51 protein-coding genes, 1 tRNA gene and 2 pseudogenes (1 of these 54 cut by a window edge) are annotated in these 57,671 nt (G+C 67.3%); 44 read left to right on the top strand and 10 right to left on the bottom strand.

Going from position 1 to position 57,671, the window contains the following annotated elements; translation table 11 throughout:
* Positions 1-413 precede the first annotated feature (413 nt).
* Complete coding sequence (gene fadD17, locus AWC16_RS10105) at positions 414-1,928, bottom strand: long-chain-fatty-acid--CoA ligase FadD17 (RefSeq protein WP_085264622.1); 1,515 nt, start codon at positions 1,926-1,928, stop codon at positions 414-416.
* Between the two features lie 29 nt (positions 1,929-1,957).
* Between fadD17 and AWC16_RS10110 the strand changes: the two genes are divergently transcribed.
* Complete coding sequence (locus tag AWC16_RS10110; protein ID WP_085264623.1) at positions 1,958-2,431, top strand: nuclear transport factor 2 family protein; 474 nt, start codon at positions 1,958-1,960, stop codon at positions 2,429-2,431.
* 18 nt (positions 2,432-2,449) lie between these two features.
* Here AWC16_RS10110 and AWC16_RS10115 read toward each other — a convergent pair whose 3' ends face one another.
* Positions 2,450-3,547: an acyl-CoA dehydrogenase family protein gene (locus AWC16_RS10115; protein WP_046286805.1), complete on the bottom strand. Its 1,098-nt coding sequence runs from the start codon at positions 3,545-3,547 to the stop codon at positions 2,450-2,452.
* Between the two features lie 33 nt (positions 3,548-3,580).
* Positions 3,581-4,759, bottom strand: coding sequence for an acyl-CoA dehydrogenase family protein (locus AWC16_RS10120; RefSeq protein ID WP_046286804.1), 1,179 nt, complete (start codon positions 4,757-4,759; stop codon positions 3,581-3,583).
* 193 nt (positions 4,760-4,952) lie between these two features.
* Between AWC16_RS10120 and AWC16_RS10125 the strand changes: the two genes are divergently transcribed.
* The 13 genes from AWC16_RS10125 to AWC16_RS10185 all read left to right on the top strand — a co-directional run bounded on the left by AWC16_RS10125 (position 4,953) and on the right by AWC16_RS10185 (position 17,217).
* Positions 4,953-5,147 carry a ferredoxin gene (locus AWC16_RS10125; RefSeq protein WP_024442226.1) on the top strand — a complete coding sequence of 65 codons (195 nt, stop codon included), beginning with the start codon at positions 4,953-4,955 and terminating at the stop codon, positions 5,145-5,147.
* A gap of 80 nt (positions 5,148-5,227) precedes the next feature.
* Complete coding sequence (locus AWC16_RS10130; protein WP_085264624.1) at positions 5,228-6,148, top strand: 3-oxoacyl-ACP reductase; 921 nt, start codon at positions 5,228-5,230, stop codon at positions 6,146-6,148.
* A gap of 241 nt (positions 6,149-6,389) precedes the next feature.
* The gene (locus AWC16_RS10135) at positions 6,390-7,154 is read left to right on the top strand and encodes an MlaE family ABC transporter permease (RefSeq protein ID WP_046286802.1); all 765 of its coding nucleotides are present in this window, start codon (positions 6,390-6,392) and stop codon (positions 7,152-7,154) included.
* Positions 7,151-7,993: an MlaE family ABC transporter permease gene (locus AWC16_RS10140; protein ID WP_047320555.1), complete on the top strand. Its 843-nt coding sequence runs from the start codon at positions 7,151-7,153 to the stop codon at positions 7,991-7,993. The genes AWC16_RS10135 and AWC16_RS10140 overlap by 4 nt, the downstream gene beginning before the upstream one ends.
* 40 nt (positions 7,994-8,033) lie before the next feature.
* On the top strand, positions 8,034-9,206 hold the full coding sequence (locus AWC16_RS10145; RefSeq protein ID WP_047320554.1) for an MCE family protein: 1,173 nt from the start codon (positions 8,034-8,036) through the stop codon (positions 9,204-9,206).
* The gene (locus tag AWC16_RS10150; protein ID WP_047320553.1) at positions 9,206-10,243 is read left to right on the top strand and encodes an MCE family protein; all 1,038 of its coding nucleotides are present in this window, start codon (positions 9,206-9,208) and stop codon (positions 10,241-10,243) included. Before AWC16_RS10145 ends, AWC16_RS10150 begins: the two co-directional genes overlap by 1 nt.
* Positions 10,230-11,288, top strand: a complete 1,059-nt coding sequence (locus tag AWC16_RS10155; RefSeq protein ID WP_047320620.1) for a virulence factor Mce family protein — start codon at positions 10,230-10,232, stop codon at positions 11,286-11,288. The genes AWC16_RS10150 and AWC16_RS10155 overlap by 14 nt, the downstream gene beginning before the upstream one ends.
* On the top strand, positions 11,285-12,619 hold the full coding sequence (locus tag AWC16_RS10160; RefSeq protein WP_047320552.1) for an MCE family protein: 1,335 nt from the start codon (positions 11,285-11,287) through the stop codon (positions 12,617-12,619). Before AWC16_RS10155 ends, AWC16_RS10160 begins: the two co-directional genes overlap by 4 nt.
* Positions 12,616-13,803, top strand: coding sequence for an MCE family protein (locus tag AWC16_RS10165; RefSeq protein ID WP_047320551.1), 1,188 nt, complete (start codon positions 12,616-12,618; stop codon positions 13,801-13,803). The genes AWC16_RS10160 and AWC16_RS10165 overlap by 4 nt, the downstream gene beginning before the upstream one ends.
* A gap of 6 nt (positions 13,804-13,809) precedes the next feature.
* Positions 13,810-15,507: an MCE family protein gene (locus AWC16_RS10170; protein WP_085264625.1), complete on the top strand. Its 1,698-nt coding sequence runs from the start codon at positions 13,810-13,812 to the stop codon at positions 15,505-15,507.
* A complete protein-coding gene (locus AWC16_RS10175) occupies positions 15,504-16,175 on the top strand; it encodes a mammalian cell entry protein (RefSeq protein ID WP_085264626.1) in 672 nt (223 codons plus the stop codon). The genes AWC16_RS10170 and AWC16_RS10175 overlap by 4 nt, the downstream gene beginning before the upstream one ends.
* Positions 16,172-16,660 (top strand): mammalian cell entry protein, encoded by a 489-nt coding sequence (locus tag AWC16_RS10180; protein ID WP_085264741.1) that lies wholly within the window; start codon positions 16,172-16,174, stop codon positions 16,658-16,660. The genes AWC16_RS10175 and AWC16_RS10180 overlap by 4 nt, the downstream gene beginning before the upstream one ends.
* Before the next feature lie 17 nt (positions 16,661-16,677).
* The gene (locus AWC16_RS10185) at positions 16,678-17,217 is read left to right on the top strand and encodes a hypothetical protein (RefSeq protein WP_024442238.1); all 540 of its coding nucleotides are present in this window, start codon (positions 16,678-16,680) and stop codon (positions 17,215-17,217) included.
* 20 nt (positions 17,218-17,237) lie between these two features.
* Here the strand turns inward: AWC16_RS10185 and AWC16_RS10190 are convergent, their stop codons facing one another.
* Together AWC16_RS10190 and AWC16_RS23445 are read right to left on the bottom strand one after the other, a co-directional pair.
* Entirely contained in the window at positions 17,238-18,695 is a 1,458-nt protein-coding gene (locus AWC16_RS10190; protein WP_085264627.1) for an alpha,alpha-trehalose-phosphate synthase (UDP-forming), read from the bottom strand.
* Complete coding sequence (locus tag AWC16_RS23445) at positions 18,696-18,869, bottom strand: hypothetical protein (RefSeq protein WP_109561352.1); 174 nt, start codon at positions 18,867-18,869, stop codon at positions 18,696-18,698.
* Between the two features lie 63 nt (positions 18,870-18,932).
* Here AWC16_RS23445 and AWC16_RS10195 point away from each other — a divergent pair, with 63 nt between their 5' ends.
* The 5 genes from AWC16_RS10195 to AWC16_RS10215 all read left to right on the top strand — a co-directional run bounded on the left by AWC16_RS10195 (position 18,933) and on the right by AWC16_RS10215 (position 25,854).
* On the top strand, positions 18,933-19,853 hold the full coding sequence (locus AWC16_RS10195) for an enoyl-CoA hydratase (protein WP_085264628.1): 921 nt from the start codon (positions 18,933-18,935) through the stop codon (positions 19,851-19,853).
* A 70-nt stretch (positions 19,854-19,923) separates the two neighbouring features.
* Positions 19,924-20,757, top strand: a complete 834-nt coding sequence (locus AWC16_RS10200; protein ID WP_085264629.1) for an SDR family oxidoreductase — start codon at positions 19,924-19,926, stop codon at positions 20,755-20,757.
* 2 nt (positions 20,758-20,759) lie between these two features.
* On the top strand, positions 20,760-21,605 hold the full coding sequence (locus AWC16_RS10205; protein ID WP_085264630.1) for an SDR family oxidoreductase: 846 nt from the start codon (positions 20,760-20,762) through the stop codon (positions 21,603-21,605).
* 183 nt (positions 21,606-21,788) lie between these two features.
* Positions 21,789-24,596 (top strand): phosphoenolpyruvate carboxylase, encoded by a 2,808-nt coding sequence (gene ppc, locus AWC16_RS10210; protein ID WP_085264742.1) that lies wholly within the window; start codon positions 21,789-21,791, stop codon positions 24,594-24,596.
* A 151-nt stretch (positions 24,597-24,747) separates the two neighbouring features.
* Positions 24,748-25,854: a histidine phosphatase family protein gene (locus AWC16_RS10215; protein ID WP_085264631.1), complete on the top strand. Its 1,107-nt coding sequence runs from the start codon at positions 24,748-24,750 to the stop codon at positions 25,852-25,854.
* 168 nt (positions 25,855-26,022) lie between these two features.
* Here AWC16_RS10215 and AWC16_RS10220 read toward each other — a convergent pair whose 3' ends face one another.
* Positions 26,023-28,263 carry a molybdopterin-dependent oxidoreductase gene (locus AWC16_RS10220; RefSeq protein ID WP_085264632.1) on the bottom strand — a complete coding sequence of 747 codons (2,241 nt, stop codon included), beginning with the start codon at positions 28,261-28,263 and terminating at the stop codon, positions 26,023-26,025.
* Between the two features lie 182 nt (positions 28,264-28,445).
* Between AWC16_RS10220 and AWC16_RS10225 the strand changes: the two genes are divergently transcribed.
* The 10 genes and pseudogenes from AWC16_RS10225 (at position 28,446) to AWC16_RS10270 (ending at position 38,282) form a co-directional block, all read left to right on the top strand.
* Positions 28,446-29,870, top strand: a complete 1,425-nt coding sequence (locus tag AWC16_RS10225; protein ID WP_207572297.1) for a WS/DGAT/MGAT family O-acyltransferase — start codon at positions 28,446-28,448, stop codon at positions 29,868-29,870.
* 68 nt (positions 29,871-29,938) lie between these two features.
* A complete protein-coding gene (locus AWC16_RS10230) occupies positions 29,939-30,688 on the top strand; it encodes a hypothetical protein (RefSeq protein ID WP_234812205.1) in 750 nt (249 codons plus the stop codon).
* Positions 30,689-30,797: 109 nt separating this feature from the next.
* A pseudogene (locus AWC16_RS10235) lies at positions 30,798-31,977 on the top strand (acyl-CoA dehydrogenase family protein).
* A 41-nt stretch (positions 31,978-32,018) separates the two neighbouring features.
* Positions 32,019-33,020 carry a quinone oxidoreductase family protein gene (locus AWC16_RS10240; protein ID WP_085264634.1) on the top strand — a complete coding sequence of 334 codons (1,002 nt, stop codon included), beginning with the start codon at positions 32,019-32,021 and terminating at the stop codon, positions 33,018-33,020.
* Positions 33,017-33,370, top strand: coding sequence for a hypothetical protein (locus tag AWC16_RS10245; protein ID WP_207572298.1), 354 nt, complete (start codon positions 33,017-33,019; stop codon positions 33,368-33,370). Before AWC16_RS10240 ends, AWC16_RS10245 begins: the two co-directional genes overlap by 4 nt.
* Positions 33,363-34,013, top strand: coding sequence for a Dabb family protein (locus AWC16_RS10250; RefSeq protein WP_085264635.1), 651 nt, complete (start codon positions 33,363-33,365; stop codon positions 34,011-34,013). Before AWC16_RS10245 ends, AWC16_RS10250 begins: the two co-directional genes overlap by 8 nt.
* Positions 34,014-34,115: 102 nt before the next feature.
* Entirely contained in the window at positions 34,116-35,387 is a 1,272-nt protein-coding gene (locus AWC16_RS10255) for an amidohydrolase family protein (protein WP_085264636.1), read from the top strand.
* An 18-nt stretch (positions 35,388-35,405) separates the two neighbouring features.
* Positions 35,406-36,398: an NAD-dependent epimerase/dehydratase family protein gene (locus AWC16_RS10260; RefSeq protein ID WP_085264637.1), complete on the top strand. Its 993-nt coding sequence runs from the start codon at positions 35,406-35,408 to the stop codon at positions 36,396-36,398.
* 3 nt (positions 36,399-36,401) lie between these two features.
* The gene (locus AWC16_RS10265) at positions 36,402-37,343 is read left to right on the top strand and encodes an alpha/beta hydrolase (RefSeq protein ID WP_085264638.1); all 942 of its coding nucleotides are present in this window, start codon (positions 36,402-36,404) and stop codon (positions 37,341-37,343) included.
* Between the two features lie 123 nt (positions 37,344-37,466).
* A complete protein-coding gene (locus tag AWC16_RS10270; RefSeq protein WP_234812206.1) occupies positions 37,467-38,282 on the top strand; it encodes a 2-keto-4-pentenoate hydratase in 816 nt (271 codons plus the stop codon).
* A gap of 205 nt (positions 38,283-38,487) precedes the next feature.
* Here AWC16_RS10270 and AWC16_RS10280 read toward each other — a convergent pair whose 3' ends face one another.
* Complete coding sequence (locus AWC16_RS10280) at positions 38,488-40,086, bottom strand: flavin-containing monooxygenase (protein WP_085264639.1); 1,599 nt, start codon at positions 40,084-40,086, stop codon at positions 38,488-38,490.
* Positions 40,087-40,252: 166 nt separating this feature from the next.
* Here AWC16_RS10280 and AWC16_RS10285 point away from each other — a divergent pair, with 166 nt between their 5' ends.
* From AWC16_RS10285 to AWC16_RS10295, 3 genes are read left to right on the top strand one after another with little or no spacing between them, the layout of a single operon-like run.
* Positions 40,253-41,029, top strand: a complete 777-nt coding sequence (locus AWC16_RS10285; RefSeq protein WP_085264640.1) for an SDR family oxidoreductase — start codon at positions 40,253-40,255, stop codon at positions 41,027-41,029.
* A gap of 1 nt (position 41,030) precedes the next feature.
* Positions 41,031-41,825, top strand: coding sequence for an SDR family NAD(P)-dependent oxidoreductase (locus AWC16_RS10290; protein WP_085264641.1), 795 nt, complete (start codon positions 41,031-41,033; stop codon positions 41,823-41,825).
* Between the two features lie 10 nt (positions 41,826-41,835).
* On the top strand, positions 41,836-42,687 hold the full coding sequence (locus tag AWC16_RS10295; protein WP_234812207.1) for an IclR family transcriptional regulator: 852 nt from the start codon (positions 41,836-41,838) through the stop codon (positions 42,685-42,687).
* A 14-nt stretch (positions 42,688-42,701) separates the two neighbouring features.
* On the opposite strand, the gene AWC16_RS10300 is transcribed toward AWC16_RS10295, so the two are convergent.
* Positions 42,702-43,781, bottom strand: a complete 1,080-nt coding sequence (locus AWC16_RS10300) for an acyl-CoA dehydrogenase family protein (RefSeq protein ID WP_085264642.1) — start codon at positions 43,779-43,781, stop codon at positions 42,702-42,704.
* Between the two features lie 153 nt (positions 43,782-43,934).
* On the opposite strand from AWC16_RS10300, the gene AWC16_RS10305 reads away from it, so the two are divergent.
* Positions 43,935-44,966, top strand: coding sequence for an acyl-CoA dehydrogenase family protein (locus AWC16_RS10305; RefSeq protein ID WP_085264643.1), 1,032 nt, complete (start codon positions 43,935-43,937; stop codon positions 44,964-44,966).
* Positions 44,967-45,109: 143 nt separating this feature from the next.
* Here AWC16_RS10305 and AWC16_RS10310 read toward each other — a convergent pair whose 3' ends face one another.
* Positions 45,110-46,528, bottom strand: a complete 1,419-nt coding sequence (locus AWC16_RS10310) for a wax ester/triacylglycerol synthase family O-acyltransferase (RefSeq protein WP_085264644.1) — start codon at positions 46,526-46,528, stop codon at positions 45,110-45,112.
* Between the two features lie 153 nt (positions 46,529-46,681).
* On the opposite strand from AWC16_RS10310, the gene AWC16_RS10315 reads away from it, so the two are divergent.
* The 9 genes and pseudogenes from AWC16_RS10315 (at position 46,682) to AWC16_RS10355 (ending at position 55,227) form a co-directional block, all read left to right on the top strand.
* Positions 46,682-48,337, top strand: a complete 1,656-nt coding sequence (locus AWC16_RS10315; RefSeq protein WP_085264645.1) for an AMP-binding protein — start codon at positions 46,682-46,684, stop codon at positions 48,335-48,337.
* On the top strand, positions 48,334-49,317 hold the full coding sequence (locus tag AWC16_RS10320) for an alpha/beta hydrolase (protein ID WP_234812209.1): 984 nt from the start codon (positions 48,334-48,336) through the stop codon (positions 49,315-49,317). The genes AWC16_RS10315 and AWC16_RS10320 overlap by 4 nt, the downstream gene beginning before the upstream one ends.
* Positions 49,318-49,334: 17 nt before the next feature.
* Complete coding sequence (locus AWC16_RS10325; RefSeq protein ID WP_085264646.1) at positions 49,335-50,132, top strand: SDR family NAD(P)-dependent oxidoreductase; 798 nt, start codon at positions 49,335-49,337, stop codon at positions 50,130-50,132.
* Positions 50,132-50,896 carry a glucose 1-dehydrogenase gene (locus tag AWC16_RS10330; RefSeq protein WP_085264647.1) on the top strand — a complete coding sequence of 255 codons (765 nt, stop codon included), beginning with the start codon at positions 50,132-50,134 and terminating at the stop codon, positions 50,894-50,896. The genes AWC16_RS10325 and AWC16_RS10330 overlap by 1 nt, the downstream gene beginning before the upstream one ends.
* On the top strand, positions 50,893-51,963 hold the full coding sequence (locus AWC16_RS10335) for an alpha/beta hydrolase (RefSeq protein WP_234812210.1): 1,071 nt from the start codon (positions 50,893-50,895) through the stop codon (positions 51,961-51,963). Before AWC16_RS10330 ends, AWC16_RS10335 begins: the two co-directional genes overlap by 4 nt.
* Complete coding sequence (locus AWC16_RS10340) at positions 51,960-53,519, top strand: FAD-binding protein (protein WP_085264648.1); 1,560 nt, start codon at positions 51,960-51,962, stop codon at positions 53,517-53,519. Before AWC16_RS10335 ends, AWC16_RS10340 begins: the two co-directional genes overlap by 4 nt.
* Positions 53,520-53,562: 43 nt before the next feature.
* Positions 53,563-54,423 (top strand): alpha/beta fold hydrolase, encoded by an 861-nt coding sequence (locus tag AWC16_RS10345; protein WP_085264649.1) that lies wholly within the window; start codon positions 53,563-53,565, stop codon positions 54,421-54,423.
* Between the two features lie 289 nt (positions 54,424-54,712).
* Positions 54,713-54,788, top strand: a tRNA-Thr gene (locus AWC16_RS10350).
* Between the two features lie 33 nt (positions 54,789-54,821).
* Positions 54,822-55,227: pseudogene (locus AWC16_RS10355) on the top strand (HNH endonuclease).
* 30 nt (positions 55,228-55,257) lie between these two features.
* On the opposite strand, the gene AWC16_RS10360 reads toward AWC16_RS10355, so the two are convergent.
* Complete coding sequence (locus AWC16_RS10360) at positions 55,258-56,013, bottom strand: MlaD family protein (RefSeq protein ID WP_085264650.1); 756 nt, start codon at positions 56,011-56,013, stop codon at positions 55,258-55,260.
* 84 nt (positions 56,014-56,097) lie between these two features.
* On the opposite strand from AWC16_RS10360, the gene AWC16_RS10365 reads away from it, so the two are divergent.
* On the top strand, positions 56,098-56,841 hold the full coding sequence (locus AWC16_RS10365) for a response regulator transcription factor (RefSeq protein WP_207572299.1): 744 nt from the start codon (positions 56,098-56,100) through the stop codon (positions 56,839-56,841).
* 56 nt (positions 56,842-56,897) lie between these two features.
* Positions 56,898-57,671: the 5' portion of a sensor histidine kinase gene (locus AWC16_RS10370; RefSeq protein WP_085264652.1), read on the top strand. Its footprint extends 717 nt past the window's final position; the window shows 774 of its 1,491 coding nt (coding positions 1-774); its start codon is at positions 56,898-56,900; the stop codon falls past the right edge of the window.

Below are 57,671 nucleotides of genomic sequence, written 5' to 3' on the forward strand. Positions count from 1 at the left end.
CTGATCGACAACTGCCCGACGGAACCGTAGTCTGGACTAGTCCGACCGGGGTGACTTTGAGACGAGACCCGGCAGTGTGGATGTGATCCCCGAACTTGCCGACGCGCTGAGCGTCGCCGCCCAGCGTCCGCTGCCGGAGCCGCGCTTCTCAACGTGCCGCCAAGGTGGCGCGGGCCCGCCGCGACAACCGTGCCCGGTGTGCCGCCAACGAACGTTTCGCGGCTCGAAAACGTGAGATCGAGGATCGCAAGTGGCGAAACCGGATGCGCGACACGCTGTTCTTGCTCAAAGGCAAGCCCGAGTGCGAGCCCGTATTGTCGCTGGATCAACGATCCGCGAGAACCCGAAGAGCTGCCCCCGGATTGGCCGTCACCACCACCTACGCCACCGCAGCCCGACGATCTACCGCCTTCCTAACCGATCCGGAACACCGGATCGGCACACTCCACACCCTCGGCGGACAACACCCGCTTGAGCACCTTGAACGTCTCGGTGCGCGGCAGCTCAGCGGATACCCGCACATAGGACGGCCACTGCTTGGGGCCCAGGTCGGGCTGCTCGGCCAGGAAAGCGCGGAAAGCATCCGGGTCGAACGATGCCCCGCGGGACAACACCAGCGCGGCCATCACCTGATCGCCCACCGCGGGGTCCGGGATGGGATAGACGGCGACTTGGGCGACGGCATTGTGCCGCAGCAGGATCCGCTCGATCGGCGCGGTGCCCAGGTTCTCGCCGTCCACCCGCATCCAATCACCCAACCGGCCGGCGAAGTAGGCGTAGCCGGCCTCGTCGCGGTAGGCCAGGTCGCCGGAGTGGTAGATCCCGCCGGCCATCCGTTGCGCCTCGGCCTCGGGATCGTGGTAGTAGCCGCGGAATTGGCCGCGCCCATTCAGATTCACCAGCTCGCCCACCACGCCCGGCGGGCACTGTTCGCCGGTGTCGACGTCGATGATCGCGTTCCCGTCGACCAGCGGTCCCAGCGCACCGGCCGGGGTGTCCGGGGTACGCCCGATCGCCACCCCGCCCTCGGTGGAGCCGAAGGCGTCGATCACGGTGCAGCCGAACCTGTCCGCGAACTGGCCGACATCCCGCGGCGCGCCCTCGTTGCCGTACAGGATCCGCAGCGGGTTGTCGGCATCGTCGGGCTGCGGCGGGGTGGCCAGCACATACGACAGGGGCTTGCCCACGTAGTTGGCGTAGGTGGCGCCGAAGCGGCGCACATCGGGAATGAACCCGGATGCGGAGAACTTGCGCCGCAACGCGATCGACGCACCCGCGGCTACCGCAACCGACCAGCCCGCCATGACCGCGTTGGAGTGGAACAGTGGCATAGACAGATAGCAGACATCCGCTGGCCCCAGCCCGAATCGCTGCGAGAGCATCACCCCGGGGAAGGCCGCCTTCCACTGCGTGCAGCGCACCGCCTTGGGGTCGCCGCTGGTGCCCGAGGTGAAGATCAGCATGAACAGGTCGTCGGGATCGGCGTCGCGGAACGTCACCTGAGCACCGGTGTAGCCGGCCAATTCCAAAGCCCACGAAGAAGATTCGACATCAACGGCACCGGGAACATCGACGTCGGCGGTGTTGTCGGTCAGCACCAGCTGGCAGTCGGCGTGGGCCACGTCGCGTAGCAGGGCCTCGCCCCGACGGGTGGGGTTCAATCCCACCGGCACGATGCCGGTCAGTGCGGCTGCCACCAGCACCGTCGAGAAGAACGGGGTATTGCCCAGCAGCACACCGACGTGCGGCGGCTTGTCCGGGTCGAGCCGTGCCGTCAGCGCGGCACCCAACCGGGCGCCCGCCGCGATGTGGTCGCGCCAGCTGACGAAGGTGTCCTCATAGAAGACACCGCGGTCGTCCACCTCGGCCACCCGCGCCAGCAGTGCTGTGACGGTGGACTGTTCGTCGACGAGGGTCGGTGCTGACATGGTGGTCAGGTTAGTGCTGCAATAGGGCGGTGACTGATTTCGAGGCCGTAGAAGCCATCAAGCAGGTCAAGTACCGCTACCTTCGGGCGCTGGACACCAAGCACTGGGATGACTTCGCGGCCACGCTGGCCGAGGACGTCACCGCCGCCTACGGCCAGTCGATGGGCAGCAAGCACACCTTCGCCGACCGTGACTCGCTGGTGGAGTTCATGCGGAACTCGCTTCCCGGCAACGTCATCACTGAGCACCGGGTCAACCACCCCGAGATCACCCTCACCGGCCCGGACACCGCCACCGGCATCTGGTACCTGCAGGATCGAGTGATCGTGCCCGACGTCAACCTCATGCTGATAGGGGCAGGTTTCTATCACGACACCTACCGCCGTACCGACGACGGCTGGAAGCTGAGCCACACCGGATACGACCGGACCTATGACGCCACCGTGGCCCTGACTGACCTGCCGGGGTTCAAGGTGACGTTCGGGGATGCGCTGAACCGTTGAGCCGTCCGGCTCAGCCGACTACGCCGGCGTTTCGGCCAGTTCGCGGCCGATCGCCAGCAGCTGTCCGGTGGCGCCGCCAAGCGCGAACTCGGTCTGCTTGGCGGCCAGGAAGTAGCGGTGGATCGGGTGGTCGATGTCGATACCGACTCCGCCGTGGATGTGAACGATGCTGTGCGCCACCCGGTGGCCGGCCTCGGCCGCCCAGAATGCGGCGGTGGCCACCTGGGTGGTCGCCGGCAGACCTTCGCTGACCCGCCACGCCGCCTGGGTCAGCGTCAGGCGCAGGCCCTTGACGTCGATGTAGCCGTCGGCCAGCCGCTGCGACACCGCCTGGAAGCTGCCGATCGGCTTGTCGAACTGCTCACGCTCGCGGGCGTATTCGGCGGTCATGGCCAGGCCGCGCTCCAACACTCCCAGCTGGTAGGCGCTGTGGCCCAGGGCCGCCACGCTGACCAGGTGGTCGAGCACGTCGGCGCCACCGACCAGGCGGCCGGCCTCCACCTCGACCCCGGAGAGCTCCAGGTGACCCACGCTGCCCCGTCCGGTGGTGGCCAGCGACGTCACCGTCACGCCGGGGTCGGAGGCTGCGACCAGGAACACCGCTGCGCCCGAATCGGTTTCGGCAGCCACCAGGAACGCGTCAGCCACCGAAGCGAAACCGACCTGGGTGCGAGTACCGGTGAGGCGGAAGCCATCACCAGCGGCGGCAGCCCGAACCGGGCCTTCGCCCATCTCGCCGTCGAGGGCGATGGTGAGGATCTTCTCGCCGGCCGCGGCAGGGGCACCCCAGGCCTGCTGCAGCTCGGCCGAGCCGAACTTGGCCAGCGTCTCGGCGGCCAGCACCACCGACTCGAGGTAGGGCACCGCGGCTAGCTGGCGGCCGAGAGCGGTCAGAATCGCCGTCTGCTCCAGCACGCCGAACCCGCCGCCGCCCAGCGTCTCGCTCGCCGCGCTGGACACGACGTCCGCGTCGATCAGCTTGCGCCACAGCTCGGTGTCGAAGCGCTGCTCCAACGCGTCGAGCTCACGCTGACGCTCCGGTGTGCACACCGCGTCCACGATGGTGCCGACCAGACCCGAAAGGTCGTCAGATGCTTCGGTAGTGGTGAAGTCCATGAGTCCTTGCCTCCAAAGTCCTTGGGTGTGTGGTCAGCGGTTCCGGGGCAGGCCCAGGGCGACCATGCCGATGATGTCGCGCTGCACCTCGTTGGTGCCGCCGCCGAAGGTCAGGATCAGGCAGGCCCGATGCATCCGCTCCACCCGACCGCGCAGCAGTGCGCCGGGAGAGTCCTGGCGCACCGTGGCGGCGGTGCCGAGCACCTCCATGAGCAGGCGGTAGGCCTCGGTGGCCAGCTCGGTGCCGAACACCTTCGCCGCCGAGGCGTCCGCCGGAGACGGGGCGGCCTTGTCAGTGGAGGCCAGCTCCCAGTTGATCAGCTTGAGCACTTCGGCCTTGGCCAGCACCCGGGCCAGGTTGAGCTGCACCCACTGCGAGTCGATGATCCGGTTGCCGTGAGCATCCTTGGTGTTCTGCGCCCACTCGCGGACCTCTTCGAGGGCCAGGAGGATCGGCTGCGCCGAGACCAGGGCAACGCGCTCGTGGTTGAGCTGGTTGGTCACCAGCTTCCAGCCCGCGTGCTCCTCGCCGACCAGGCTGGTCACCGGCACCCGCACGTCCTGGTAGTAGGTAGCGCTGGTGTCCGGGCCGGCCATGGTGTGCACCGGGGTCCAGGAGAAGCCCTCGGCGGTGGTCGGCACGATCAGCATCGAGATCCCGCGGTGCTTCTTGGCCTCCGGGTTGGTCCGGGCCGCCAGCCACACGTAGTCGGCGTAGGCGATCAGCGACGTCCACATCTTCTGGCCGTTGATCACGTAGTCGTCGCCGTCACGGACCGCGGTGGTACGCAGCGAGGCCAGGTCGGTGCCTGCGCCCGGCTCCGAGTAGCCGATCGCGAAGTGCAGCTCGCCGGCGGCGATCTTGGGCAGGAAGAACTTCTTCTGCTCTTCGGTGCCGAACGCCATGATCGTCGGGGCGACGCTGTTGATGGTCAGGAACGGCACCGGGGCGCCGGCGATCGCGGCCTCGTCGGTGAAGATCAGCTGTTCCATCGGCGAACGCGCCTGGCCGCCGTACTCCTTCGGCCAGCTCAGCGTCAGCCAGCCGTCCTTGCCCATCTGGGCCACGGTCTCCCGGTAAACGTTGCCCGTGCCGTACTCGCCCTGGGTCGAGCTGAGGGCCTCACGACGCTCCGGCGTCATCAGCGTGGTGAAGTAGGACCTCAGTTCGCTGCGCAGCTCTTCTTGGGCCGGCGTGTAGCTGATCTGCATCGGGGGAGTCCTTCGCTGGTGATCGGTGTCACGATAAGATTCTGGTTCGACAGCCCGTTGTAACACGTTCTAGTCCCGGGGTCCAACGGCCCTAGCGGCTCGTGTGGGGAAGCTGTCGGATCGTATGGTGACACTAGTGGATGACGACGGCCGGAAACGCTCGGTCGGCGCAGGGCTTTTACAGGAGAATGTCATGCGAGTTGAGGTAGATCTGGATCGTTGCGAGGGCAACGCGATTTGCGTCGGAATCGACCCCGACCTGTTCGATCTGAACGATGACGAGCAGGCAGAGGTCAAGCTCGCCCCCGTCCCGGCCGACCGGGAAGCCCACGCCGAGCAGGCCATCGCCGAGTGCCCGCGGGCCGCGCTGCGCCGCGTCGACGACTAGCCTCCCACGGGCAACGACTAGAGGTATTCATAACCGCCGGTGACGACGAGTGCGCCGGTGATGCATAAGGAGCGGCGTAAATGACTGACAACACGATCGACCTGACCGGCAAGGTCGCAGTGGTGACCGGCGCGGCCGCCGGCCTGGGCCGAGCAGAGGCGATCGGGTTGGCCCGCTCCGGGGCGACGGTGGTCGTCAACGACATCGCGCCGGCGCTGGAGTCCTCCGACGTCATCGACGAGATCGCCGCGGCCGGCGGCAAGGGTGTGCCGGCGGCCGGCGACATCAGTCAGCGGTCCACCGCCGACGAACTCGTCAGCACCGCCGACGGCCTGGGCGGGCTGAACATCGTCGTCAACAATGCCGGGATCACCCGCGACCGGATGTTGTTCAACATGTCCGACGACGACTTCGACGCCGTGATCGCGGTCCACCTTCGTGGACACTTCCTGTTGACCCGCAACGCGGCCGCTTACTGGCGGCAGAAGGCCAAGAGTGGCACAGAGGGCGGCGAAAACGCCGTGTACGGCCGCATCATCAACACCTCGTCGGAGGCCGGCCTGATGGGCCCGGTCGGACAGGCCAACTATGGAGCGGCCAAGGCGGGAATCACCGCGCTGACGCTGTCGGCCAGCCGGGCGCTGAGCCGCTACGGCGTGTCCGCCAATGCCATCTGCCCGCGGGCCCGCACCGCGATGACCGCCGATGTGTTCGGTGAGGCCAAGGTCGGTGAGGGCGAGATCGACCCGCTGTCGCCCGAGCACGTGGTGACGTTGGTCCGGTTCTTGGCATCCCCGGCCTCGGCTGCTGTCAGCGGTCAGGTTTTCGTGGTCTACGGACCTGAGGTAACCCTGATGGCCGCGCCGACGGTGGAACGTAAGTTCAGCGCCGATGGGCAGGCTTGGGACCCGGCCGGGCTGTCGGACACGCTGGCGAATTACTTCGCCGGCCGGGACCCGGCCCGGACTTTCTCCGCGTCCGAACTGATGTCCGGCGATTAGAACAAAATTAGAACGCGTTACAGCGAGGCGTAGGTCACAATGTGTTGTGACCAGGGCGGATATCTCAGGAATCTCGCTGAAACGTGTTCTTTGACACTGAGAACGTGTTCTAGTTAATATGATCCGGCTCACGTGGGGCGGCGTCTGAATTGCACGGATGACGCCGTTCGCGCGAGGTTGCCGGATACAGTTTTGCGACCACCGATGCCCCTGCTAGCTCGACCTGAGGGAAGGACGCGTCTTGATCGAACAACTCACGGTTCCGGCTCGGGCCGTGGGCGGTTTCGTAGAGATGTCCCTGGAGACGTTCCGGGCGATGTTCCGCCGGCCGTTCCAGTACCGCGAATTCCTCGACCAGACCTGGATGATCGCCCGGGTGTCGCTGCTGCCAACGGTGTTGGTCGCGATCCCGTTCACCGTGCTGGTGGCGTTCACCCTCAATATCCTGTTGCGCGAGATCGGTGCTGCCGACCTGTCCGGCGCCGGAACCGCGTTCGGCACCATCACCCAGCTGGGCCCGGTGGTGACCGTGCTCGTGGTCGCCGGCGCAGGCGCGACCGCCATCTGCGCAGACCTGGGCGCCCGAACCATCCGCGAAGAGATCGACGCGATGCGGGTGCTCGGCATCGACCCGATTCAGCGCCTGGTGGTGCCGCGAGCCCTGGCGTCGACGTTCGTCGCGTTGCTGCTCAACGGCCTGGTGTGTGCGATCGGCCTGGTCGGCGGCTATGTGTTCTCAGTCTTTCTGCAGGGTGTCAACCCAGGGGCCTTCATCAACGGGCTCACCGTCCTCACCGGGCTCGGCGAGCTGGTGATGGCCGAGATCAAGGCGCTGCTGTTCGGCACGGCGGCCGGTCTGATCGGCTGTTACCGCGGGCTTACCGCCAAGGGCGGCCCCCAGGGCGTGGGCAACGCGGTCAACGAGACCGTCGTCTACGCCTTTATTTGTCTGTTCGTCATCAACGTCGTCATGACCGCGATCAGCGTCCGGGTGTTGGTCAAATGAGCTACGACGCCACATTGCGGTTCCGGCGGATGTTCCGCGGGGTGCCCAAGGCCGTCGACACCTTCGGCGAGCAGGCCCTGTTCTACGCCGAATCGATCCGGTACGTCCCCAACGCGCTGACCCGGTACCGCAAGGAAACCGTCCGGCTGATCGCCGAGATCACCATGGGTACCGGCGCGCTGGCCATCATCGGCGGCACGGTCGGGGTGGCCACCTTCCTCACCCTGGCCTCCGGTGGAGTTATCGCCGTCCAGGGCTTCTCTTCGCTGGGCAACATCGGCATCGAGGCGCTGACCGGCTTCCTGTCGGCGTTCCTCAACGTGCGGATCGTTGCGCCGGTGGTCGCGGGGATCGCGCTGGCCGCCACCATCGGGGCCGGCACCACCGCCCAGCTCGGCGCCATGCGTGTCGCCGAGGAGATCGACGCCGTCGAGTCGATGGCGGTCCATGCGGTGTCCTATCTGGTGTCCACTCGGCTGGTGGCGGGCCTGATCGCGATCATCCCGCTGTACTCACTGTCGGTGCTGGCCGCCTTCTTCGCCGCCCGGTCCACCACGGTGTTCATCAACTCGCAGTCACCGGGCCTCTATGACCACTACTTCGACACCTTCCTGATCCCCACCGACCTACTGTGGTCCTTCCTGCAGGCGATCATCATGTCGGTCGCGGTGATGCTGGTGCACACCAACTACGGCTTCAACGCGGCCGGCGGCCCCGTCGGGGTAGGCATCGCGGTCGGTCAAGCCGTGCGGACGTCGTTGGTCGTGGTGGTCGTCATTACGCTGTTCGTTTCACTTGCCGTCTACGGCGGCTCTGGCAACTTCAACCTCTCGGGCTAGCAAGGGAATACAGGTGCAAACGGGATCGACGCGTACCCAGGTGAGGCTTGCTGCGGCAATCCTCGGTGCGATCCTGCTTGCCGCCACCGTGTTCACCTACCTGTCCTACGTGTCGGTGTTCAGCTCCACCGATAAGGTCACCGTCACCTCGCCGCGCGCCGGCCTGGTGATGGAACAGGACGCCAAGGTCAAGTACCGCGGTATTCAGGTCGGCAAGGTCAAGTCGATCAAGTACTCCGGCGACCAGGCCAAGCTGTTCCTGGCCATCGACAGCTCCGCGATGCGCCAGATCCCGTCGAACGCGGCGGTGCATATCGCCGGCAACACCATCTTCGGGGCCAAGTCGGTGGAGTTCGTTCCGCCGCCGGTGCCCTCGGGTGCGACGCTGCGCAACGGCGCGAACGTGCAGGCATCCGACGTGCAGCTGGAAGTCAACACCCTGTTCCAGAAGCTGACCGACGTGCTGGACAAGATCGACCCGGTTCAGCTCAACGGGTCGGTCAGCGCGCTGGCCGAGGGCCTGCGGGGCAACGGTGACAACCTGGGCGGGCTGCTCTCCGGGCTGAACAGCTACCTCGGAAAGTTCAATCCGAAACTGCCCCAGTTGCAGTCGGGCTTCGCCAAGACCGCGGTCGTCGGCAACATCTACGGAGATGCCGCCCCGGACCTGGCGACGACCATCGACAACGTCCCGGCGATCAGTAAGACCCTGGTCGATCAGCGGGAGAACCTGAACAAGGCATTGCTGGCGACCACCGGGCTGGCCAACAACGGCTACGACACCTTCGCCCCGGCCGCCGACGACTTCATCGCCGGGATCCAGCGCTTCCGCGCCATGACCAGCCTGCTCGCCGAATACTCGCCGGAGTTCGGCTGCCTGTTCAAGGGAATTCAAAATGCCATGGAGCGATTCGGTCCGTCGCTGGGCGGCACCAAGCCGGCTTTGTATGTGCAGTCCAGCTTCATCCCGGGCGTACCGGCCTACACCTACCCGGAGAGCCTACCGGTGGCCAACGCGACCGGCGGACCGAACTGCCGCGGCTTGCCGGACATCCCCAGCAAGCAGTACGGCGGCTCCTGGTTCCGCTCACCGTTCCTGGTGACCGACAGCGCCTACATCCCGTTCCAGCCCAACACCGAGGTCCAGTTCGACGCACCCTCCACCGCGCAGTTCCTCTTCAACGGCGCCTTCGCGGAACGGGATGAATACTGATGAGTCCGCGCAGCACCCTGGTCAAGGTCACCATCTTCGCCGTCGCCATGCTGTTGGTATCGGCCGGTCTGGTGGTGGTGTTCGGCGAATTCCGGTTTGCCTCGAACCACACCTACCACGCCGATTTCGCCAGCGCTTCCCGGCTCAAAGGCGGCGAGGACGTGAGGATCGCCGGTATTCCGGTGGGTACGGTGAAACGCGTCGAGTTGACGCCGGACAACAACGTCAGTGTCACCTTCGACGTGGACAAGCGCTACCAGATCTACGACTCGACCCGCGCGCTCATCCGCTACGAAAACCTGGTCGGCGACCGGTATCTCGAGATCGCCTCGGGCGCCGGGGAACTGCACAAGCTGCCGCCCGGCGGCACCATCGCCCGCGACCACACTCAGCCCGCCCTGGACCTGGATGCACTGTTGGGCGGGATGCGCCCGCTGCTCAAGGGCTTGGACGGCGGAAAGATCAACGAGATCAGCAACGCCCTCATCGAGCTGCTGCAGGGCCAGGGCGGTGCGCTGTCGCAGATGCTGGCCAGCACCAGCTCGTTCACCACCACGCTGGCCTCCCGCGACCAGCTCATCGGCGACGTGATCAACAACCTGAACACGGTGCTGACCACAGTCGACGACAAGAGCGAACAGTTCGACGCCACCGTCGACCGGCTACAGCAGCTGATCACCGGCCTGGCCCTGGGCAAGGATGCGATCGCCGGCGCGATCGGGCCGCTGGCCTCGGTGGAGAACGACCTCACCGACACGCTGCGCCGCACCCGTCGGCCACTGCAGGGCGTGCTCGAGAACGCGCGGCCGCTGGCCACCGTGCTGGACAAGCGCAGGCAGGAGCTGAACGACGTCATCGACCCGCTGGAAGAGAACTACCTGCGGCTCAACGCACTTGGCGCCTACGGCTCCTTCTTCAACATCAACTACTGCACCGTCGCCCTGAAGCTCAACGGCCCCGCCGGCAGTGACATCACCTTGCCCATGGGCGGCCAGAACGACACGAGCAAGGGGAGGTGCTCTCCTGTCAAAAATTGACGGCGTAAACCCGGTTCGCACGGGTACGTTGGGCATCGCACTGGTGGCATGCCTGGTCTTGGTGTCCTTCGGTTACACCAGCCTGCCGTTCTGGCCCCAGGGCAAGAACTACCACGCCTACTTCGCCGACGCCGGCGGCATCATCCCCGGTAGCGACGTGACGGTCTCCGGTATCCGGGTGGGCAAGGTCAAATCGGTGGGACTGGCCGGAGCCAGCGCGAAAGTGGATTTCACCGTCGACCGCAAGGTCCGGGTGGGGGACCAGTCGCTGGCCGCCATCCGCACCGACACCGTGCTGGGTGAGAAGGCCCTGTCGATCACTCCTGCCGGCGGCGGTTCGGTGACCTCGATCCCGCTCGAGCGCACGCGTGCCCCGTACACCCTCAACAACGCACTGCAGGACCTCGGCGGCAACGTCCGCGATCTGGACAAGCCGCGCTTCGAGGAAGCGCTGCAGGTGCTCACCGACTCCATGCGCGAGGCGACCCCGCAGCTGCGCGGAGCGCTGGACGGGGTGGCTTCCCTGTCGCGCAGCCTCAACCGTCGCGATGAGGCGTTGGGCCAGTTGTTGTCGCACGCCCAGGTTGTCACCGGTGTGCTCAACCAGCGCGCTGCCCAGGTGAACAGGCTGGTGCTCGACGGTAACCAGCTCTTCGCTGCGCTTGATGAGCGCCGGCAGGCGCTCGGCGCGCTGATCGGCGGCATCGACGATGTGTCGCAACAGCTTTCCGGAGTCGTGACCGATAACGAGAAAGGGATCGGTCCGACCTTGAAGAAGCTGAACCTGGTGCTGGACAACGTGATCGAGCGCAAGGATCGGATCGCCGGCGCCCTGGAGCGGCTGCCCGGATACGCCACCACACTCGGTGAGGTGGTGGCCTCGGGTCCGGGCTTCCAGATCAACCTGTACGGCCTACCGCCGCCCACGATGTCGGAGGTCATGGTCGACATGTTCTTCCAGCCGGGCAAGCTGCCCGACAGCTTGGCCGATTACCTGCGCGGGATGATCTCCGAGCGCACGATCATTAAGCCGAAGTCACCATGACACGCCGAACTTCACGCCTCGTCCTCGCCGGCCTGCTGGCGGTACTGTTGGCCGCCGCGGCATACGTGGTGCTGCCCGCGCAGCGCAGCTACCGCATCACCGGCTACTTCGCCTCGGCGGTGGGCCTCTACCCGGGTGACGACGTCCGGGTGGTCGGGGTTCCGGTCGGCCGCATCGAGTCCATCGAGCCGCGTGCCGAGAACGTCAAGATCACCATGTCGGTGAGCAAGGATGTGCCGCTGCCGGCCGACGTGCATGCGGTGCTCATGGCACCGAACATCGTCTCCGCGCGGGTCATTCAGCTGGCCCCGGCCTACACCGAAGGTGACAAGCTCGCCGACGGATCGGTACTGAGTGAAGACCGCACCGCGGTCCCGGTCGAATGGGACGAGGTCAAGCAGGAGCTGACCCAGCTCAGCTCCCAGTTGGCACCCGAGCAGGGCAAGCTCAACGGGGCACTGAGCGCCTTCGTCAACCAGGCCGCCGACACCTTCGACGGCAACGGCGACTCGTTCCGCAACGCGCTGCGTGAACTGTCGGCGATCACCGGGCGCCTCGGGGACTCGCGCACCGACCTGTTCGGCACCGTGAAGAACCTGCAGGTACTGGTCGATGCGCTCTCCGGCAGCAACGAGCAGATCGTGCAGTTCACCGACCATGTCGCGGCGGTGTCGGCAGTGCTGGCCGAGAGTTCGGTCGACCTGGATGTCACGCTGGGCACGCTGAGCCAGGCACTGCGCGACGTTCGCGGTTTCCTGCACAACAACAATGACGCGTTGATCGCCCAGGTCAATAAGCTGGCGGAGTTCACCAAGGTGCTGTCCGACCAGAGCGACAACCTCGAACAGGCGCTGCACATCACCCCGCACGGCCTGGTGAACTTCTACAACATCTACAATCCTGCGCAGGGGACCTTGAGCGGGCTCCTGTCGCTGCCCGACTTCGCCAATCCGGTGCAGTTCATCTGCGGCGGCGTCTTCGACGTCGGTTCGGTGCCCGACAACTTCAAGCGGGCGGAGATCTGCAAGGAGCGGATGGGACCGGTCATGCGGCGCTGGTCTATGAACTTTATCCCGTTTTTGTTCCACCCGGTCAACTCGATCACCGCCTACAAGGGCCAGATCATCTACGACACCCCGGCCACCGAGGCGAAGTCTCAGACGCCGGTGCCGTACCTGAAGTGGCTGCCGGCTCCCGGTGTCACGCCGCCGAGCACCGAAGATGTCGCGGCCCTGTTCCTGCCGCCGCCCGCGCCGGGGCAGCTGGGCAAGGCGCCCGGCCCGACGGGTCCGGCTCAGCCCGGTGCCGGTGCACCACGGGAGGGCGGATGAGCGTGAAGTCTCTTGGCGGCGCGCTGCACCGGGTCGGCCGCCGCGGTGCGGTGCTCGGTGCCGGGGCGTTGGTGTTGTCCGGTTGTCAGTTCGGCGGGCTGAACTCGCTGAACATGCCGGGAACCGCAGGCCATGGTCGCGGCTCCTACAGCATCACGGTGCAACTGCCGGACGTCACCACGCTGCCGCAGAACTCGCCGGTGATGGTCGATGACGTCACGGTCGGCAGTGTGTCGGGGATTCGGGCCGTGCAACGGCCCGACGGCAGCTTCTACGCCGCGGTCAAGCTGTCGCTGGACGGCAATGTGCACCTGCCGGCCAATGCCATCGCGAACGTCGCGCAGACCTCGCTGCTGGGTTCTCAGCACATCGAGCTGGCCGAGCCGACCGACCAACCTCCGGTCGGCACCCTCGCCCGAGGCGATGAGATTCCGCTCAGCCGGACCGGGCGCTACCCCAGCACCGAAGAGGTGCTGTCGTCGTTGGGTGTGGTGGTCAACCAGGGCAATCTCGGTGCGGTGCAAGACATCACCGAAGAGGCCCACGCCGCGGTCGCCGGCCGGGCCGGTACCTTTGCCGAGCTGGTGCCGAGGCTGGCCGAACTGACCGCCTCGCTGGACCGCCAGGCACGCGACATCGTCGCGGCGGCTGAGGGGCTGAACCGGGTCGGGGCGACCTTGGCCCGTAGCGCTCCCAGCCTGGCGCGGGCGCTGGACACCATGCCCGCGGCATTGGCGGTGCTCAACGACAACCGCAGCAACATCGTCGACGCGTTCGGGGCGCTGCAGCGGCTGGCCGTGGTCGGAGCGCGGATCATGAGCGAGACCAAGGAAGACTTCGCCGCCGACATCAAGGACCTGTACCCGGTCATCAAGGCGTTCGCTGACAACGCCAACGAGTTGGTGACGGCGTTCCCGTTCATCCCGACGTTCCCGTTCCCGTCGATGTATCTGCGTAACGCCGTGCGTGGCGACTTCCTCAACGTCTACGTCACCTTTGACATGACACTGCGTCGATTCGGCGAAACCGTGTTCACCACCGGCGGTTTCGACCCGAACATGCCGCACATGCACGACGTTCTGAACCCGCCCGATTTCTTGATCGGAGAGATGGCGAACCTGTCCGGACAGGCCGCCGACCCGTTCAAGATCCCGCCCGGAACGGCTCCCCACTATGAGGAATGACCTGCGATGCTGACCCGCCTCGTTCGAATCCAACTCGGGATCTTCGCCGTGGTCACCGTGCTGGCCGTCGGTGCCATCTCGATCCTCTACCTGCACGCGCCGAGCCGGATCGGTATCGGCACCTACAAGGTGACCGCCGACTTCATCGGTGGCGGCGGTATCTACCAGAGCGCCAATGTCACTTACCGCGGCGTGACGGTGGGCCGGGTGGAATCTGTTCAACTCAGCGACCACGGCGTCGACGCCGCAATGCGGCTCAACAGCAGTACCAAGATCCCCGGGAACGTCACCGCCACCGTCAAGAGCATGTCCGCGATCGGTGAGCAGTACATCGACCTCGTGCCACCCGCCGGGGATGCGGCCGCAGGCGCGTTGCGCAACGGCGCGCGCATCGGCCAGGACCGCACCGCTATTGGTCAGGACATCGCCGGACTGCTCGACCAGGCGCAGTCGCTGGTCAACAGCGTCGCCAACAGCCGTCTTCGCGATCTGCTGCGCAGCGCGTTCGAGGGGTTCAACGGCTCCGGGCAGGAGCTGGCGCGAATGATCGCCTCGTCGCGGCAGCTGGTCGACGAGGCCAACGCCAATTTCGACGCGACCTCGGCATTGGTCGACCAAGTCGAGCCCTTCTTGGACGCCCAGATCCGCAGCGGTGACGACATCAGGAAACTGGCACGGTCGCTGGCGGCGGTCACCACCGAGGTGCACAAGGCCGACCCGCAGCTCCGCGAGGTGCTGCAGACCCTGCCCAGCGTCGCCGACGAGGCCAACACCACTTTTGACGGAATCCGCGCGTCCTTCCCCACGCTGGCGGCCAGCATCGCCAACTTCGGTCGGGTCGGGGTCATATACCGTAACTCCATTGAGCAGGCGTTGGTGGTGTTCCCCGCGCTGATGGCGGCACTGATCACCGTCGCCGGCGGCGTGCCGATGGATGAAGGCGTGAAGCTGGACTTCAAGATCGACATGCACGACCCGCCGCCATGCACGGTCGGCTTCCTGCCGTTCACCGAAATGCGCACACCGGCCGACGAAACCGTCCGGGAACTGCCCAAGGACCTGTACTGCAAAGCCGCGCAGAACGATCCGACCGCGGTCCGTGGTGCCCGCAACTACCCGTGCATGGAGTATCCGGGCAAGCGGGCGCCCACGATCCAGCTCTGCCGCGACCCGCGGGGCTTCGTCCCGATCGGCAGCAACGCGTGGCGCGGGCCGCCGGTCCCGTATGACACCCCGATCACCGATCCTCGGATGCTGAATCCGATGAACAAGTTCCCCTACATCCCGCCGTCGGCGGACTATGACCCGGGCCCGCCGGTGACGGCGCTGCCGCCGGGTGTGCCCGCGGGCCCCGGCCCAGCGCCCAATCCGCCCTACCCGCTGCCGTACCCGCCGAATCAGCTCGGACCCAACCCGCCGGCGCCGTGGCCCTACTACGCGCCGCCGGACCAGAACATGCCGACCAGCCCCGGCGGCAACGGTGGCCTGCCCGCCTACGGACGTGACCCCGCGCCGGGACCGGCTGCCGGTCCGGCTCCGGGGCCGCTGCCTGCCGAGGCCAACGGTGTCGCCTACAGCACCTACGACCGGTCCGGCAAGTTCGTGGATCCGGTCGGCAACAGTGGCGTGTTCGTCTCCGGCTCAGACAAGTGGCTGCCCGCGGAGAACTGGGCTGATCTGATGCTCGCGCCGAGGCAGACGTGAGCGGACCCGACGACGCGAAGGTCCGGCGCCGGGCCTCGCGGGCTGCGGGACCAGCGGGGGAGGCCGGTGAGACGACGCCGACCGCGGTACGGATTCCGCCACCCAGCCGCGCTGCGGTACGGGCGGTCCGGCCGGCCGGACCACCGCCGCGGCGGCAGCCCAACGCCGGCAAGACAGCGCAACTGGCGGGTGTGGTTGGACTGGCGGCGTGGGTCTTGTTGGGCGGGATGGTCGCCGTACTCGGCGTGCAACACCGGCAAGCCGATGCAGCACACCAGCGCGATCAGCGATTCGTCGACACGGCGGTGCAGACGGTGCTGAATATGTACACCTATACGCCCGACACCATCAACGAGCAGGTGGATCGCTTCGTGGCCGGCACCAGCGGTCCACTGCGCGACACGATGGCGGCCAACTCCGAAAATCTCAAGGCCTTGCTGCGAGAGACCAAGCACAGCTCTGAGGCCGTCATCAATGGCAAGGCATTGGAGGGCATCGACAACGTCGCCGGCAACGCGTCGGTGCTGGTGGCGATACGCGCTACCGCCACTGATGCGGACGGAGTCAATAAGCCCTCGCAGCCCTACGCGTTGCGGGTCATCGTGCATGAAGACGGCAACGGCGATATGACCGCATACGACCTGAAGTGGCCGGGGGGCAGCGGATGACACGGCGGTGGATGTGGCTGGCCGTCCTCGTGGGAGTTCTCGGTGGGTTCGTGGGTCTGGGAGCTGCGGCGGGATCGCTGTATTGGAGCCGAGTCGAGGCGCGTGGTGAGCAGACGACACGCTCGGAGTTGGTCAGGCTGACCGCCGATGAGATCCCCAAGGTCTTGGGCTATGAGTACAAGACGGTGGAGCGCAGCCTGACCGAGACCTACCCGCTGTTCACCGGGGACTATCGCCGCGAGTTCGAGGCCCGCGCCATGAACGAGATCATTCCGCAGGCCCGCGAGAAGCAGTTGGTGAACCAGGTCGACGTCGTCGGCATCGGCGCCATGGCTGCCCGCCGGACGTCGGGCTCGGTGCTGGTGTTCGTCAACCGCACCGTGACGGGCAAGTCCAAGGAGAAGTACTACGAGGGCAGCCGCCTGCGGGTTGATTTCCGCAAGATCGACCGCAAGTGGCTGATCAGCAATATCGCGCCGATCTAGCTGAAAGGATGAGCGCCATGGGGAAACTCGTTCGTGGGCTGGCCATCTTGGCTGCGGCGATGACGGCGGCCACCGGCCTGGCGGTCCAGGCCGGCGCCGATGACGACGCGATACCGGAAGGAACGATCGAGGGCGTCTACACCTACAACGACGGTGTCAAGACGGCGACCTGGAAGATCTACCCGCTGTGCGTGCCGACGGTGGGTGACGGCCGGGTTCCGCTGCACACGGCGGTGGGCTGCAAACTGCAGGTCGAAAGTAACGGGCCTCCGGGACAGGCTGGGGCATACCGGTTGGCCAACGGTCGGTGGACCTACAAGACCCCGTTGCTGGCGGGCACCAGGTGCTCGAACGGCGGCACTGCCGGCAGCGAGGAGATGTATCAGTTCGATCTGTCCCTCAACGGCACTTACACCACCTCCCACAACGCGGTGTGCGGGCTGCAGCCCGGGTTGGAGAAGCGGCCGTTCACGCTGACCTTCGTATCGCCGCTGCCGGTCCCGGTCATCCACTATCCGCTGAATTGCCAGGACAACCCAATCCACCTGTGCAGCTGAGTGTCACCGGCCGTTGGGCATTACTCCGCGGAGTCGGCGAGTGCACCAAGGAAGGAGCGGGCCCAACGGTCTACGTCGTGGGCCAGCACCTGACGGCGCAGCGCCCGCATCCGCCGGCGGCCCTCCTCGTCGGTCTGGTTGATCGCCGCCTCGATGACGTCCTTCACGCACTCCAGATCGTGCGGGTTCACCAGATAGGCCTGCTGCAATTCCGCTGCGGCGCCGGTGAATTCGCTCAAGACCAACGCGCCGCCCAGGTCGTTGCGGCATGCCACGTACTCTTTGGCGACCAGATTCATCCCGTCGCGCAGTGGGGTGACCAGCATGACGTCGCTGGCCACGAAGAACGCGATGAGTTCGTCGCGGGGGACCGGGCGGTGCAGATAGTGCACCACCGGGTGGCCGACCTCGCTGTATTCGCCGTTGATGTGGCCGACTTGGCGTTCGATGTCCTCGCGCAGGATCTGGTAGCTCTCCACCCGTTCCCGGCTTGGCGTAGCCAGCTGCACCAGCACGGTGTCGTCCCGCTTGGCGCGACCTTCGGCGAGCAGCTCGTTGAAGGCCTTGAGCCGGACGTCGATGCCCTTGGTGTAGTCCAGGCGGTCCACGCCCAGCAGGATCTTGCGAGGGTGTCCTAGTTCGGCCCGAATTTCCTTGGCGCGCCGACGGATTCCACGTTCGCGCGCCTTGCGGTCGAGTTCGCCGGAGTCGATCGAAATGGGGAAGGCGCCGACCCGCACGGTGCGATCCGGCAGCCGCACCTCACCGAACCGGCTGCGTACCCCGACCGAGCCCCGCGAGGTGGCCGCCCCCACCAGCCTGCGGGCCAGAAACAGAAAGTTCTGTGCGCCGCCGGCCAGGTGGAATCCGACCAGGTCGGCGCCGAGCAGGCCGTCGACGATCTCCGTGCGCCACGGCAGCTGCATGAACAGCTCCACCGGGGGAAACGGAATGTGCAGGAAGAAGCCGATGGTGACATCGGGCCGCAGGGTCCGCAGCATCTTGGGCACCAGCTGCAGCTGGTAGTCCTGGACCCACACCGTGGCGCCCGGGGCCGCCGCCTGCGACGCGGCCTCGGCGAAGCGGCGGTTGACGTCGACGTAGCGGTCCCACCACTGCCGGTGATAGATCGGCTTGACGATCACGTCGTGATACAGCGGCCAGAGCGTGGCGTTGGAGAAACCCTCGTAGTACTCGGCGATGTCGGTGGTGCTCAGAGCGACCGGATGCAGCCGCAGGTCTTCGACGTCGATCGGCCCGTCGGGGGTGTCCTGGCTGCCCGGCCAGCCCACCCAGGCGCCGCGGCGCTTACGCAGCAGCGGTTCCAGCGCGGTGACCAGTCCGCCGGGGCTGCGCTTCCAACTCGTCGTACCGTCGGGCAACACCTCGATGTCGATGGGCAGCCGGTTGGCCACCACGACGAAGTCGGACTCGCCGGGTTGATGATGTGGCGCGTCCCGGCCCCCCGACCCTGGCATCTACGCCCCGGGTTTCTCGGGTGTCGCAGGTCCGATCCCCAGCATGGACAGGAACACCCGGCACTCGTCCGCGTCCTCGGCGTAGGCGGCCACGACTCGTCGGGCCTGGCGCGCGGTGCTGTCGGCCAGCGGTTCCACGTCGTCGATGTCGGCGTGTTCGGATTTAGCAGGCATGAGTCGACTCTAGCGAAGTGCGCCGTAACCTGTGATGCGGACGACGAGGAGGGCGGAGGCTAAATGGCCACATCGGAGACGACATCGGGGCAGTCCGGCGAACTCGTCGACTACGAAACCGTCGACGACGGGCGCATCGCCCGGATCTGGCTGAACCGTCCGGAGGCCCACAACGCGCAGAACCGCACCCTGCTGGTGCAGCTCGACGAAGCGTTCTGCCGGGCCGAGGCCGACGACACCGTGCGGGTGGTGATCCTGGCGGCACGCGGTAAGAACTTCTCCGCCGGCCATGACCTGGGCTCGGAGGCGGCCCTGGCCGAACGCCGGCCCGGGCCCACGCAGCATCCGAGTTTCGCCGGCAACGGCGGTACCCGGGAGCCGGTGGTGGAGAAGACCTACCTGCAGGAGTGGCACTACTACTTCTCGAACACCTGTCGCTGGCGGGAGCTGCGCAAGATCACCATCGCGCAGGTGCAGGGCAACGCCATCTCTGCGGCGTTGATGCTGATCTGGGCGTGCGATCTGATTGTCGCCGCCGACAATGCGCGGTTCTCCGACGTGGTCGGGGTGCGCCTGGGCATGCCGGGCGTCGAGTACTACGCGCATCCCTGGGAATTCGGGCCCCGCAAGGCCAAGGAGCTGTTGCTGACCGGTGATTCGCTGGATGCCGACGAGGCTTACCGGCTGGGCATGGTCTCCAAAGTCTTCGCCGCCGACGAGCTGGCCGACAAAACGCTGGAGTTCGCCCGCCGTATCGCCGAGCTGCCGACCATGGCCGCCCTGCTGATCAAGGATTCGGTGAACGCCGCCGCCGACGCGATGGGGTTCTCCGAGGCGCTGCGGCACGGCTTCCACATCCATCAGCTGGGTCACGCGCATTGGGCAGCGCACAACGACAACAAGTTCCCGATCGCGCTGCCGCCGGAGGTGCCGGACTGGCGCACCGCCGGGCCCACCGACCTGGCTCGCCGCGATCAGCCATAGCGGCCCGTCGCTACTGCCGAACGTGGTTCCATAGGTAGAACACGTTCCAGTTTTGATGTGAGGGGTCGGTGTGACGCTTTCGTCCCGGATTTCGTTCGAAGACCGCAGCTACCTGGTCACCGGAGGTGGTAGCGGCATCGGTAAGGCAGTGGCGGCCGGCCTGGCCGCCGCCGGAGCCGACGTGCTGATCGTGGGTCGGGGAGCCGAGCGGCTGGCCGCGGTGGCCGCCGAGATCGGCGACTCGGTTCGTCACCTGCCGACCGACATCACCGACGAAGACAGTGTGATCGCCGCCGTCGCCGCGGCCGAGGGCGAACACGGCCGGCTGCACGGAGTGGTGCACTGCGCGGGAGGTTCGGAGACCATCGGGCCGATCACCCAGATCGATTCCGCGGCCTGGCGGCGCACCGTGGACCTCAACGTCAACGGCACCATGTACGTGCTCAAGCACGCCGGACGGGCACTGGTGCGTGGTGGCGGCGGCTCGTTCGTCGGCATCTCCTCGATCGCCGCCAGCAACACCCACCGCTGGTTCGGCGCCTACGGCCCGACCAAGTCGGCGCTGGACCACTTGATGAAACTGGCCGCCGATGAACTGGGTGGCTCCTGGGTGCGGGTCAACAGCGTCCGACCGGGCCTGATTCGCACCGAGTTGGTTGCACCGATCCTGGACTCGCCCGAGTTGAGCGAGGACTACCGCATCTGCACGCCGCTGCCCCGGCCCGGTGAGGTCGACGACGTCGCCGACCTGGCGCTGTTCCTGCTCAGCGACGCGGCCGCGTATATCACCGGGCAGGTCATCAACGTCGACGGCGGGCAGATGCTGCGCCGCGGGCCGGACTTCTCGTCGATGCTGGAGCCGGCGTTCGGGGCCGACGGCCTGCGCGGCGTGGTCGCGGATTAGTCGTGGGCGTTTATGCGGTCACCGGGTCGGCATCCGGGATGGGACGGCAGGCAGCGGAGAAGTTGCGGGCGGCCGGCCACACCGTGATCGGGGTCGACCTGCGCGACGCCGAAGTGATCGCGGACCTGTCGAGCGCGGGCGGGCGCGCGGCAGGCGCCGAGGCGGTGCTGGCGGCGTGCGAGGGCCGCCTAGACGGGGCGGTGCTGGCCGCCGGCATCGGACCCACTCCGGGGGCGACGCAGCTGATCCTGCAGATCAACTACTTCGGGGTCATCGACCTGCTGGAGGCGTGGCGACCGGCGCTGGCCGCATCCGGTGCCGCCAAAGTCGTGGTTGTGGCCAGCAATTCGACCACCACCGTGCCGGCGGTGCCGCGGTCCGCGGTGCGGGCACTGCTGGCCGGCAAAGCGGCCAAGGCGGTGCGCCGGCTGCGACTGTTCGGTCCGGGTGCGCCGACGTTGGCGTACGCGGCGTCCAAGATCGCGGTGTCGCGCTGGGTGCGCCGGTACGCGGTTGAACCGTCCTGGGCGGGGGCGGGTATCCGGCTCAACGCCCTAGCTCCGGGTGCGATCATGACGCCGCTGCTGGAAAAGCAGCTCGCCACCCCGGGGCAGGCGGCGGGAGTCCGCAGTTTTCCGGTGCCGGTGGGCGGTTTCGGCGACCCCGGTCAACTGGCGGACTGGATGCTGTTCATGCTCTCGGATGCCGCTGAGTTCCTCTGCGGCAGTGTCATCTTCGTCGACGGCGGTACGGACGCCTACGTCCGTGCTGACGACTGGCCGCGCGCTCTCGGGCTGTCCGGGGTGCCGCGCTATCTGACGAGGTTGCGGTCCTTCAAGAGGACTTAGCGGACTCAGGCGGACGGGCGGGTGTCGGCCAAAACCGTTCGGACCGAGAAGTCTTGTCGTGGTTAAAAGTTTGTTGCGTACCGACCAGAAAGTCGACGTCAACCACTTAACTCCGCCGGTCCCGGGTCTCGCTGAGTGGACGAACACTGGCCGCCGGGTTCGAAGCTGGCGATACTGACAGCTATGGCCGCCCCCACCGATGCTGGACTGGAACCGATCGGCGCTGTCCACCGCACCCGCATCGGCCGGGAAGCCACCGAGCCGATGCGTGAGGACATCCGGCTGCTTGGTGCGATTCTCGGCGACACGGTCCGCGAGCAGAACGGCGACGAGATATTCGGGCTGGTCGAACGGGCTCGGGTGGCGTCGTTTCAGGTGCGCCGCTCGGAGCTCGACCGCACCGAGGTGGCGCGCATGTTCGCCGGCATCGACATCCACGAGGCGATTCCGGTCATCCGGGCGTTCAGCCACTTCGCGCTGCTGGCCAATCTCGCCGAAGACATCCACCGGGAGCGGCGCCGCGCCATCCACGTGGCCGCCGCGGAACCGCCGCAGGACAGCAGTCTGGCCGCGACCTACCTGAAGTTGGACGCCGCAGAACTGGATTCGGCCGCCGTGGCCGACGCGCTGACGGATGCCCTGGTCGCTCCCGTGATCACCGCCCATCCGACCGAGACACGCCGTCGCACGGTGTTCGCCACCCAGCACCGGATCGGTGAGTTGATGTGGCTGCGTTGCGAGGGCCGCACCAAGACCGATGACGGTCGTGACCTCGAAACCGAGCTACGGCGCCAGGTGCTGATGCTGTGGCAGACGGCATTGGTCCGGGTGTCGCGGCTGCAGATCTCCGACGAGATCGAGTTGGGTCTGCGCTACTACCCGGCGGCGTTCTTCGACGTGATCCCGAAGATCAACGCCGAAGTGCGGACGGCGTTGCGTGCTCGCTGGCCCGGCGCGAACCTGTTGGACGAACCCATTCTGCGGCCCGGCTCCTGGATAGGCGGGGACCGCGACGGTAACCCCAACGTGACCGGCGACGTGGTGCGGTTGGCCACCGGCAGCGCCGCGTATACGGCGCTGGCGCACTACCTCACCGAGTTGACCGCGCTGGAGCAGGAGTTGTCGATGTCGGCGCGGCTGGTCGGCGTCAGCCCCGGATTGGCCGCGCTGGCCGAAGCCGACCAGGAGCCGGCCCGCGCTGACGAGCCCTACCGACGGGCACTGCGGGTGATCCGGGCGCGACTCACCGCGACCGCAGCCGAGATCCTGGACCACCGGCCACCGAATGGACTGGACCTGGGATTGCCGCGCTATGTCGCACCCGGTGAGCTGTGGGCCGACCTGGACACCGTCGACACGTCGCTGCGGGAGCACGGCGGCACGCTGTTGGCCGACGACCGGCTCGCCCAGCTACGGGAGGCCGCGCACGTGTTCGGCTTCCACCTCTGCGGCCTGGACATGCGGCAGAACTCCGACGTGCACGAGCAGGTGGTCGGCGAGCTGCTGGCCTGGGCCGGGGTGCATCCCGACTATGCCTCGCTGGACGAAGACGACCGGGTCGCGGTGCTCGTCGGCGAGCTCGGCACCCGCCGGCCGCTGCTCAGCGAGCGCGCCGCTCTGTCAGAGCTCGCGCACGGCGAGTTGGCGGTCATCGAGGCCGCCGCCCACGCGGTGGATCGCTACGGGCAGGCGGCGGTGCCCAACTACGTGATCTCGATGTGCCGGTCGGTGTCGGACTTCTTGGAGGCGGCGATCCTGCTCAAGGAGACCGGCCTGCTGGACGCCTCAGGATCGACGCCGTACTGCCCGGTCGGCATCGTGCCGCTGTTCGAGACGATCGACGATCTGCGCCGCGGCGCGTCGATCCTCGGGGCGGCGCTGGAGATCCCGGCATATCGGGCCATCGTGGCCGCCCGCGGCGACAACCAGGAGGTGATGCTGGGCTACTCCGACTCCAACAAAGACGGCGGGTATCTGGCCGCCAACTGGGCGCTGTACCGCGCCGAACTCGACATCGTCGAGACCTCCCGCAGGGCCGGGATCCGGTTGCGGTTCTTCCACGGTCGGGGCGGCACCGTCGGCCGGGGAGGTGGCCCCAGCTATCAGGCGATTCTGGCCCAGCCTCCGGGCGCGGTGAACGGATCACTGCGGCTCACCGAGCAGGGCGAGGTGATCGCCGCCAAGTACGCCGAGCCGCGGATGGCGCGCCGGAACCTGGAGAGCCTGGTGGCGGCGACCCTGGAGGGCACCCTGCTGGATGTGGAGGGTCTCGGTGATGCCGCGGCCCCGGCGTATGCGGTGCTCGACGACCTGGCCGTCCGCGCCCAGCGTGCCTACGTCGAATTGGTCCATGAGACACCGGGCTTCGTCGACTACTTTCTGGCGTCCACGCCGGTCGGCGAGATCGGCGCGATGAACATCGGTAGCAGGCCCACCTCGCGCAAACCCACCTCGTCGATCGCGGACCTGCGTGCCATCCCCTGGGTGCTGGCCTGGAGTCAGTCGCGGGTGATGCTGCCCGGTTGGTATGGCACCGGTTCGGCGCTGCAGGAGTGGATCACCGCGGGCCCGGAAAGCGAAGCCGACCGCCTGGCGACACTGCACGACCTGTATCGGCGTTGGCCGTTCTTCACCACCGTGTTGTCGAATATGGCGCAGGTCCTGGCGAAGTCGGACCTGGGCCTGGCGGCGCATTACGCGGAGCTGGTTCCCGATGAAACGTTGCGGCGCACCGTGTTCGACAAGATCGTCGCGGAGCACCAGCGGACCATCACCATGTACCTGCGGATCACTGGCTACGACGATCTGCTGGCCGACAACCCGGCACTGGCGCGGTCGGTGTTCAACCGCTTCCCTTATCTGGAACCGCTGAACCACCTTCAGGTGGAGTTGCTGCGGCGCTACCGTGCCGGCGACGACGACGAGCTGGTGCGGCGCGGCATCCTGCTGACGATGAACGGACTGGCCAGCGCCCTGCGCAACAGCGGCTGATCACGGCTGCGGGCGAATTGGGCGGAATCGGCCCGACCGAAAAATTTCGATCCCACTGGGCGGGACGACAGCTTTTTCTTACTTCGCTATCAGTTAGCGTCCGGGATGGCCGTGATTTCGGTCACACCGCGCTAAGAAGGAGGCCTGAACAATGCTTCGATTCGCCACCCGTCCCTGGATCACCGTCGGCGTTGCCGCCGTCGGTGCCGGGCTGATTTCCGCCGCTCCGGCGACGGTGCCGCTACCCGGTGTCCAGCTGGCCGATATTCAGCTCACCGCTACCGACATCATCATCGACTTCACCCGGCATGGGGAATCGACCGACAACGCCAGCCACATCATCGGCACCATGCCGCCCGGTGCGCACCTCACCGCGCTGGGGCAGCAACAGGCCGAGGGCCTCATCGACCCGCTGAACCCCAAGTACCTCGGGGGTAACGACTACGACGGGCTGTTCGCGTCGTGGTTGGTCCGAACCCAGGAGACCGCGGCGCCGCTGGCCGACTACCTGGGCATGGACGTGCAACACCTGGCCGGGCTCAACGAGGTCAACGCCGGCATCTTCGAGGGCATCCAACAGGGCCAGGTCAGCGCACCCGCGTACCTGCTGGCCCCGATGCTGTGGACGCTGGGGCTGTACTCCGTGCCACAGCTCGGTGCCACCGACTTCAACGGTATGGCGTTCCAGTCCCGTGTCGACGAGGCCGTCCAGGCGATGTACGACGTGAGCAGCGCCGAGGACGCTTTCGGCCGCAGTGCGGCGTTCTCGCACGGCGCCACGATGATGATGTGGACGATCATGAACGTCGACAACCCCACCCCGTGGCTCTGGATGACGAACCCGCTGTCCAACACCGACCAGGTGGTGATCGAGGGCAACCCCACCGACGGCTGGACGCTGCTCAGCTGGGACGGGATCGAGCAGGACCTGACCCCAAGCCTGATGACGCAGCTGTTCGTCGCCACCCGCGACCTGATCGTCGCGCCGCAGATGGCGATGTTCAACATCCAGGCGGGCATGGTGGACTCCCTGCAATCGCAGGATCCGTCCGACTGGTTGACTGCGGCGCAGGCCGGCTTCAACGACGTCCTCCAGACGACGATGAACTACCCCACTGAGGTGCTCGGGGCCATCGAGAGCTACCTCGCCGGCGACATCGAGCTCGGTTGGGATGAGTGGGCGCAGGGCATCGCGATCATGAGCGGGTTCCTCGAAAGCACCGTCACGGGCATCTGGGACAGCCTGGTCCCGGCCTAGGTCCGGCGACGATGCGGGCGAGGGACGAGCCGGCTGAGGAGTCGGACGATCGAGCCTGAGTCCGGCGACGATGCGGGCGAGGGACGAGCCGGCTGAGGAGTCGGACGATCGAGCCTGAGTCGGGGGCATGTTGGCTCTGCGCCCACCGCACAACGGGTGGGCGCAGAGCTAACGAGCAGCGGTGATGGTCACCGGGATCCCGTTGACCGCACCGTTGCCCGACGGCTCGTCGACGAACGTGGGCGGCGCCAGGATGTTGTTGTTCACCCCCGGCGAGCTGTTGGCCACCGCCATGCGGGTACCGGCTTTGCCGTGACCCCAGCCGTGGGGCATCGACACCACGCCGGGCTTGATCGCATCGGTGACCTCGACCGGAACCTCGAGGCGTCCGGTGGCCGACGCGACGACGACGCTGTCCCCGGTGCGCAGGGTGCGCACCGCCGCGTCGTCGGGGTGGATCAGCAGCGTGCAGCGGTCCTTACCCTTCATCAGCGGTCCGACATTGTGCATCCAGGAGTTGTTCGACCGCAGATGGCGACGGCTGACCAGGACCAATTCGTCGGGCCGGCGATCCAACCGCGCGGCCAGCCGCGGCAGGTCGTCGAGTAGATACTGCGGTGCCAGCCGGACCTTCGCCTCCGGGGTGCTCAGGACACCGGGCAGTTGCGGAACCATCGGTCCGAAGTCGATGCCGTTCGGATGGGCCTTGACCTGATCCAGCGTCAGCCCGCCGGGATTCTCGCCGTAGCGGTCACCGAACGGCCCGGTGCGCAGCGTCAGGTCGAGGATCCGTTCCGGGCCGCCGCTGTCGTAGTGCTTGCGGATGTCGGCTCCGGTCAAGTCCTGCAGATAGCACAAGACGTCGAAGAAGCCGTCGTCGAGTGCGGCGACGTCGACGTCCTCGGCGGGTGTGCCGGTGCACAGGCCGGTCAACCGGATCAGGATCTCCCATTCGCCGGGACGGTCGGGGTCGCACGGGTGAAACACCGGCGGTGAATAGTTGGTCACGCTGCTGACCGCGAACTGCAGCAGCAGGTCGTCGTGATGCGGCTGCTCCAACGGCGACAGGCCGGGCAGGATCACATCGGCGTGCCGCGTCGTCTCGTTGAGCCAGCAGTCCACCGAGATCATCGCCTCCAGCGTCGGCAACACCGCATCGAGGTCGTGGCCGGCCGGACTGGACAGCACCGGGTTGCCCGCGACGGTGATCAGCGCCTTGACCTGGCCCTCACCCGGGGTGGCGATCTCCTCGGCCAGGCAGGACACCGGGGTCTGGCCGAGGACCTCCTTGGCGCCGCGGACCCGGGTACGCCACCGGCCGAACTCCGACCGGCCTCCTTCCAATCCGGGCAGCTGCCGGGTGGTCAGCGACCACGCCGTCGCGCGCGGGAACATCGCGCCGCCCGGGGTGTCGAAATGCCCGGTGAGGATGTTGACCACGTCGACGAGCCAGCTGGCGAGACTGCCGAATTCCTGGGTGCACAACCCGATTCGGCCGTACACCACCGCGCGATCGGCGCCGGCCAACTGCCGTGCCAACCGGCGAATCCGTTCGGCGTCGATTCCCGTTGCCGGGGCCACTCGCTGTGGCGACCAGTCCGCCGCGACCGCCCGCATGGTGTCGATACCGTCGATATACTCCCCGGCGGCGCCCAACCGGACCAGGTCTTCGTCGAACAGGGTGTGGATCACGGCGAGGAGCAGGGCGGCGTCGGTGCCGGGCGTGATCGGCAGCCATTCGTCGGCCTTGGCGGCGGTCGCGGTGCGGACCGGGTCGATGACGATCACGGTGCCGCGGCTGCGGATGTCACCGATGATCGCGTTGATGTTGGGTGCGGCCAGCAGCGAACCCTGCGACACCGCGGGGTTGGCGCCCATGATCACCAGCAGGTCGGTGCGCTGGATATCCGGCACCGGGATGGTCCACCAGCCGCCGTACATCAGGTGCGAGGTCAGGTTTTTGGGCCACTGGTCCACGGTTCCCGACGAGTAGCTGGTCGGGATGCCGGACATTCCGAGCAGCAGCCCGATATAGCGGCCCAGGGAGAACGTGTGCGCTGTCGGATTGCCCACATAGGAGCTCACGGCCGCGATGCCGTATCGGGAGATCACCGGTTGCAGGAGTTCGGTGCAGCGGCGGAATGCGGTGTCCCAGCTGACTTCGCGCCACTGGCCGTCCACCTTGATCATCGGCTTCCGGATCCGATCCGGGTCGTCGTGGAGCGCTCCCAGGGAGACGCCCTTGGGGCAGAGGTGTCCGCGGCTCCAGACGTCGTCCTGGTTGCCGCGGATCCGCGAGACTCGACCGCCGTCCACTTGAATTTCCAAGCCGCACATTGCCTCACAGAGCGGACAGGTGAGGAGGTGCCGACCGTCTTCGCCGGTGCCGGCGAGTTGTCCAGGCGTCATGTCGCGATGCTAGGAGATCCGCGACCGCGTCGGCGGCTGTCGTCCCGCTGAGCGGGCAAGGCGGGGTGTCCGCCCAGGTACCGGGTCCTCACGAGTGTCTCACTGGTCGGGATCAGGAGGACGAATCGTCGAGGGACGGCGTTACGTTCCCACCACATACCGCGGTGCGAACGGAGTAGATGGTGAAGCGACTGACCGGCATGGACGCCTTCTTCCTGTCGATGGAAGGCACCCGGTGGCCTCAGCACACCGTCGGGCTGATGATCCTCGATCCCAGCGACACACCGGGATTCAGCTACCACACCGTGCGCAACCACCTGCAGAGCCGGCTGCCCTACCTGCCGCAGTTTCGCCGGCGGATTCAGGAGGTGCCGTTTCAGCTGGACCGACCGGTGTGGGTCGACGACCCCCACTTCTACCTGGATGCCCACATCCATCACATCGCGCTGCCCGCACCCGGCGGCGAGCGGGAGCTGGCAGGGGTGGTCAGCGAGATCCTGGCCCGCCCGCTGAACCGGAACCAGCCGCTGTGGGAGAGCTGGTTTGTCGAGGGCCTGGCCGCGGGTCGGGTCGCGTTCATCACCAAGACGCACCACTCCATGGTCGACGGCATCTCGGGTGCCGGGCTCTCCGACGTGCTGTGTGACCTGGGCCCGGTGCCGGTCGATCCGCCGGACAAACTGCGCGACGAGCAACCGCAACCCAAGCGGGCCGGCCTCGAGCTGTTCGCCCGCGGTGCGCTGTCGCCGGTGCTGTCGGTGCCGAAGGTGGTCAGCTTCGTGCGAGGGACGGTGAGCGGAGCGGTCGCCACCGTCGCCAACCAACGACGCAGCGATCCGCCGCCCCGCCCGTTGAGCGCACCCAAGACCGCGCTCAACGGCGTGATCGGTCCCCGCCGGGATTTCGCCTACTGCTCGCTGAGCCTGAATGACGTCAAAACGGTCAAGAACCACTTCGACGTCAAGCTCAACGACGTGATCCTCAATGTGATGGCCGGAGCGCTGCGCGGCTATCTGGTCAAGCGCGACCAGCTGCCGGAGCAGCCCATCCTGGCGACCGTGCCGATGTCCACCCGGGCGGCCGACGACACCGAGATGGGCAATCTGGTGCACCCGATGGCGGCCTCGCTGGCCACCGATATCGACGACCCGGTGGCGAGGTTGTCCGCGATTCATCGCGGCATGAACACCGCAAAGGAACTGGCCGAGGAGGCGGTGAAGCGACAGTCGGTCGGACTCACCGAAATTGCGCCGCCGTTGCTGATGTCGCTGGTGTTCCGCGGTTACCGGGCAGCGAAGCTGGAGCAACGAATGCCGTTGAACACCAATCTGATCGTGTCCAACGTGCCCGGTCCACCGGTCCAGCTCTACCTGGCCGGCGCGCGCATCGATCACATCTTCCCGGTCGGCCCGTTGGCCGCCGGCATGGGAATGAACGTCACCGTGATGAGCTACCGGGATGTTGTCGACGTCGGCGTACAGGTCGACCCCGCGCTGGTGGATGACCCGTGGGAGTTGACCGCGTGTGCCGCCGACGAGCTGGAGAAGCTGGTGGCGGCCACCCGGCCCAAACGCGGCGGCAGACGAAGTAGTTCCACCCGGCGATGACGTCGCCCGCAGGCCGGCCGCCCCGCCGAAACCGGCGCTGGGACGATCCCTTCCGTTCTTTCGACGCGGTGAATTCGTTCCTGTCGTCGGTCGGGCTGCCCTCGATCAGTGCCGGTGCCGCGGCCCCCTACCGAAGTTGGTTCACCACGCTGCAACGGCAACTTGTGGGCCGAGAGGTCACGGCGCGCGTCGGCGACCATGAGCTGACCTTGACCATCACCGAGTTCGATTCGCCGCTGGACCCGCGGGGACTGGCGGTCGGTCAGTTCGGCGAGGTCCGGGTTGCGGCCCGGGAGATCAGCTGGGATTCCTACGGCCTGGATGAGGTCTCCGCGGTCCTGCAGAACGTGCACGTCCGGCCCGGGATGCCTGCGGTGCTGGTGGCGGCACCGGCCGCCGTCTCCGGGGTGTTCCCGCCGGGCGTCGTCGACGCTGTGTTGCACCGGGCCGTGCCCTGGCTGCACGGCGAGCTGCGACCGGACGGGTCGGCATGGCTGCGCTGGGCGCGGCGGCCGCACTGGGGAGCGCTGCGCGTCGACGTTTCGGCGGCGGGCTCCGCGGTGTGGTTCACGGCGCGTGCGCTGCAGATCGGCCGCCGGTCTTGGGCGCTGCCGGCCTGGATTCCGGCGTTTCCGGTGCGCATTCCCGAGCTGCCGAAGGGGCTGACGCTCACCGATATCGACATCGGCACCGGCACGCTGCGCTGGTGCGGGCTGCTGCCGCAGTGGCGGATCGAATTGCCTCAGTTGGATGACCTGCTCAAGTACGTCAGCGGACGGACGGGGCTGTTGAACCTGCCCTGGATACGCGGCTTCTGAGGCGGAGCGAATCACCTGTCCGCTCACCGGGACAAAGCCTCGCTGCCGGTTGTGGCGGGTTGCACCATCGAGGTTGTTGGTTGCTCGTACCCGACAGACAAGGATGACCATGACCGGTCAGGTGCTCGACAACATCATGGTGATCGCCGATCAACTTCGCGATCAGGCGTCCGAGGCCGAACTCCTCGGCCGGCTGCCCGATGAGACCGCGAAGGCGCTCAAGATGGCCGGCACGATGAAGCTGTTGCAGCCCGGTGCCTACGGCGGGTTCGAAGCCCACCCGCGGGAGTTCGCCGAGACGGTGATGGCGGTGGCGTCGCTGGACGGGGCAGCCGGCTGGGTGTGCGGTGTCGTGGGCGTACATCCGTGGCAGCTGGGCTTCGCCGACCCCAAGGTGCAGCAGGAGGTGTGGGGCGCCGACGACAACACCTGGATGGCATCGCCGTACGCGCCCACCGGGATCGCGATCCCAACGGATGGCGGCTACCGGTTCAGCGGCCGCTGGCAGTTCAGCTCCGGCACGGATCACTGCGACTGGATCTTCCTCGGCGCCATGCTCGGCGACGCCGACGGCAACGTCGCCCTGCCGCCCACCATGCTGCACATGATCCTGCCCCGCCGGGACTACACCATCGTGGAAGACTCGTGGGACGTGGTCGGGCTCAAGGGAACCGGCTCCAAAGACATCATCGTGCGCGACGCGTTCGTCCCCGACTATCGGGTGATGAACGGCGATCACGTGATCGACGGGACCGCGCAGCAGCAGGCCGGAGTCACCAAGACGCTGTACAAGATGCCGTGGTCGACCATGTTCCCGCTCGGGATCAGCTCCGCGGTGATCGGCATCGCCGAGGGCGCGCTGGCCGCGCACCTGGACTATCAGCGCGACCGGGTCGGCGCGCAGGGTACCGCCGTCAAAGACGACCCGTATGTTCTCTACGGGATCGGCGAAGCCGCCGCCGACATCAACGCCGCCCGCCAAGAGATTCTGGCCAACGTCGACAGGATCTGGGACATCGTCGAATCCGGACGCGAGGTCTCCTTCGAGGACCGGGCCATCGGCCGGCGCACCCAGATCCGCGCGGCCTGGCGTGCGGTGATGGCTGTCGACCAGATTCGCCCGTTCCGGCGGCAATGCGCTGCGGATGGACAAGCCGCTGCAACGGTTCTGGCGAGACGCGCATGCCGGCCTCAACCACGCCATTCACGTGCCCAGCACCGTCTACCACGCCTCGGCGCTGTCGTCGCTGGGCATCGAGCCGGCTGAACCACTGCGGAAGATGATCTGACGTCCGAACTTTGACCCGAACCGGCTAGAGAAAGCAGCGAGATGCCAACACAGATGCGCGCCATGGTGATCGACGGCTTCGGCGGTCCCGAGGTGCTGCGCGACGCCACCGTCGAACGGCCGATCGCCCGGCCGGGCAATGTCGTGATCCAGGTCGGCCACTGCGGCGTGAACCCGGCCGACTGGAAGGCCCGCGAGGGCTGGCTGTCCAGCTTCTTCGACTATCAGTTCCCGTTCGTGCTCGGTTTCGACGCCGCCGGCGTGGTCGCCGAGATCGGTGAGGGCGTGACCGGGCTGGCGGTCGGGGACCGCGTCGTGACCTCCTCCAACCAGGGGCTCGGTGAGCGCGGCACCTACGCCGAGTTCGTGGCCTCCGACGCCGACCGGGTGGTCAAGCTGCCGGATCACATTGCGTTCTCGCACGCCGCGGCCATTCCGACCGCGGCGGTCACCGCCTACGAAGCGGTGATGGACGTGGGTCAGGCCGGTCCGGGCAAGCTGGTGCTCGTCCACGGCGGTGCCGGCGGGACCGGCAGCTTCGCGATCCAGATCGCCGCGGTCGCCGGGGCACGGGTGGCGACGACGTGCAGCCCGCGCAACGCAGACTATGTTCGCGGTCTCGGCGCCGAACTGGCCATCGACTACCACACTCAGGACGTCGTCGAAGCGACCCGGGCGTGGGCGCCGGAGGGAGTGGACCTCGTCGTCGACACGGTCGGGCAGGGAACGCTGACAGACGCGATCGAGGCAGTGCGGCGCGGCGGCATCGTCGCCCCCATCGCCACCCTCATCGGCGATGAGCCGCAGTGTGATCCGGGCCGTGCCGCCGAACTCGGCGTCTCGGTGGTGCCCACCATGTCCAATCATCTGCGGCAGGGCCGGCAGCTGCGAGCGCTGGTCGAGCTGATGGCCGACGGCCGGCTCGTCGCACCGGAGATCACCACGCTGCCGCTCGACCAGGTCGCCGACGCACACCGCCGTATCCAGGACGGCCACGTCCGGGGCAAGATCGTGCTGGCGGTCAACGAGGGACTCGGGCAGTGAATTCGAAGGCGCCCATCTGGGTTCTCGACGAGATCACCGTCCGCCCCGGGAAGGGGCCGGCATTTCTGGCCGACTATCTGGAGCACTACGTGCCGCTGGTCCGGCGGTGTGGGCTGACGCTGGCTCACCGGCTGGTCGAGCCGGCCATGTGGCTGGACGACGAACCCAACCGGATGCTGTTCCTATGGTCCGCGCCCGACCCGGAAACGATCTGGCGAGCCAAGCACACCCTGCGTCAGGACCCGGAGGTCCTGGCATGGTGGCAGGTGCAAGCTCCGCCGATGATCGAGTGTCGCCGGCGTGCGACATTGGCCGAAGCCGGTGCGCTGGGTGTGTTCGCCGATGTATAGCCGTCTGGACGTCATCACGCTGGCCGGCGCCGGCCCGGACGAAGCGCTGAGCGAGTTGCGTCGAGTGGCCGCAGATCTGCCTGGCCTGCGTGGCGCGCTGATCGCGCCAACTCTCGACGGCGCCTACAACGGTGGCGACGTGATCATGCGGCTCACCTTCGACGGGGAGGCCGCTGCGCAGCGGGCGGCGGCCAGCGATGCCGGCCGGACCGTTGATGCCCTGCTCGGTGACCCGGCATGGGTCTCCCGCGTCGATCACGTCGGCTTTGCGGCCAACGCTGCGGGCGGCCCGAGCCGTGGGGGAGGGGTCTATCGGGTCGCCTTGTTCTGCGCGAATGTGCGACCCACCGCCGAGCGGCTGGAGACCTTCGCCCGGCATACCGTTCTGATGCCGAATCATGTGCGCTCGATTGGCCGTTGGCAGCTGTCTGAACCCCGCGAGGCAACGGGCACCCGAAACTGGACTCATGTCTGGGAACAGGAATACGCGGACCTGTCCGGGCTGCTGGGCGCCTACATGATGCACCCGGTTCATTGGGCGCACGTCGAGCGCTGGTTCGATCCCGAATACCCCGAATGGCTGGTCGACACGGAGCTGGTCCATACCTTCTGTGCCATCGAAGAACCGGCCATCCTCGCCTGAGGAGGAACGCGGAAACTGCTACTGCTCAATGAGATTGGATCTTATGGATGTCGATCCGACAACCGAGCGATAGCCTCGATACGAGGACGAAAGGGAGATGTGATGACAAGCCAGGACACGCTTGATCGCTACGTCGTGATCTCGACGGACACTCACGCGGGGGCGGACCTGCACGACTACAAGCCCTACTTGCCGGCGCGCCTGCACGACGAGTTCGATGACTGGGCGCAGGCCTACGTCAGTCCGTTCGACGACCTGGTCACCGCCACCGCCGAACGCAATTGGGATCACGATCTCCGGATCGCCGACATGGATGCCGACGGCGTGGCCGCCGAAGTGCTGCTGCCCAACACCGTTCCGCCGTTCTTTCCGGCCACCCCGAACATCACCATCACCCTGCCGCGCACTCGCGCCGAGTTCGAGCAACGGTGGGCCGGCGTGCAGGCCCACAATCGTTGGCAGATCGACTTCTGCTCGCTGGCGCCGGCACGCCGCCGCGGGTTGATCCAGATATTCCCCAATGACATTGACGCGGCGCTGGACGAAATCCGTTGGGGTAGCGAGCATGACTGCTTCGGCGGGGTGCTGCTGCCCGCGGTTTCGCCCGGTGATCCAGACGTCGCACCGCTCTTCCACACCCGCTACGAGCCGATCTGGCAACTGTGCGCGGACCTGGACCTGACCGTGGTGCAGCACGCGGGTGCCGGTAGCCCGATGATGCCGATGGACCAACCCGCGTCCAACGCGGTGTTGATCACCGAGATGGCGATGTGGGCGCAACGGACGCTGGGGCATCTGATCCTGGCCGGGGTGTTCGAACGGCATCCGACCCTGCGGTTTGTGCCGACCGAGCAGGGCACCCTGTGGGTGCAGCAGCAGTTGGCGACCCTCGATGCCATGGTGCCGGTCATGAAGACCGCGGCCGGCAACCGGACCTACGGGATGTTCGGTGGATCATCGGTCGATGAGCTGACCCTGACCCCGAGCCAGTACACGCAGCGCAACTGTTATCTGGCGAGTGAACTGACGCCGTACGAGTCGCCGATGATCGATTTCATGGGGGCGGACCACATGATGTGGGGCAGCGATTACCCGCACGAGGAGGGTTTCGCGCCGGATTCCAAGCTGGCCATCCGCTGGGCGCTGCATGACAGAAGTCCCGATGACTGCCGCAAGATACTGGGCGGCAACGCTGCTCGACTGTACCGGTTCGACCTCGATGTGCTGGCGCCGATCGCGGCGGAGGTCGGTCCCACGGTGACCGAGGTGCACACGCCGTTGCCGGACACCGGCTATCGCGCCCCGGCCGCGTTCGCCTACCGGCCGTTCGAGGGCGGACTGGCGCTGAAACGTCTTGCCCCCAAGCGAGATTAGCAGTACGGAGGATCCATTGTGCGGGTGTTAGTCACCGGTGGTACCGGGTTCGTGGGTGGGTGGACCGCAAAGGCGATCGTCGATGCGGGACACCAGGTGCGCCTTCTGGTGCGCAATCCCGCCCGGCTGCAGACCAGCGTCGCAACCCTCGGCGTGGACGTATCCGACTACGCCGTCGGCGACATCGCCGACGGTGAATCCGTGGGTCGGGCGCTAGACGGGTGCGACGCCGTGGTGCACAGTGCGGCGCTGGTCGGGACCGATCCGAAGCAGGCCGAGCAGATGATGACCACCAATCTGCAGGGAGCCCGCAATGTCCTCGGCGGCGCAGTCGGCCGGGGCCTGGATCCGATCGTGCATGTCTCAAGCATTACCGCGCTGTTCCGCCCGGGGCTGCAGACATTTCACGCCGACCTGCCCGTGGGTGAGGCCACCGACGGCTACGGCCGCTCGAAGGCTCAGGTTGAGGAATATGCCCGGAGTCTGCAGGACGCGGGCGCACCGGTGAGCATCACCTATCCCGGGATGGTGCTCGGGCCGCCGGCCGGAGATCAGTTCGGTGAGGCCGCCGAAGGGGTGCGGGGCGCGCTGCAGGTGCGGTCGCTTCCCGGGCGCAGCGCCGCCTGGCTGGTGGTCGACGTACGCGATCTGGCCACCCTGCATGCCGCGCTGCTGGAACCCGGACAAGGCCCGCGCCGCTACACCGCGGGTGGTCGGCGGCTGGCCGTGCGCGAGCTGGCCGCCATGCTCAGCGACGTCTCGGGACAGACCCTGTACGCCGTTCCGCTGCCGGATGTCATGTTGCGCGTCGCCGGGCGCCTGCTCGATCAGGTAGGTCGGGTTCTGCCGCTCAACTCCGCATTCACCGAGGCCGGAATGCGCTACTACACCGGCATGCCCGCATCCGACGACGCGCCGAGCGAACAGGATCTCGGCGTGGTCTACCGCGATCCGCGTGAAACCCTGGCTGCCACCTTCGCCGGACTTCGCGCGCTGACAGCCGATCGGTAAGCAATGCGCGCGAACCTCGACCCTGAAATCGCCGAACTCCTACCGGTCCTCAACGCGGGATTCCCCCGTGTCGAGACGATGACCGGTTCGCAGGCGCGGGCGGCAGTACGCGCTCGCCTGCAGTTGCCCACCGAGCCGGAGCCCGTCGGACGTGTCGAGGACCGCACACTGCAGGGGCCGGCCGGCGAAATCCCGGTCCGAATCTATTGGCCTGCAACGGCCGCCGATGCCGTGCTGCCGGCGGTGGTGTTCGCGCACGGCGGTGGATTCGTGTTCTGCGATCTGGACTCCCACGACGGGCTCTGTCGGGCCATGGCGAACGGGATTGGCGCCGTGGTGGTGTCGGTTGGCTACCGGCTGGCGCCGGAGGCGCGCTGGCCGGCGGCCGCCGATGACGTGTATGCCGTCACCGCCTGGGTGGCGAGCAACGCCGAGCAGTTGAGTGCGGACCCGGGCCGGCTGGTTATCGCCGGGGACAGCGCCGGCGGGAATCTGGCCGCGGTCACCGCGGTGATGGCGCGCGACCGCGGTGGGCCGGACATCGCTTGTCAGGCACTGATCTACCCGGTGATCGCCGCCGACTTCACCACGGCGTCCTACCAGCGATTCGGGAAAGGCTTCTACAACACCGTCGCCGCCATGGCCTGGTACTGGGACCAATATCTGCCCAGTGCCGCAGATCGCGGCCACCGCTACGCCTCGCCGATCCAGGACGTGCGTGCCGGGCTGCCGCCGGCCGTGGTGCTCACCGCGGGCTGCGACCCGCTGTGCTCTGAAGGTGAGGCCTACGCGGAAGCGTTGGCGGCCGCGGGGATTGCGACCACCCACCGTAACTATCCGGGCGCCATCCATGGGTTTCTGACGATGCCGACGCTGCAGCTGGCGCAGCGGGCCCGGCAGACGCTGTGGGCCGACATCGTGGAAATCCTGGCGGCACCGTTGTGATCTGGGCGATAGCGGCGCGGCGGGCGGCGACTCCGGCCGCGTACCGCTCAGCGAGACTCCCAGTTGAACGGCCCCGCCGTGCTTCGCACACTTGACCCACTGACCGTTCAGGGGAGAGCAATCGTGTCGCCAGTCATCAGTCTCGCCGAGGCGTCCGGACGCGCGGCCGCGGCAACTTCGTTGTGGCGGGCTGAGCGACTGTGCCGTCCCATCGAGCCGCTGCACAATGCGTCTCCGGACCTGAATATCGATGACGCGTATGCGATTCAGCGGCGCAACATCGCGCGCAGAGTCGATGCCGGCTCCGCGATCTGCGGGTACAAGGTGGGGCTGGCCTCCCCGGTCATGCAGCAGATGATGGGGGTGTACGAGCCGTGCTACGGACACCTGCTCACCGACATGATGGCCGACGACGGCGATACGGTGAAGCTGTGCGGACGGTACCAGCCCCGTATCGAGGTCGAGGTCGCGTTCGTGCTGGGCGACAAACTGCCCGGAATCCGTTGCACTGAACGTGATGTGCTCCGAGCCACCGACTACGTCACCGCAGCGATCGAGGTGATCGACACCCGCATCCAGGACTGGCGCATCGGTATCGTCGACGCGATCGCCGACAACGCGTGTGCCGCGCGATTCGTGCTGGGTTGGCAGGGTTGCCCGCCGTGGGCCTTGGACCTGGCGGACGTCGACGCGGTGCTCTACTCCGGTCACCCCGGACGCGAGGTGATCGTCACCCGCGGCAACACCGGTATGGTGCAAGGCAATCCGGCCTCGGCAGTGGCCTGGCTGGCTCGGGCCCTCGCACGGTCCGGGGTGCGGCTTGAGGCCGGAGACACCATCTTGTCCGGCGCGTGCACTCAAGCCTTCGACGTCGGCGTGGGTGATCGATTTCGTGCTGGATTAGCCGGCATCGGAGCGGTTTCAGTCGAGTTCTGGTGAACTGCCGGGTGTCCGGAACTAACAGCCGGCTGGTCAGAGACGAGTAGAAACCAGATGTCGCGTCTACTCGCAGCCGCGACAGGCTGCGGTAGCTGATCAGCCAGCGCCCAGCGACCAGGCGATACTCTTCGACCATTGCTTGGTGTCCATCACGTGCAGCCGTTTGGCGAACACCGACTTGATCGCCTCGATCGCCGTCAGCGCCTTAGGCCTCGATGACGTCGAATCCCTTGTATCCGGCCTCGGCGACCCCGGCAATGATCTGGCCGTACACGCCGAATCCTCCGATGAAGGGCATGAAGACCCGAGGACGACCCGGGATGTTGGCTCCCAGGTACCACGAGTTCGCCTGTGTCATAAGGGTTCCCTCCGCACGCTGCGAGCATTCCGCGCCCCACTCGGCGGCTGCGTCGGCGCGCGCCTCCAGTGCGATCGAGTCGTGGTCGGCAAGGTATTTGATGGCCTCGGCGATCCAGTCGACGTGCAGCTCGGAATGCAGCACCATGTTCGCCAACACCGAGGGGCTGCCGGGACCGGTGAGGTTGAACAGATTGGGGAAGCCTGGAATCCCCAATCCCAGATAGGTGTTCGGCCCTTCGCGCCAGGCTTCATTGAGGGTCTGCCCGTCGCGCCCCACGATCCGCAGCTTGTCGACCGATCCGGTCATCGCGTCGAAGCCGGTGGCAAACACCAGGGCGTCCAATTCGTAGTACGCGTCGGCGGTGTGCACACTGCCGGCGTCGATCCGTTCGATCGGGGTGGCCCGCAGGTTCACCAGGGACACGTTGTCGCGGTTGAAGGTCTGGAAGTAGTTCGAGTCGGTGCAGATCCGCTTGGTGCCGATCGGGTGGTCCTTGGGGATCAGCAGCTCTGCCGTCGCCGGGTCCTCGATGACGGCGCGCACCTTTTCCTCCCAGAACACCCGCGCGGTGTCGTTGGCCTCGATGCTGGTGGTCTGGTCGGCGAACGTCTTGGCGAACAGCACACCGCCCAGCTGCCAGCGCTTCTCGTAGGCCTCCCGCAACTCCTCGGCGGAGGCTTCGACCGCCAACTTCGGATGGGGCCGGTGCGGTGAACCGCCGCCGCTCTCCATCGACAGCCGTCGGCGCTCGTCGTAGCCGGCCTTCTGGGCGGCCCGGGTGGCGTCATCGAGGGGGATGTTTCCGGCCGGCACGCTGTAGTTCGGGGTGCGCTGGAACACGGTCAGGTGCGCGGCCTGTTCCGCGATGGGCGGAATCACCTGAATGCCGGAGGATCCGGTGCCGATCACGCCGACCCGCTTGCCGGTGAAGTCAACACCGTCGTGCGGCCAGCGTCCGGTGTGATAAACCTGCCCGCCAAAGGTGTCCAGTCCGTCGATCGCCGGGATGTTCGCGTTCGACAGCGGGCCCACCGCCAGCACACAGAACTTGGCCGACACCACGTCGCCGGCGTCGGTGCGAACCTCCCAGCGCAGCGTGGTCTCGTCGAGGACCATCTCGGTGACCCGAGTGCCGAACTTGATGTTGCGCCTCAGGTCGAAGCGGTCCGCGACGTGGTTGAGGTACTCGAGAATCTCGGGCTGGGTGGCGTACTTCTCGGTCCAGTTCCATTCCTGCTGCAGGTCGTCGTCGAACGAGTACGAGTAGTCGACGCTTTCCACGTCGCAACGCGCGCCGGGGTAGCGGTTCCAGTACCAGACGCCGCCCACACCGTCGGCGGCCTCGAACGCCTGCACCGACAGCCGGTCGCGACGGAAGCGGTGTATCGCGTAGAGGCCGCCGAAGCCGGCACCGATCACTACGACATCAACGGAGGTGACCATGAACGCAAAGTACCGGCGCCGTCGGGGTCTGGAACAGGGTTTGTCCCGCTAGGCGGGAATTGAAGTGGGCGTGGTTGGCCGGTGTGGTTGTGTGCACTAGGCCAGACCGGCGATGTCAGACCGGCCCAGACCAGCCCAGACCAGCCTTGAAGAGGAGATTGTTGCCATGAAACCGGATTCGGACCGACTCTCCGCCGTGGTTGCCGTGGTCACCGGCGGCGCTCGCGGGCTCGGTGCGGCATTCGCCCGCCGCATCGTCGGGTTGGGCGGCAAGGTGGTGATCGCCGACCTGCTCGACGATGAGGGTGCCGAGCTGGCCCGGGATCTCGGTTCGGCTGCGCGCTACACACACCTGGATGTCACCGACACCGCGCAGTGGGCGGACGTGGTCTCCTACGCGAGCGCGGAATTCGGCGCCGTCAACGGCCTGGTCAACAACGCCGGCATCGCGACCGGTCAGTTCATCGAGCATGAGCCCGTCGACCACTTCCGCACCGTGCTGGAGATCAACCTGGTCGGCGTGTTCAACGGCATTCAGGCCGTCATCGCCCCGATGCGGACCGCCGGCGGCGGTTCGATCGTGAACATCTCCTCGGCGGCCGGTCTGATGGGCCTGCCGCTCACCGCCGGTTACGGAGCCTCCAAGTGGGGCGTGCGGGGGTTGACGAAGATCGCCGCGGTGGAACTCGGCACCGACCGGATCAGGGTCAACTCGGTGCACCCCGGCATGACCTACACCCCGATGACCGCCGAAGTCGGCATCCAACTCGGTGAGGGCAACTATCCCAACACCCCGATGGGGCGGGTCGGTGTTCCCGACGAGATCGCCGGTGCGGTCACCTACCTGCTGTCAGACGATGCCGCCTACGTCACCGGCGCCGAGATCGCGGTCGACGGCGGCTGGACTGCCGGGCCGACGGTCAAGTACGCGATGGGCCAATGAGATGAACAGGCTGGCGGACAACCGGATCTTGGTGACGGGTGCCGCATCGGGCATCGGCCAGGCCACCGTGCTGCGGCTGCTCGGTGAGGGTGCCGCCGTGGTGGGGGCGGACGTTGCCCACGATGGGCTGGAGAAGACCCGGGCGCAGGCTCGGGCGCACGGCACCGAGGGCCGGCTCACCACACTCGAGATGAACATCGGCGACGAGGGTTCCGTCGTCGACGGCGTACGCAGTGTCGTCGACACCCTGGGCGGCCTGGACTCTGTGGTCAACGCAGCGGGGATCCTGCGGGCGTCACACACCCACGAGACGAGCCTGGCGGATTGGAATCAGATCATCACCGTCAACCTCACCGGCACCTTCCTGGTGATCCGGGAGGCGCTGCCCGCACTGCTGGCGAACCCGCGCAGCGTGATCGTGAACTTCAGTTCCACGTCGGCATCGTTTGCGCATCCCTACATGACGGCGTATTCGGCCAGCAAGGGCGGCATCCAGTCGTTGACGCACTCGCTGGCACTGGAATACGGCGGGCGGGGCCTGCGGGCGGTGTGTGTGGCTCCGGGCGGCATCAAGTCGGGAATCACCGACGCCACCGCCGGATACCTGCCGGCCGACGCCGACTGGGCACTGCTGGCCAAGCTCTCTCCGGTGCTGCCCACCACACTGACTGCTTCCAGTGGGGCGCCGATGGGTGATCCGTCGGCGGTCGCCAGTGTGGTGGCGATGCTGGTATCCGACGACGGCGCATACATCACCGGCACCGAAATCCGTGTCGACGGTGGCGCGCACGCTTAGCGTGGGGCCTATGGCAGCTGGTGGCCGTTCCGATCCGCCGACCTCGATGGTTGCCCGGGTCGCGTTGATCATGAACGTGTTCGAGCCCGGCGAGTGCCTGCGACTCGATCAAGTGGTGTCGCGTACCCAGCTGCCCCGGTCGTCGGTTCATCGCATCCTCAACCAGCTGCATTCGTCCGGGCTGCTGCGGCATCGCCCGGACGGATACGGCCTGGCAGCCTCCCCGCTGCCGGTCACCCGGATGGTCGAGTACTCCCAGCTGCGTGCCGTCGCCTCCCGCACACTCGAACGGCTGCACGCCGACACCGGATTGGTGGTCCACCTCGGTGTGCTGCTCGGCGGTGAAGTCGTGTACCTGGACAAGGTGGCCGGCCGCAGCGGAGTCGTGATGCCGACCCGGATCGCCGGCCGAACCCCAGCATATGCCAGCGCACTGGGCAAGACGATGCTCGCGCAGCTTCCGGCCGAGGAGGTCGACGCGGTGTTCAGCGGCCCGCTGACCCGACTCACCCGGACCACCATCGTCGACTTGGCCACCCTGCATCAGGAGCTGACCCGAATCCGGTCCCGCCACGGGCTGGCCTACGACAACGAGGAACTGGCGGTCGGCCTGTGCAGTATCGCCGCGCCGATCCGCACCGGCGAGGGCGAAGTGGCAGGTCTGTCGTTGACCGGTGCGCTGCCGATGCACCGGTTGCAGCGCACCGCGCCGTTCGTCATGCGCGCCGCCGGCCGCATCTCCCACCATCTGGGCCGAGCCGATCCCGAAGCGGCCGTGCGGGGTTCGCAGGCGCCGGTGAACGCAACCGACACCATGCTGTCCCGGGTGCTGCGCACCCTGACATCGGATGCGTGGGTCTAACGGGAAGAACTGGCTCACAAGATGAATTCGTCGACCTTCAGACCGAACGCGAACTGACCGACGACCGACAGCACCCGTTCGGCATCGTTGGACACGTGCATGTGGGCGGTCTGCACATCACGCCAGACCCGGTCCACCAACCCGTCGAGGTCCGGCCCCGAGCGCTCCACGAACCATCGGACCACCTGCACCGCGCGTTCGAACGCCACCACCTGGTCTCGGCGACCGCGCAACAGCAGCTCGGCGGCCGGGAACGCATCGCGGGCAGCACAGTCCATGAATTCGTTGAGATTGCGCCGGATTTGACGTATCGACAACTGCACTCCGGTGCTTGCGACCGCTATCGCATCCAAGGGCCCGGTGATGTCCGGACGGCGTGCGGCGAGCAGGCCCAGTGCGGCGCCGACCACCGGAACCGTCCCGGCATGGGTGTACAGCACCGTCTGCGGAAGCCGGTACAGCGGCGCCAGGGTGGCGCGCGGCTGCTGGGTGACCCCGAAGGTGCGGTAGCGGGGCACCAGCGCACCGGACACCACCACCTCGTCGGCGCCGATCCCGCGCAGGCCCACGCCGTTCCAGCTCGGCTCGATGGTGAAGTCCTCGCGGGGCACCAGCGCGACGGTGAAGTCCTGGGCGGCGCCGTCCTCGCCGACCAGCACCGCGCCGGCCATCAGCCACGACGCGTGCTGCGCACCCGCGCAACGACTCCACCGCCCGGAGAGCCGGAAGCCGCCGTTGACCTGTTCCAGCCGTCCGGTCGGGGCGTAGGACTCGCAGAGCAATGCCCGTGGGTCGGCTGCCCAGACGTCGCGCTGCGCCTGTTCGTCGAAGAGCGCGAGGTGCCAGGCATGCACTCCCAGCATCGCGGCCAGCCACCCCGTCGAAGTACACGCCGCCGCAATGTCGCGACTGGCGGTCAGGTACTCGTCCGGGTCGGACTGCGACCCGCCGAATGCGGTGGGCCGCAGCATCGCGAAAAAACCCGCATCGTGCAGGCCCCCGATGATGTCGGCGTCGACCGCGCCATTGCGGTCGACGTCGGCCGCCGCCTCGGCGATCGCCGGGAGCAGTGCGCGGACCGCCTCGATCGTCATGCGACGCCGACGCGCCCCGACTCCAGGACCGGATCCAGCGCGTCGACACCCGAGAGCCGTTTCATGTGGTCAGACTAGTGAACCGCGGCGTAACCACCGCTTGAATTCGGTCAAACTCGGATACCATTCGTCATCGCGCACCAGGAGGTGGGAATGACCGGGCCGTCCGCTGTGCACAGCGTCGCGCGCGAGATCGTCGACGCGGTGGCGCCCATCCTTACTCCCGGGGACGAAAAGCAGCCTTCGACACCGCAGTTGATCGCCGCGCTGCAGCAGTGTGCTGGATGGCAGATGTTGCAGCCGGCGCGATACGGCGGGCTGGCGATGGCCGCCGACGAGTCCGTCACGGTGATCGGTGAACTTGCCGCCATGGACGCATCGCTGGGCTGGCTCAGCGCGATGTTCAACGCGGCGGCCCACGAAGTCGGCGGCCTGCCCGGCGCCGCGGCCGACGAGGTGTGGCGCGGCGATGCGAAGGCGCTCATCGCGCCTGGCTACGGCTCGGAGGGGCGCCTGACGGTCTCGGGCGATGAATCCCGATTGAGCGGCTGCTGGCGCTCGGTGGCCGGTGCCGATCTTGCGGATTGGTTGCTGTTGACCGCTGACGGTGATGGTGGGCGCTACCGGGTGCTGCTGCCTCGCGAGCAGGTGAGCACCAAGCCGACCCGCAATCCGTCCGGACTCTTCGGGACCGATATCTGTGATGTCACAGTGTCTGACGTTGCCGTGCCCGGAAATCGGATCTTCGAACTGCCGGTTTCATGCGTGGCCGGCGCGGCGGCGGCGGCGACGGTGGTCGGCGCGGCCGACGGGGTGTGGCGTCTGCACGTACGGGAGATCCGCCAGCGACTGTCGGCCTCCTACGGCGGTGAGGATGTGATGGATCGGCCGTCGTCGACCATTCAAGTGGGCCGGGCCGCCTGTGACATCGACGCCGCCAGACTTCAGCTCGGGGCGTCACTTGAGGCCTCCATCGGCACCGCCGAAGCCGAGGCGCTGCGCGCGGCGACATGGGAGCAGCTGCAGGCCGCCGGCCGGGCACGTGACGCGGCCGACGAACTGCTGGCCAGCAGCCGGCGACACGCGCTGCAGGCCTCCGACCCCGTCACCCGGCTCTGGCAGGGCACCCACGCCTGCTTCCGGCTGGCGACCCGGCTGTTGGACGGCGTGTCAGACGGCCGCTAAACGGCCGCTAAACGCAATACCGTTCAGTTGGCCGCGTTCCCGACCGGACCCCGCAGGGCCCGGCCGGAGCCCATAGGGATAGTTGCCCGCCTTTGCGCGACAAGTCGCAGTGGCCTCGTGCACGCACCCGCGGTTGTCGCGTGCTAAACGGCCTTGTCGACCGACTCGGGCGCGGCAGGAGCCAGGGCCGCCAGTTCGGCGAGTGCGGCGGGCAGTCCGTCGGCGATCTCCCAGGGATCGGACACGTGGTCACCGCAGACGAGTGTGCAGATCGTCATCTGGTCCTCATAGCTCCACCCGGTGAAGTTCAGGCCCATCGGGAACACCACGGGCCCGGTCGAGATGAGCTTTTCGATCGGCGCCCCGGCCCAGTACAGGCGGCGCTGCGGTCCGCGCATGTTCGACGCGATCAGGCTGAAGGTCGGCCGGCGGGTCATCCGCTCGCTGACCAGTGGCAGCGCGCGCGAGTAGAACCAGAACAGCGGCCAGTACTCCATCCAGTCGTGCTGCAGCAGCGCATCCCGCTCGGCCTGCACCTCGCGCGCGGTCTTGGTGGCGTCGGCGATGGCGCGCAGGCGCTCGACGGGGTCGGCGATGTCGGTCGCGAGCACCACGTTCCACCGCGCGACGTGGTTGCCCCACTCGGTCTCGGCGCCGGGGGGCCGCATCGACACCGGCACCACCGCGGTCAGTGTCTCGACGGGCAGTTCACCGTTGCGGTCCAGGAAGCCGCGCAGCGCACCGCTGCAGACCGCCAGGAACACATCATTGACCGTGACACCGAAGGCCTTGCTGACCTGTTTGATGGTCCGCATGTCGCAGCTGTGGTAGGCGAACTTGCGGTCGGTGGTCAGCGGCGCGTTGAACCGGGTTCCGGGCGCGGAGAACGCGGCGGCATAGCCGGGCTTACCGGCCTTCTGGCGCCGACGCATGATGCCGGCCACCCGCACACTGCGGGCAACGATGCGGGGGAAGTTGAGCGCCGCGGCACCCTGGTGGCGCAAGACCATCGGCAACCATGTCCGCAGCCCGGGGCGCTGTTCGCCGGACGGCGGACCGGGCTGCGGCTGGGGAAGCGGCGCTTCGGGGTCCGTACTGTAGATCGTCTCGAGCAGCCGCAGCGAGGCCATGCCGTCGGCAATGGCGTGGTGCACCTTGAGCACGAAGGCGACCCGGCCGTCGGCGAGACCGTCGACGTACCACAGCTGCCACGGCGGGCGGTGGCGTTCGGTCGGTGCCTCCAGGATGTCGCCGATCACCGCCGCGAGCTCACGATCCCCGCCGGGTGCCGCCGCGGTCGTGTGCTTGACGTGGTAGTCCAGGTCGACTTGGGGCCGCGAGATCCACCAGGGCCGGCCGAACCCCAGCCGCGGCATCAGCAACTGCCACTGCAGTGGTTCGACGTGCTCCACCAAGGCCGGAACCGCGGCCCGGACCGTCTCGAGGTTGACCGGCTCCCGTCCCTGTCCCGGGTCGAGTACGACCGCCTTGATCGTGTACTGGGGCTGCACGTCGTTCTCCCACGCGAGGAAACTGTTGTCCTCACCCTTCAGGCGGCGCATCTCTCACCTCACTGGCTGAACCGGCTGGTACGTTCGTCGCTGCCACCCGCCCAGCGTGTGGCACGAGTCACTCTTACATGCAGGGTGTGTCGCAGGAGACCAGTTGTCTCGCCCAGTGAGACGTAGCGGCCCGAGCGCCGTGAGTGCCGCCATATGGTGCAGCTTGTGAAGCCAGAGAAACCGCTCCGGACCAAGGTGGCCGACGTTGCGGACCGGCTGAAGGTCACCGCACGCAGCCTCAAAGTCCTGCGCGAGGCCGGCCTGTCCGGCGGGCTCGTGGAGGGCATCCGTTCGGCGAAGAATGTCCGCAGCTATGGCGGGTTCGCCGGGGTTATCGAGTCGGCGGCGGTGAAGAACACCGACGCGATCGCCATCACCGACGAACTCGGCGACCTGACGTTCACCGAACTCAACGGGCAGGTCAACGCCCTGGCCCGGGCGTGGGCGCAGCTGGGCCTCGGCGACGGCGACGTGATCGCCGTGCTGTGTCGGGACCACCGCGGACTGATCATCGTGCTCGCGGCGGCCAACAAGATCGGCGCGCAGGTGTTGCTGATGAACACCGGGTTCGCCAAACCGCAGCTTGCCGATGTCGCGCAACGCGAACACGTCAGCGTGCTGGTCTACGACGAGGAGTTCACCGATCTGCTCTCCGCGGTGGACGCCAATGTGCGGCGCATCGTCGCGTTCACCGCCGACGGCACAGCCGCACCGGGATCGTTGGCCGGGCTGATCCGGTCGGCCTCCACGGCCGCGGTACCCGCGCCGGCCAAGCCAGGTGGGTTGACACTGTTGACCAGCGGCACCACCGGAACGCCGAAGGGGGCGCCGCGCGGCAAGACGTCACCGCTGTTCTCCGCTCAACTGCTGGACCGGGTTCCGCGGCGGCGCAACGAGGTCTGTATGTTGGCCGCCCCGATCTTCCACGGTACCGGGTTGGGGCAGGCGGTGCTGTCGCTGGCGTTGGGCAACCGATTGGTGTTGCGGCGCAAATTCGACCCGGAGGCCACCCTGCGGGCGATCGCGGAGTATCGGTGCAACGTGCTGGTGGTGGTTCCCACCATGCTGCAGCGAATCATGGCCCTGCCCAAGGAGGTCCACGACCGCTACGACACCTCGTCACTGCGGATCATCTTCGCCTCCGGCTCGGCCGTGCCGCCGGATCTGGTGGTGCGCACTCTCGACGAGTTCGGTCCGGTGCTCTACAACCTTTATGGATCAACAGAGTTGGCCGTGATGACCGTTGCGACCCCGGAGGATCTGCGCCATGACCCCCGCACCGCCGGGCGCCCCCCGGTGGGTTGTGCGGTGCGGCTCTACGACACCGACGGGACTGAGATCACCGCGCCCGGCGTGATCGGCCGCATCTTCGCCGGCAGCAGCGTCAGCTTCTCCGGCTACACCGACGGCCGGCGCAAGGACGTCATCGACGGGCTGCTCAGCAGCGGCGATGTCGGCCACTTCGACGACACCGGAAGGCTTTACGTCGACGGCCGCGACGACGACATGGTGATCTCCGGCGGAGAGAACGTCTACCCGCTCGAGGTGGAGAACCTGATCAGCGGCCATCCCGAGGTGCAGGAGGCAGCGGTGCTCGGGGTCGCCGATCCCGACTTCGGCCAGCGGCTCAAGGCATACGTGGTGCGTGCCGCGGGATCCGCACTGACCGCCGACGAGATCAAGGACTACATCCGGGCGAACCTGGCTCGCTACAAGGTGCCGCGGGATGTCGAGTTCCTCGACGTTCTGCCGCGCAACGCCACCGGAAAGTTATTGCGTGGCAGCCTGACCGAAGGGAGTGCTCGATGAGCCGGCCGACCACCGACTCGATGAAGCGCGAGACCGCTGACCGGATGAGCGCGGCCTTCGCGTCGATCGCCGCCGGCAACGGCAACGCGGCCGAGGTCCGGGCCAATTTGAAGGCCAGTCGCCGGCCCGCCATCCCGATTCCGGTGGCTCGCGTCGAGGAACGCCTCATTCCGGGCCCGGACGGCGAGGTGTCGCTGCCGGTGCGGATCTACTTCCCGTTCGGTGCCGGCGAGCCCGCGCAGCCGCCGCCTGTGCTGGTCTACTTCCACGGCGGCGGATTCGTGCTGTGCGATCTCGACTCGCACGACTCGTGCTGCCGGCGCCTGGCCAATGGCGCCGGGGTGGTGGTGGTTTCGGTCGATTACCGGCTGGCGCCCGAACACCCCTTCCCGGCGGCCGTGCACGACGCGTGGGCTGCCACCGAATGGGTGGCCGGCCACGTCGACGAGCTGGGGGTCGACCCGGCGCGGCTGGTGATCGCCGGCGACAGCGCCGGAGGCAATCTGGCCGCGGTGGTGGCCATGCTCGCCCGTGACCGCGGTGGACCGTCGATCGCCTTCCAGGTGCTGATCTACCCGGTCGTCGACCAGCGACGCAAATCCTCAACGGCCAGCAAGCACACCAAGAACGGCGTTCTGACCGGGTCGCATATGCAGTGGTTCACCGAGCAGTACCTCGGGCGAGAAGGCGACCGCACCAATGTGCTGGCCTCGCCGATCCTCGGCGACTTCACCGGATTGCCACCCGCGCACGTGGTGACCGGCGCGTTGGATCCGTTGTGCGAGGAGGGTGAGGACTTCGCGGGCCGGCTGCGCGGTGCCGGGGTGCAGGCCACCGTGCAGCGCTACGAAGCCGGCTTCCACGGCTTCTTCAATCTGGCCGACCACCTGCCGCTGGCCCGCGAAGCCAACGACGACGTGTGCGCCGTCCTGCGTGACGCGCTGGGCAGCACGACCTCCGCCCCCAACCAAGAACCGTAGAAGACGAAAGGGCCGCCATGAAACTGCAGAACAGCCGGGCGCTCATAACCGGTGCCAGCAGGGGACTCGGTAAGCACATCGCGGAGGTACTGGCCGCGCGCGGCGTCGACGTGGCGCTGGTGGCGCGAGACGGCGATGCCCTCGAGGTGCTGGCCAAAGAGCTCGACGGCAAGGCCTATCCGACCGACCTGGGCGACCCGGCGGCCGTGGAGGGCCTGGTCGACCGGGTCGAGGCCGACGGCCCGGTAGACATCCTGATCAACAACGCCGGCATCGACCATGTCGGCCGGTTTCACGAAGCGACCCCGCAGCAGATCCGCAGCCTGCTTCAGGTCAATCTGGCGGCGCCGATGGAACTGTGCCGTCAGGTGATGCCGCGCATGGTCCAGCGTGGGCGGGGCCACATCGTCAACGTGTCCTCCATGGGCGCCATCTCTCAAGGGCCCGGGGTGACCCTGTACGCGACTTCCAAGGCCGGGCTGAGCCACTTCACCGCCGGTATTCGGGGAGAGTTGCGGGGCAAGCCGGTCAACACCACGCTGGTGCAGATCGGCGAGGTCAAGACCGACATGCTCGACCACATCCGGGATTTCGGCCCGGCCCGGCGCACCATCGAGCGGTCCATTCGGTGGAAGATGATCCCCCGCGAATCGCTGGACCCGGTGGCGGTCTCGGAAGCCATCGCGGGAGCGATCGAGCGCAACCGCCGCCATGTCATCATGCCGCGCAACATCATTCCGATGGCGAAGTTCACCGAGTTCCCTAGGCGGGTCTCCGAGCTGATGCTGACCGGTATTGACCAGGACAGCGACTGATGGCGGGTGTGAACCTGTCCGGGAAGGTCGCGATAATCACCGGCGCCGCCCAGGGACAGGGCGCCGCGGAAGCCCACCTGTTCGCCGAGCTGGGCGCCCGGGTGGTACTCACCGACGTCCTTGTCGACAAGGGCCAGGAGGTGGCCGCGTCGATCGGTGATGCGGCCCGGTTCCTTGCGCACGACGTCGCCGATGAAAGTGGCTGGGCGACAGTGGTGGACGCCGCCGTCAGCGAGTTCGGTCGTCTCGATGTCCTGGTCAACAATGCCGCGATCTGTCGCGTTGTCCCGCTGGTCGAACAGTCCGTGGACGGTTTCGAGACCATGCTGCGGGTCAACCTCATCGGGCCGTTCCTGGGTATGCAGGCGGTTGTCGAACCGATGAAGGCGAGCGGTGGCGGCTCGATCATCAACGTGTCGTCGCAGGCCGGCCTGCAGGGGCTGGCCGGCTACACCGCCTACGGTGCCTCGAAATGGGGGCTGCGCGGCATGTCCAGGGTCGCCGCAATCGAGTTGGGGCCCTTCAACATCCGGGTGAACACCGTCTATCCCGGCATGATCGACACTCCGATGGTCGCGCATCTCGACGTGGAGCGCGGTCCGGGCGGGCACCCCGGTGCGCCGCTGACCCGGGTGGGAGCTCCCGAAGAGGTCGCCGACGTCGTCGCATTCCTCGGCTCGGACGCGTCGTCGTATGTCACCGGTGCGGAGCTGGCGGTGGACGGCGGTGCCAGCACGGGCCGGATACCGATTGTGCCGTCGTGACCGTCAACGCGTCGCTGGCGCAAGACTGGGCTGGACGGGTAGGACTGGCCCCGCACATCGCACTCGATGAGGCGGTGCTGGCCTTCATTCGAAGCCGCCAACCGAAGGACCCGCCGCGCGAAGAGGCGGAGCGAAGCATGGCGGAGATGGCGGCGGCCGCGAAGCTGTTCGAGAGCGAGGGCTGGTTGGCTGACCCGCGGTCCTACCATCGCGCACCCCACCCGCTGCGAAGCAGCGATTTGCAGTCACACGGATCAACGACGGTTCCCCGACACGAAACCGTCACGTTCGCATCGAATTTTCGGCCCCGCGAGGCCGAGCCCGGTGCACAGCGATGGACCGCCACCGAAGACAACGACACCGTCTTGGTCAGGCTGCTTCGCCACCGTGAACCCAGGGCGCCGTGGGTGGTCTGCCTGCACGGGTTCGGCATGGGCTCGTCGCGATTCGACGTGACCTTTGTATGGGGGAGCTATCTGCATAAGCAGCTCGGGTTCAACGTGGCGGTGCCGGTGTTGCCGTTCCACGGACCGCGCCGGATGCCGGGCGACTTCCAGATGTTGTCGATGGACCTGTCCGCCACCCTGCACTCGATCAGCCAGGCGATCTGGGACATTCGCCGGCTGGTGGGCTGGATCCAGGAGACCAGCGGAGCGCCGGTGGGGGTGTACGGGCTGTCCCTGGGCGGCTACCTGGCGGCCCTGCTGGCCGGTGTCGAACCGCTCGACTGTGTGGTCGCGGGCGTCCCCTTCGTTGACGTGCCCGCCTTGATGGCACACCACAGCCCTCCGCCGGCGTATCTGGATACGCTGCGCGCGACGGAGACACACGACGTATTCCGGGTCGTTTCTCCGCTGGCGATCAAGCCGCTGCTGCCGCGGGACCGTCGTGCGATCGTCGCGGCGCGAGCCGACCGGCTGATACCGGCCGACCAACCGCCGGCGCTACAAGCCGCCTGGGAGTCGAGTCGCCTGGATTGGTGCAACGGAGGTCACGTCGGTTTCGTATGGTCGCGCACAGCCAAATCCTTGGTGGGACAACGATTCCAGGAGTCGTTGTACGCATGAAGGTGGACTGGGACGAAGAATGCGACGTGCTGGTGGCCGGGTCCGGCGGCGGAGGCGTCACCGGTGCCTACACCGCTGCCCGCGAGGGACTTGAGGTCATCCTCGTCGAGGCGACCGACAAGTTCGGCGGCACCACCGCGTATTCCGGCGGCGGGGGCGTGTGGTTTCCGTGCAACCCGGTGCTGCTGCGGGCCGGCACCGACGACACCATCGAAGACGCGCTGGAGTACTACCACGCGGTGGTCGGCGACCGTACTCCGCGCGAATTGCAGGAGACCTATGTGCGCGGCGGCGCGCCGCTGATCGCCTACCTCGAGGAGGACCCGGACCTGAGGTTCTCGGTGTTGCCGTGGCCGGACTACTTCGGCAAGGCACCCAAGGCCCGCCTCGACGGCCAGCGTCATATCGCCGCCAAACCACTGGCCGTCGCCAAGGCACCCGAACTGCGGGGTCAGGTGCGCGGCCCGCTCGACGCCGACCGGCTCGGCACCGAGCCGCCCGAGGACTACTTCATCGGCGGCCGCGCGTTGATCGCGCGGTTCCTCAAGGCGACCGGGAACTATCCGGGCGCGTCACTGCGATTGATCACCCCCCTGGTCGAATTGGTGAGCGATGACAGCGGTGTGCTCGGCGCCGTCGTCGAGACCGCGGGGGAGCGCCGGGCCATCCGGGCACGCCGCGGAGTACTGCTGGCCGCCGGAGGTTTCGAGGGCAACGACGCGATGCGGCAGCGCTACGGTGTGCCGGGTGTCGCGCGAGACACCATGGGGCCGTGGGGAAATCTCGGCCAGGCCCATGAGGCGGCGATCGCGATCGGAGCCGACACCGACCTGATGGACCAGGCCTGGTGGTCGCCCGGGATGACGCACCCGGACGGGCGCTCCGCGTTCGCGCTGTGGTTCACCGGCGGCATCTTCGTCGATCAGGAGGGCAGGCGGTTCGTCAACGAATCCGCGGCCTATGACCGCATCGGCCGCGCCATCCTCGACCGGCTTCGCGACGGGTCGATGACCTTGCCGTACTGGATGATCTACGACGACGCGCAAGGTCCGGTGCCGCCGGTCAAGGCGACCAATGTGTCCATGGTCGAAACGGAGCGCTATATCGAGGCAGGCCTGTGGCGCACGGCCGACACCCTCGAGGAGCTCGCGGGCCTGATCGGTGTCCCGGCGGCGAACCTGGTGGCGACGGTCGAGCGGTTCAACGCGTTCGTCGCCGCAGGCGTCGATGAGGACTTCGGCCGAGGCGACGAGGCTTATGATCGGGCGTTCTCGGCCGGTGCCTCCCCGCTGGTCTCGATCGAGCGGGCACCGTTTCACGCGGCCATGTTCGGCATCTCCGATCTGGGCACCAAGGGCGGGCTTCGCACCGACACCGCGGCACGGGTGCTGGACGCCGCGGGCAAGCCGATCCCGGGACTGTACGCGGCCGGCAACACGATGGCGGCGCCGAGCGGTACCGCCTATCCCGGTGGGGGAAACCCGATCGGGGCGAGCATGTTGTTCAGCCACCTGGCGGTGCTGGACATGCTGGGCCGGTCGCCCGACCGATGTTGACCCCGACGGTGTTGCCGTCGATGCCGGCGTTAGCGTGAGACCCATGACGACACAGCTGAGCCACGACGAGACCCTGCGTGAGGTCACCACCGAGCAGGGAGTGCTGCGCTACCACGAGGCCGGCGAGGGTCCCACACTGTTGCTGCTGCACGGCTCCGGTCCGGGCGTGACGGGGTGGCGCAACTACCGCGGCCTGTTGCCCGCCTTCGCCGAGCACTTCCGCTGCCTGGTGCTGGAATTCCCCGGCTTCGGGGTCAGCGACGACTTCGGCGGGCACCCGATGGTGACGGCCTTCGGCGCGGTGCCGGCGTTCGCCGACGCGCTGGGTCTGGACCAGTTCAGCATCGTCGGCAACTCGATGGGCGGCGGCGTGGGCATCGGCTACGCGATCGGCAACCCCGACAAGGTGCGCAGGCTGGTGACCATCGGCGGTATCGGAACCAACCTGCTCAGCCCGGGGCCGGCCGAGGGCATCCGGCTGCTGCAGGACTTCGTCGACAACCCCAGCCGCGACGCGCTGGTGCGGTGGCTGCACTCGATGGTCTACGACCCGGCGGTGATCACCGAAGAGCTCATCGAGGAGCGTTGGGCACTGGCCACCGACCCGGACACCCTGGCCAGCGCCCGGCGGATGTACGGCAAGGAAGCCTTCACGAACATGGTGAAGATGATGCAGGCATCCAAGGGGCCGCTGCCGTGGGCGATGATGCACCGCCTCAAGGCGCCGACGCTGGTCACCTGGGGCCGCGACGACCGGGTCAGCCCGCTGGACATGGCGCTGATCCCGATGCGGACCATTCCCAATGCCGAGGTGCACGTGTTCCCCAACTGCGGGCACTGGACCATGATCGAGGCCAAGGACGCCTTTATCCGCGTGGTGCTGGAGTACCTGACCCGCGACTAGTCAGCGGGGGTCGACGCGGCGTCTGCCTGGGCGAATCGCTGCGCTGAGTCGTGCGCTGGGGTTAGTGTGCGGTTTGGTCGTCGAAAGGGTTCGGGTGTGATGGTGCGCTTGGCTGCGCAACGCGAGCTGTGTCCGGACACGCTCCAGGGACAACCGGCCGACGCACCTCCTGCCAGCGCCAGTTAGCAATCGCTCGCTTACCATCCACCGGCTTGAGTCGGCGGGGAGCGGACAGCTCGGACAGCATCGCCTCGTCGTACAATCGCCATGGCTCATCGAGCCGGCCCCGGCCGCGTTAGCTCAGTTGGTAGAGCGTCGCTCTTGTAAAGCGGATGTCGAGAGTTCGAGTCTCTCACGCGGCTCCATTTCCTGTCGGTGCTGAGGAATAGCGTCGTCGCATGCCAGTGACCTGTCTCAGGTGCGGAGTCGATTTTGAAGGTCGTCGGCTAAGAGTGTTCTGCAGCAATGCATGCCAACAGTCACACCGCCGACGCTTGCTCTTGGAGGCCTGGCTCGACACCGGAGTCTGTGGTCGCACGTCCTACCTAGGCAACTACGTCCGGGACTACTTGAATGAGCAGCAGAGTGGTTGCTGTGCGATCTGCGGCATCGCCGGCAAGTGGAATGGCGTGAAACTGGTCCTGATCGTCGACCACATCGATGGAGACGCAAGCAACAATCGTCGTGAGAATCTGCGCTCATTTGTCCCAACTGTGACAGCCAGCTGCCGCGTACAAGACAAGGAATCGCGGCCGGGGTCGCTACTACCGGCGACTGCGGTACGCCGACGGCCTTTCGTATTGAGGCTGCCGCCGGGCGTGAAGCCAGCCGGGGTCAGGATCCGTCGGTGCGGCGACTGTCGGTCGGGTCCTGGTCGATCACCCGTTGGGAGCGCACCGGCCGTGACGACGGGCGCCGGCTGGACCGGCGCGGCAACAGCGGAATGCGTTCGGCGATGTTGCTCAGCGGGTTGACCACCATCGTCAGAGCGATCACCGCTTCCTGCAGGGTGTCGATCGCCGGTTCCAGCGCCTCCATGCCCGGCGCCAGCCGGCCCAGGGTGTCGGCGACATCCGCGAGTTGTTCCAGGGGCCCGTTGCGGGCGGTCAACTTGTCGATCAGCCCGCCGTCGGACAGCAGTCGGTCGGCAAGACCGTCCTCGGCCAGCAGGCGTTCGATCAGTCCGTCCTCGTCGGTGAGCTGGTCCACCAGGCCGCCGGGCTGCAGGGCCCGCTGCAGCCCGCCCCCCTCGGCGGTTAGCCGGTCGATCAGCCCACCCGGCCCGGTCAGCTGGTCTACCAGCCCGCCGGGCGCCAGCAGCCGGTCAGCCGGGCCGCCGGGAGCCAGCGCGCGCCCCAGCGGCGCGTCGTCGTCCATCAACTTGGCCAACCGGTTGGCCCGGCCGATGGCATCGTCGAGGCCCAGCATCTGCGCCATGGAGTTGGCCGTCCCCCGGCTGCCGGTCTCGCCGAGCGACTGCCGTACCAGCCCCAGCGCCGCGGTGGCCACCCCGAGTCCGGCGTCGGCGATCGACAGACCGATCCGTGCCGGGGCGGTGGACACGGCGATCAGCTGCTTGGCCAGGCTCACCAGGTCAGTCTAGGGGGAATCGGGAACGGATATCAGCTAGTTTGATTGGCAGCAAACGTACAGTTGATATCCAGGTCATTTTCAATGGGCCGCGAGGGAATTGACGCTATGGGAGCAACAGCTGCGCAAGACGCCGCACCGGAGGCCCGAGTTCTAGTCGTCGATGACGAATCCAACATCGTTGAACTGCTGTCGGTGAGCCTGAAATTTCAGGGATTCGAGGTCTACACCGCCTCCAGCGGGCCGGCGGCGCTGGACCGAGCGCGTGAGGTCCGCCCGGACGCGGTGATACTCGACGTGATGATGCCCGGCATGGACGGGTTCGGCGTATTGCGCCGGTTGCGCGCCGACGGCATCGACGCTCCCGCGCTGTTTCTGACCGCACGGGATTCGCTGCAGGACAAGATCACCGGGCTGACCCTGGGCGGCGACGACTACGTGACCAAGCCGTTCAGCTTGGAGGAAGTGGTCGCCCGGCTGCGGGTCATCCTGCGGCGGGCGGGAAAGGGGGCCCAGGAGCCCCGCAACTCGCGGCTGACGTTCGCCGACATCGAACTCGACGAGGACACCCACGAAGTGTGGAAGTCCGGTCAGCCGGTGTCGCTGTCGCCCACCGAATTCACCCTGCTCCGGTACTTTGTGATCAACGCCGGCACCGTACTGAGCAAGCCGAAGATCCTCGACCACGTCTGGCGGTATGACTTCGGCGGCGATGTCAACGTGGTGGAATCCTACGTCTCCTACCTGCGGCGCAAGATCGACACCGGCGAGAAACGGCTGCTGCACACGCTGCGCGGAGTCGGCTACGTGCTGCGCGAGCCGCGATGAAAGACTGGCGCCGGTAACAGGTCGGCCAACAGGTAATTAGGGCGAAGTACATGGGGATGGTGAAGCCCGTTCGAGACGTCTTGCCGCTGAAATTCAGCCTGGTCACCGCCACCTTGGTCATGGTGGCGGTCGGGTTGCTGGCACAGGGATACGCGGTGACCACGATCCTGCGCCATCGTCTGATCAGCCGGATCGACGCCACCCTCAACGACGCCGCCCACGGTTGGGCCCTGGAACAACGCGGGCGACTGCCGTCGAGGGAGGGCGAAGACCCCAGCCCGGGCCGGCCGCCGACGAGCTTCTATGTCCGCGACGTCGACCCCGACGGCAGCATCTGGACGGTCGTCAACGACCAGAACGCCGAGCCCCTGCTGCCGCCGGACAACGACGTCGGATCCGTGCCGGTCACGATCGGCTCGATCGACGGGTCGGGCGTGCAGTGGCGGGCCTTGTCGGTGCACGGCGAGAACGGCCGACTGATCACCGTGGCCAGGGATCTGTCCGACCCCCGGGCCACGCTGCGCTACCTGGCCTGGTCGCGGGTGGCGATCGGCGTCGGGGTGCTGCTGGTGCTGGGGGCCGCCGGCTATGTGGTGGTCAGCCGCAGCCTGCGGCCGTTGACCGAGGTGGAACAGACGGCGGCGGCGATCGCCGCCGGCCAGTTGGATCGTCGTGTTCCGGGACGTGATCCCCGCACCGAGGTCGGTCGGCTCACCCAAGCGCTCAACGGCATGCTGGCGCAGATTCAGGAGGCGGTCGCATCTTCGGCGGCTTCGGCGGAGAGCGCGCGCAACTCCGAGGAGCGGATGCGCCGATTCATCACCGATGCC

Source organism: Mycolicibacter longobardus (genome assembly GCF_002102265.1).
GTDB lineage: Bacteria > Actinomycetota > Actinomycetes > Mycobacteriales > Mycobacteriaceae > Mycobacterium > Mycobacterium longobardum.

Coding starts and splice junctions, on each gene's coding strand:
- fadD17 (WP_085264622.1), bottom strand. CDS start 1,928: ATGTCAGCACCGACCCTCGTCGACGAACAGTCCACCGTCACAGCACTG.
- AWC16_RS10115 (WP_046286805.1), bottom strand. CDS start 3,547: ATGGACTTCACCACTACCGAAGCATCTGACGACCTTTCGGGTCTGGTC.
- AWC16_RS10120 (WP_046286804.1), bottom strand. CDS start 4,759: ATGCAGATCAGCTACACGCCGGCCCAAGAAGAGCTGCGCAGCGAACTG.
- AWC16_RS10125 (WP_024442226.1), top strand. CDS start 4,953: ATGCGAGTTGAGGTAGATCTGGATCGTTGCGAGGGCAACGCGATTTGC.
- AWC16_RS10130 (WP_085264624.1), top strand. CDS start 5,228: ATGACTGACAACACGATCGACCTGACCGGCAAGGTCGCAGTGGTGACC.
- AWC16_RS10140 (WP_047320555.1), top strand. CDS start 7,151: ATGAGCTACGACGCCACATTGCGGTTCCGGCGGATGTTCCGCGGGGTG.
- AWC16_RS10150 (WP_047320553.1), top strand. CDS start 9,206: ATGAGTCCGCGCAGCACCCTGGTCAAGGTCACCATCTTCGCCGTCGCC.
- AWC16_RS10160 (WP_047320552.1), top strand. CDS start 11,285: ATGACACGCCGAACTTCACGCCTCGTCCTCGCCGGCCTGCTGGCGGTA.
- AWC16_RS10165 (WP_047320551.1), top strand. CDS start 12,616: ATGAGCGTGAAGTCTCTTGGCGGCGCGCTGCACCGGGTCGGCCGCCGC.
- AWC16_RS10170 (WP_085264625.1), top strand. CDS start 13,810: ATGCTGACCCGCCTCGTTCGAATCCAACTCGGGATCTTCGCCGTGGTC.
- AWC16_RS10180 (WP_085264741.1), top strand. CDS start 16,172: ATGACACGGCGGTGGATGTGGCTGGCCGTCCTCGTGGGAGTTCTCGGT.
- AWC16_RS10185 (WP_024442238.1), top strand. CDS start 16,678: ATGGGGAAACTCGTTCGTGGGCTGGCCATCTTGGCTGCGGCGATGACG.
- AWC16_RS10190 (WP_085264627.1), bottom strand. CDS start 18,695: ATGCCAGGGTCGGGGGGCCGGGACGCGCCACATCATCAACCCGGCGAG.
- AWC16_RS23445 (WP_109561352.1), bottom strand. CDS start 18,869: ATGCCTGCTAAATCCGAACACGCCGACATCGACGACGTGGAACCGCTG.
- AWC16_RS10195 (WP_085264628.1), top strand. CDS start 18,933: ATGGCCACATCGGAGACGACATCGGGGCAGTCCGGCGAACTCGTCGAC.
- ppc (WP_085264742.1), top strand. CDS start 21,789: ATGGCCGCCCCCACCGATGCTGGACTGGAACCGATCGGCGCTGTCCAC.
- AWC16_RS10215 (WP_085264631.1), top strand. CDS start 24,748: ATGCTTCGATTCGCCACCCGTCCCTGGATCACCGTCGGCGTTGCCGCC.
- AWC16_RS10220 (WP_085264632.1), bottom strand. CDS start 28,263: ATGACGCCTGGACAACTCGCCGGCACCGGCGAAGACGGTCGGCACCTC.
- AWC16_RS10240 (WP_085264634.1), top strand. CDS start 32,019: ATGCCAACACAGATGCGCGCCATGGTGATCGACGGCTTCGGCGGTCCC.
- AWC16_RS10250 (WP_085264635.1), top strand. CDS start 33,363: ATGTATAGCCGTCTGGACGTCATCACGCTGGCCGGCGCCGGCCCGGAC.
- AWC16_RS10255 (WP_085264636.1), top strand. CDS start 34,116: ATGACAAGCCAGGACACGCTTGATCGCTACGTCGTGATCTCGACGGAC.
- AWC16_RS10265 (WP_085264638.1), top strand. CDS start 36,402: ATGCGCGCGAACCTCGACCCTGAAATCGCCGAACTCCTACCGGTCCTC.
- AWC16_RS10280 (WP_085264639.1), bottom strand. CDS start 40,086: ATGGTCACCTCCGTTGATGTCGTAGTGATCGGTGCCGGCTTCGGCGGC.
- AWC16_RS10285 (WP_085264640.1), top strand. CDS start 40,253: ATGAAACCGGATTCGGACCGACTCTCCGCCGTGGTTGCCGTGGTCACC.
- AWC16_RS10290 (WP_085264641.1), top strand. CDS start 41,031: ATGAACAGGCTGGCGGACAACCGGATCTTGGTGACGGGTGCCGCATCG.
- AWC16_RS10295 (WP_234812207.1), top strand. CDS start 41,836: ATGGCAGCTGGTGGCCGTTCCGATCCGCCGACCTCGATGGTTGCCCGG.
- AWC16_RS10300 (WP_085264642.1), bottom strand. CDS start 43,781: ATGACGATCGAGGCGGTCCGCGCACTGCTCCCGGCGATCGCCGAGGCG.
- AWC16_RS10305 (WP_085264643.1), top strand. CDS start 43,935: ATGACCGGGCCGTCCGCTGTGCACAGCGTCGCGCGCGAGATCGTCGAC.
- AWC16_RS10310 (WP_085264644.1), bottom strand. CDS start 46,528: ATGCGCCGCCTGAAGGGTGAGGACAACAGTTTCCTCGCGTGGGAGAAC.
- AWC16_RS10315 (WP_085264645.1), top strand. CDS start 46,682: ATGGTGCAGCTTGTGAAGCCAGAGAAACCGCTCCGGACCAAGGTGGCC.
- AWC16_RS10320 (WP_234812209.1), top strand. CDS start 48,334: ATGAGCCGGCCGACCACCGACTCGATGAAGCGCGAGACCGCTGACCGG.
- AWC16_RS10325 (WP_085264646.1), top strand. CDS start 49,335: ATGAAACTGCAGAACAGCCGGGCGCTCATAACCGGTGCCAGCAGGGGA.
- AWC16_RS10330 (WP_085264647.1), top strand. CDS start 50,132: ATGGCGGGTGTGAACCTGTCCGGGAAGGTCGCGATAATCACCGGCGCC.
- AWC16_RS10340 (WP_085264648.1), top strand. CDS start 51,960: ATGAAGGTGGACTGGGACGAAGAATGCGACGTGCTGGTGGCCGGGTCC.
- AWC16_RS10345 (WP_085264649.1), top strand. CDS start 53,563: ATGACGACACAGCTGAGCCACGACGAGACCCTGCGTGAGGTCACCACC.
- AWC16_RS10365 (WP_207572299.1), top strand. CDS start 56,098: ATGGGCCGCGAGGGAATTGACGCTATGGGAGCAACAGCTGCGCAAGAC.